Here is a 57,671-nt window from a genome sequence, read left to right as displayed (position 1 = left end):
ATCACTTGCAGGTTGCCCTTCCATCGGAGATTTCGGTCTTGAATTAGGCGTAACGATTTCCTCCACAAAGTCAGCTGGTGTTTGTAATTTGAAAATGTCTCTGGACAAGCCTTTATTAATTTCCAAATCTAAAATTTCAAAAGTTTGGATTATTGTTTCAGTATCTTTAGTTTGCGTTTTAACCTCTTTGACCGGCAGATTAGTTTCTCTGTCGAAATATGTCCTGATTTTGATTTTACCTCTTTCGGCAGAATTCGTAAGTGACTCAACGACATCTGTCTTATATTTACTAAACGTAGCGTCCGAAATGATAAATAACTCGTCGGTTCTTGCTTTGATTTGTTCAGTATAGTCCTCATTAAGCATAATCATAGTCATTGGATTTATCAACCAATTTTGTGTTATCATCTTATCAGGTTCAATCCCTTCGCCCGAAATATAAACAATTTTTTCACTGTCTGATTTGAAATAATACTTCTGACCGTCATATAAACCTGCGCCTTGTTCAGTCAAGAATTTGACTAAAAAGCCTGTTTTAACGGATGGATCTCTTAACATTTGAACTTTGACATCTGTTGTAAAGTTTTCTTTAGGAGACTGGAAAACAAACCTTGTTGTGAAAGAGGCATCTTCTACCTTCAGCGAACTTTGGTTTGCTTTAATAAAAAATTCTTTTGGATCAGCATCTAAAGGAGTCTGCTCATCAGAGCTACATGAAATTATAACATAGGATACTGCCAGAATCAGCAAAAATATTTTTTTCATAATTAATCTTTATTTATTCATTAAATTTGGAATTGCATTTTCATATAAATTTTTTATTTCATCAAGACTTAACTTTGTATAGCCTTCGATACTGACAAACTCGCCACCAACTTGTCCAATTATTTCTACAGGGACATTATTAGCTTCACAAATCTTGCTTAATTCAACTTGATTTGATTTGTCAAGTGTAACTACGACTCTACTCTGCGACTCGCCAAAAATTCGTCCGACCGTTAAATCACTAAGATTAACAGTGCAGCCAATATTTCCGGCAATGGCTTTTTCGGCGAGACAAATACCAAGACCACCTTCGCTTATATCATGAGCGGAATTAATAAGTTTTGATTTAATTGCTGCGAGTATAACTTTTTGAAGACTCAGCTCATTCTCAATATTGAGTTGTGGAGCATTACCTGTTACTTCACCGGCGTATAATTTCAAATATTCAGAGCCACCAACTTCACAATTTTCAAAGCCAACGAGTGCTATTATATCACCTTCTTTCTTAAATTCATAAGTCATTATGTCATCTAAAGATTCAATTATTCCAAGCATTCCGATTGTAGGAGTCGGATATACTGCAAAATTTTTAGATTCATTATGGAAACTTACATTGCCTCCGGTAACGGGTGTATTCAGTCTGCGACAAGCGTCACCCATACCACGGACTGCCTCACGAAATTGCCAGAATACTTCAGGGTCGTAAGGATTTCCGAAATTCAGGCAATTAGTAATTGCAACGGGCTCGGCACCAACGCAAACGACATTTCTTGCCGCTTCAGCCACTGCAGCCATACCACCTGTATAAGGGTCTAAATACGTAAATCTGCTGTTACAATCAGTTTTGACTGCAATAGCTTTACCTGGAATTTCTTTGATTCTAATAACTGCAGCATCGCCTTTGATATTTACTGTATTAGTACGAACCTGTGAATCATACTGTTCGAAAATCCATTTTTTTGAAGCAATTGTCGGGGATTTTATAATTTCTTTAAAATCGCATACATCAGGTTTCATTTCTGAAACTGATTTAGTATCATAGCTTCGTGTTATCTTCAAATATTCGGGTTCTTTGAATTCGCGGTCATATTGCGGAGCGCCTCCACCGAGAACAAGGTAATCAGCTTCGAGCTCAACAACTTTTTTACCGTTTCTGGTAATATGTAGAATTCCGTCATCGGTAACATTACCAATTTGAGTAATAGGTACGTCCCATTTATTGCAAATTTCTATTGCTTTTTCAACTTTGTTATGATGAATTACAGCCAGCATTCGTTCCTGAGATTCGGAAAGCATAATTTCATAAGCGCTCATATCAGATTCTCTCAGTGGGACTTTGTCAAGGTCAACAATCATACCCAATCCGTTCTTTGCGCTCATTTCAGATGTAGAGCAAGATATTCCGGCTGCACCCATATCCTGTATGCCTGCGATAGTTCCTGCATCAATCAGCTCTAAAGTGGCTTCGAGAAGTAGTTTTTCGGCAAATGGGTCGCCGACTTGCACAGTTGGACGCATATCTTCTGTTTTTTCATCAAATTCTCTTGATGCAAGCAGTGATGCACCGTGTATTCCATCTCTCCCGGTCGAACTGCCGAGAATCATAACAGGATTACCAACTCCTGCCGATGCCGCTGATGCAGTTTTATCAACCTTTACAATTCCGACTGCCATTGCATTTACAAGTGGGTTGTCGTGATAACATGAATCGAAATAAATCTCTCCGCCAACGGTTGGAACGCCGAAGCAGTTACCATAATGGCTGATTCCATGAACTACACCCGAAAGCAAAAATTGAGTACGGGGACTACTTAGTTCTCCAAATCTCAGAGAATTTAACGCCGCTATTGGTCTTGCACCCATTGTAAAAATATCCCTAAGGATACCGCCAACACCTGTAGCAGCACCCTGAAACGGTTCAATAGCTGATGGATGATTATGGCTTTCAATCTTGAAGGCAATTGCATAACCATCACCAATATCAACAAGTCCTGCATTTTCTTCGCCTGCTTCAACAAGCAGTCTGTTGCCGGAGCGTGGGAGTGTTTTCAGTTGCTTAATTGAGTTTTTGTAAGAGCAATGCTCGCTCCACATGACGCTGTAAACACCTAATTCGGTATATGTTGGGGTTCGACCTAAAATTTCAAGTATGCGTTGATATTCTGCTTCAGTAAGTCCGAGCTCTCTTGCTGTTTCGACTGTTACTTCAATCTCGCTATAGAGTTGATTTTCGTTGCTCATAGTTTAAAGATAGATTACTAAATAATTAGTTTATAATATTTAAAAAACGTTTTTATGTACTTTTAATTTGAATTATCGCATAATAATTCTATTTATCAATTAATTCAAAAAATTAACCTTCCGAAGTCATAAAAACTTCGGAAGGTTTTAGCTTATTTAGAAATATTATATATTACAGCAAAATATATAAATTGATTAATACCAATCAATTCTTGTATTTGGCAATTTAGCAATAATATTTTGTTTAGATTCTTCAGAAAATTCATTACTTGTCAAACTTATATATTTCAACTTTTCAAGTCCTGCAATGCTTTCCGGAAGTTCAGTCAGATAATTAAAACCAAGTTCCAGTTCTTCAAGATTTGATAATGCACCAATTCTATCCGGCAGAGATTTTAATTCGTTTTCATATAAGAGCAGCTTTTGTAATTTGTTGAGATTACAGAAACTTTCAGGTAGAGCAACTAAAAGATTTTTGAACAATCTTGCTTTTTCCAGACTAACCAGATTACCAATATTTTCAGGAAGTTCAGTAATATTATTTTCGTGAACTTCCAATTTAGTTAATTTTGTTAGTTTTCCTAGCGATTCAGGAAGTTTTGTCAAATGATTGCCCGGTGCTCTTAGCTTTTCTAAGTTACTTAAATCACCGATTGTATCAGGTAAATTTCTCAAATCATTTTCACTAACAACCAATTCAACAAGACTGATAATGTTGCCTATTGAATCGGGAAGTTCCTTGATTTTATTATTATTTAAACCAAGTCTGTTTAATTTTGTTAGTCTTCCGATTGATTCCGGCAGCTCCGTTAGCCTGTTCCAGCTGACAACCAATATTTCTAAATCCTGAAGTTCAGAAATGCTTGCAGGCAATGTAATAATTCTATTACCGCTTAGGTCAAGTTTTTTTAATTTTTTGAGTTTTGAAATCTTTTCGGGAACATATTCTAACTGGTTATTCCATATAATAAGTTCTTCAAGATTGGTTAGTCGGAAAATTTCTTCAGGGAAAGTATCAAGATCTTTATAATGCAGATCTAATATTTTTACATTTTCCGGCTCGAGAAGTGCTTTCTCGAGCGAGTAGTAGATTTTGATATCAGTTTCACCAACATCCGTATTCATTTTAACCTCCGAGATAAATGACTATAAATTACAATATAAAACTATTTTCAAAGATACATATTTTCTAAATTCAATATAATTAAAAACTATTTGAATAAAAAGTAAAATTTATTTTTCTTGTTATTTTTTATCAAATTATTGTGAATTTTCTTTACAAAAAAGAGCTAAACCTGAACGGTATAGCTCTTCATAAAAATTTTTCAATCAAATTTACTTGATTACCGACTTTTTTCAGCCTGAGACTGCTTTGAGGGATTGTCTGTTGCGTTAAGCTGAGTGCTGTTTTTGTTGATACTGTAGTTGGCAACATCGCGGGCATTAATTCTTCTTCCACCGATAAAATTCTTTTTATAATATGAACTTTCAAGCGATGAAACTGTAACGCCGTGCCTGGAACTTGCGTGTGCAAATAAATTATCGCCTAAATAAATTCCAACATGTGAGGCAAAGCGACGGGAGTAAGTATGGAAGAAAACCATATCACCGAATTCAAGGTTTTTACGATTAATTTTGTCGCCTATATTAACCTGCTCACGAGCCACACGTGGTATCATAATATCAGCTGCAGCTAAAAAGATTTTCTGAGTAAACCCGGAGCAATCCACATTTCTGCGGGTAGTACCTCCAAATCTGTACGGAGTTCCGAGCCAATCCATAATAATGTACATCAGGTCTGACTTTGAAATTCCGGCAGCGGTCACATCAGAGCCTTCATTGCTATCAATAAAAGAAAGCCACATCATCTTGAAGTCATCTAAATCAACGGTAACGTCGTCTTCTGTTTCGAGCTCTTCAAGGTCTTCACCTATATCGCCGTCAACTGTTAAAATTTCGCCGTCGTCGTTGATTAATTCATTGATTTCTGAATTTTCTTCATCAGATATTTTGGGCTCCAAACCGGCTAATTCACTAACTTGTTCTGAAGTTGAGCGAATTATTTCAATCGCCTGTTGTCTAGTTTTGTTGGGGTTATAGCTACGCTTTTTCCTGCGTGCAGCTTCCATATCGCTAATATTTGCAAATATAAAAGCGAAAGCTAAGAAAAAAGTCAGTATTACTCGTGGGGAAATAGTTTTTTTTGTACTCATGCGTTCTCCACATTATTTAAAATTTTACAAAATTCAATTTTTGAAATATATTCACATAATTCTGCCAATTCTATTTCTCTTTTCAATATCAACTTTAATTCACAGTATGTCATAATTTCTGCTAATTACTGAACAATTCAACAAACTGTGTAAAAAATTGCACATTTTGCGTTTACAAATAAACGGATTTTTTTTCAAACAAAAAATTTTTTTTTTGATTTTTTTAATTTTAAGCAATTTAATTTATTTAAAATTGACGATTTAATGTCATAATGTTTTTTCTCAACATTGCTTGACGGCAATATAAAATTTATAGTTTTAGTTTTCGTCAATAAATATATTTTGAAACAAATTTATGGTTTATTATTATGCCGGTTTATGATTATAAATGTAATACCTGCGGTCAGGTTTTTGAATATAAACAGAGTATGTCAGATAATGCTCTTACAAATTGCCCTGAAGATATCTGCAAGTCAGAAGTTAAAGGTCAAGGCAGTGTTCAAAGAATTTTGAGCAAAAATGTCGGACTTGTTTTTAAGGGAACCGGGTTTTATCAGACAGACTATACCTCAAAAGGTAAAGACAGTTCAGACCCGGGTAGTACTCATGGTTGTGCCTCAGGTGCTTGCGGCTGCGGACCATCCAAAACAAATGTAGCTTAATTTAAAGAGGGGCTGAGTATAATATCAGCCCCAAATTCTTACCCTTTACATCCGAACAATTTTTAAATCTTTTTGATATTACTATACTCATCAAAAAATATTGCAGATGCTCTTATTCCACCGTAAAAATTCTCTACAGCGAAACTTTCATTCGGAGAGTGTATATTATCACCCGGGAGCCCAAGCCCCATCAATACTGTAGGCGAATTAAGCTCAAGAGTGAACACATTTACAATTGGAATAGAGCCACCTTCTCTCATAAATACCGGGTCAATTCCAAAAGCTGTTTTGAGTGCAGTCATAGCAGCCTTAACACCAATACTGTCTCTCGGAACCAGAACAGGATTGCCTCCATGCAATTGACTAACTTCAACTCTTACGGTTGGTGGAGCTATTTTCAACAAATGTTCAGTTATTTTATTTGATATATCCTGATAATTCTGGTGTGGTACTAACCTCATAGATATTTTGGCAGATGCTTTTGACGGAAGAACAGTTTTTGCACCTTCACCAGTATATCCGCCGACAATTCCATTAACATCCAATGACGGGCGTGCCCATGTTCTTTCAAGGGTAGAGTAACCGTATTCTCCATTACCACCACCAACCTCAAGGTCATCGCAATATTCTTTATAATCAAAAGGAAGAAGCTTGAATCCATTACGTTCGTCATCTGAAAGTTCGAGTACATCATCATAAAATCCGGGAATCGTAATTCTTCCGTAGCTGTCTTTAAGGCTTGCAATCATTTCAGCGAGAACCTGAATAGGATTATCAACCGCACCGCCGTAAGTACCTGAATGCAAGTCACGATTTGGACCTGTTACAAAAACCTCAATGTATGATATTCCTCTTAGACTGTAGCAAATAGAGGGCAATCCGTCGCTGAACCATTCTGTATCGGAAATAAGTACAGTATCGCAATTGAGCAAATCTTTATTTTCTTTTATAAAATCTTCAAGGTGGCTACTGCCGCACTCTTCTTCACCTTCAATCAAAAGTTTGATATTTACAGGAAGCTTACCATGAATAGCTAAATGTGTTTCTATTGCTTTCAAGTGAGTGAATACCTGACCTTTATCGTCAGATGTACCTCTGCCAAAAATTTTGCCATCTTTGATTGTCGGGTCGAATGGCTTAGATTTCCATAATTCCAACGGGTCAACGGGCTGTACGTCGTAATGACCGTAAACAAGTACTGTAGGAGCATCGTTTCCGGCACTGAGCCACTCACCGTAAACAATAGGATGACCGGGAGTTTCCATTAGCCTGCAATTTTCAATACCAATATTTTTTATATGGTCAACAAGCCAAAGCGCACACTCTCTTACATGGAGTGCATTATCAGGGACGCTGCTGACACTCGGAATTTTTAAAAAATCAAAAAGCTCTGCTAAATGCCTTTCTTTATTTGCCTCAATGTAAGATAATACCCTATCCATAGAAGTTTTCCTAAAATTATTTATAAATAAAAACCTTTGAAGTTCCTGATTTAGAACTCCAAAGGTAATAACAACTATTTACAATTTTTATTTTATTATTCGACTGAACCATTTTGTTGATATGGTGCGTCAGGTCGTACTATGCCTACAATACCGCTTACAATTAGCCACTTGTTATTCTTTTTCTTTAAAATACGTGCTATGCGGAGGTAATAATTATATGTTTCTTCACCACGTATAAAATCAGAATTGACACCATAAATTATTGTAGCTAAAGTTGCACCCTCATCCATTTGGATAGAAACATCACGAAGTTCACCATAATCAATTTTGTCGTAATCCTGCCATTGTTTTTCAATAGCTTTTTTGAAATCAGCAAATGTTTTAATAACTTCAGATGAATCGGTACCAAAAAATATTACTTCGTCAGCAAGTGTTTCTACAACTTTGCCAAAATTTTTATCTTCAGAAGCTCTGTGATAGTCTTCTATAACTTTTTTTACTTGTTCTTTTTCCTCCTCTAATTCAAGTGGTGAAAGATAAGTTTTTTTAGGACTGCATGCACTCAAAACTATAAGTGATGCCAAAATGAGTAACAATAATCTCTTCATTTTTCTACTCCTTTTTAGTAAATTTTTATTTAAAAGAACTTTGGTACAAGATTTGTCAAAAAACATTATATTATAATTGTCAATTTTCAATATGTTAAAATAATAAAATAAAAAGGAATAACCAAATGAATATTGCAAAAATATCTACAAATGTTGTAGAAACTTATATTCCTAAGGAAATTAAGTTCGACCCTGCTAAGCAAAAAAATGATGTTTCTTACGGAAATAACAGCAAGAAACTGAACAATTGGCAAGAGGAAATCCTTATTGGCGCCATTGACAAGCTGGTTAATAATATTCAAGTGGACAATAGTCACCCCCTCGGAATGTCTAAAAATGCTCCAATTGAATCTTATGCAGAAGCTGTAAAAGTATTATCAGAAATTAATTCTGATAATTATTCTGATAATTTGAAAAATTTCGGTTCACAAGCTCAGGCAAATGTATCGGCTGAAACTTTTCTTCAGTTGATACTGGAAAATTAATTTTATATTTGAAAATATTTGAACTAGTTATTTAAATTTGCCAATCCGGTAATTAATTTCCGGATTTATGGCGTTGAATAAAATATATCATCAAGGCAATAAAATGCTGTCTTACAAATATGCTTCTGAGACAGCCATGTTTTTATTTGCCTTGTTTTTGGATTTTATTTTGAATCTGATTTACGCTTTTTCCTCTGGTAATTCTTCGATAATTTTAACTCCGGAGCTGGTACCAATTCTTGAAGCACCGGCTTCGACAAATGTCAATGCCTGCTCAAGATTTCTAATGCCTCCTGATGCTTTTATTCTGACATTTTCTCCGATAAACTCCCTGAAAAGATAAATGTCTTTCAAATCTGCACCCGCTAAAGAAAATCCTGTAGATGTTTTTATATAGTCAGCACCGGCTTCGGTGATAATTTTGCACATTTCAATCTTTTGATAATCACTTAGAAGACAGGTTTCGATGATAACTTTTAATATTGCATCATTCGAATGGCAAAGTTCGGCAAGAGCTTCTATTTCCTCTTTGACATAAGCAAATTCCTTATTCATAAGGGCAGGGAGGTTGATAACCATATCCAGTTCGGTACATCTGTTTTCAATTAGCGATTCTGCTTCCTCAATCTTAGTACTTATATAATTTGCACCGAGAGGAAATCCTACTACAGAGCATACTGCTACACCCGAGCCGTCAAGAAGATTCGCAGCATAGCCGACATAGCGGGGTAGTACACATACAGATGCAAAGTGATATTTAGCTGCATCACGGCAAAGATTTTCGATATCTGAATACTTTGAATCCGGTTTTAATATGGTACTGTCTATAGTTTTTGCTAATTCAATCCTACTAATATTCATTTTTATTACTTTTTTGAAATTTGATACATATTAGAATACATAAATACAAAATATTTAGTAAAAAATTGAAAATTATTTTGCTATGTTAATAAATATACATATATTTGTAGTTCTAAAATTTGTAAGTTGAAATAAAGTATTTTTAAACTTTATACAGCAGGATCTAATGAATTATACTGGACCTAAAGTAAAAATATCGAGGAAACTCGGAATAAACCTGACCCCGAAAGCCGGAAAAGTGTCAACGCGCAAGCCATATCCTCCGGGAGCACATGGTGGCAATAAAAGACGTGCCAAGCAATCTGACTATGGTCGCCAATTGTTAGAAAAACAGAGATTGCGTTTGCAGTACAACTTGTCTGAAAAACAGATGGCTAATTTCTATAAAAAAGCCGCTTCGCAGACAGGTAACACAGCTGACCTGCTGGTACAGTTGATTGAAACAAGACTTGACGCACTTGTATATCGAGCAGGTCTTGCACCGACAATTTATGCTTCAAGACAGTTTATCGGTCATGGACACATTTTTGTAAATGGTAGGAGAGTAACTATTCCTTCTTATCACGTACGTGTTAACGATTTGATTTCTGTTAAAGAAAAAAGCAGAAAAATTGATTCTATTCAGGAAACTATACGATTAGTCAATGCTCCGCCATATCTTGAAGTATCTAAAGCAGATTTCTCAGCAAAATTATCTTACATACCTCATAAAGAAGAAGTTCCAATTCAATGTGAACTTCCCCTTGTAGTAGAGTATTACTCAAGATAATATTCTGAAATGTTATTTTTTCAAGCCTTCTCCCTTATACGGCGAAGGCTTTCTTTATTTTTATATCGCTATTTTGAAATAATTATAATCAATTATACGTAATTTAAAAAAATAATCGTATTTTTGGTTTTTTTGAAATAATATAATTCAATTTAAGATTAATATGTCAAAATCAGCTATTTATGCCGGAACATTCGATCCGATTACAAACGGACACGTTGATGTAATAGAAAGGGCATGTGAAATGTTCGATAAAGTTTATGTGGTAATTGCCGTAAATTCCAAAAAAGTTACTCTTTTTTCTGAAGAGGAGCGACTCGAAATGATTAAATCTGCTCTTGAGCATCTACCAAATGCGGATGTAATTATCAATCATAAGCTTACTGTCGAAGTTGCAGAGGAAAAAAATGCAATCGCTATGGTTAGAGGTATAAGAGCGGTCTCTGATTTTGAGTATGAATTTCAGATTGCACTTATGAACAGAAAATTATCACCAAATATTTATACAGTATTTTTGACACCTCATGAAAAATATACATATCTGAATTCAAGTATTATTCGTGAAATGGCTAAATATGGAAAAGATACAAGTGAATTTGTTCCGCATTTGGTAGCTGCAAAATTGAAAGAAAAATTTAATTTTTAAAATATTTTCAAAAAAAAGTGAAAAAAACAATTTTTTTTGAGACATTTTTCAAGTTAATGTGTTACTCTTATTGTATGAAGTTGCAAAAACTATTTTAGTTTTTTGAAAATTGCTCTTTTGCTAAAAAGGAGTAGCAAATTATGAAGACAAAATTACAGTATTTAATCTGGTTGATTATCCTTTCACTGCTGAATTTCACAGAAGTTTCAGCGGAGTACAACCGTTTTGTTAATTCCAATATCGGAACAGAATTTTGGCTGACTGTACCGCCTGCATTAATTGAATCAGGCAATACTGAAGGCAATTTCGTCAAGATATTTGTAAATTCAGATGCAGAAACTAATGTTCGTGTCGAAGTGCCCGGAAAGAATTATGCCCGAACAGCTAAAGTACTTCCAGGCATAAGCTATGAATTTAATATCGAACCAAAAACAGCTCAGCCATATATAAAGACAGGACTTGATCCTGTATTCCCAAGCGAAATTTACAAGGGGGCGGGCATTTACATAAAATCTGAATATCCGGTGTCTGTAAATGTGGTTGTAAGATATAATTCGACCGGCGAAGGATTTCTTGCACTACCTGTGAATGTATTAGGAAATGATTATATCGTATCTTCTTATGGCGATGCTTCAGTATATTATCCTGTTTATAACAGCTTCCCGTCACTTTCAGGCATAGTTGCCGCTTATGACGGTACTGAAGTGAATTTCACACTTGGTGGCAATTCTTCAACCGAGACTTCTTCAGGGCAGAAACCCGGCGAAACAATCAAGAAAATTTTGAACAAAGGCGATGTCTGGATGATTTCCTCAAAGGGTCGTGATGCTGACCTAAGCGGTAGCAAGGTTTCTTCAAGTAAGCCGGTAGCAGTAATTTCAGGTAGCTATTCAGCAAATATTCCTTTAATAAATAAATATTCGGGTTACCTTGCAGAAGCAGAAATACCAACATATACTTGGGGAAAAACCTACTACATACCAAATGTTTACGGCAGGAAGTATAGTCCTGTTGTAAGAATTTATGCTAAGGAGCCAATGACTGATGTTATGATTGACGGCATTTTTTATGGCACAATTTCAAAGTCCGGTGGAATTATTGGAGAAGGTTACTTTGAAGTTAGGATGAATGAAATCACGGGCAATAATTTCGGTAGAATCAGTAGCGATAAACCTATTAATGTTGTTCTGTATAATTCAGGTGTTGAAGAAGACGGACTTCCCGAACCTCCGGGAGCACCATTCCAGATGAATATCACTCCCGTTGAACATTTTCAAAAGGAGATGCACTTTTCTATTCCTGCACAGTTACCTTCACCTACATTTGCTAATAATTATTTGAATATTATTTACAAAACAGATTCTGATGGCAGTATTCCGGAAGATTTTTTAATTGGAAAATACTCACTTGGAAAATTGAATTATAAAACTTTACGCTCTGAGGCAAGGCTCGAATCTTTCCGATTTACTGGGACTGAATACGCATTGCTTGTAATCAAACCCGAAGCAACAGGAAGCTATGTACTAAAAAGCTCAAGCAGTTTTACAGCATATTTTTACGGTTATAATTCAAGCTCGGCTTATGGTTCTACCGCAGGATTAAAATTGGATTTGCTGAACTCTGAGGACAAAGACCCTCCACACATCTCATGGGATATAAATTGCGATGGTATTATTAATGGCATAACCGAAGATATGCCGGAAGATGCCGAGATTCGGAGTAATCTTGCAGGCTCGGTTTTCCTTAGCGACGAATCAATGAACGTAGTAAGAGGTAATTTTGAGCAGATATTGCCGGGAATTACTGGCAAAGCCGAGTGGTCTATTCGTATAGTTGATCTAAATAAAGACGCAAAAGCATCTGTACTTTTTTGGGATTTTGCAGGTAATTTCAGCAAAGCCGATATTTTCTACAAAGCACAAAATACCGAATTACGGAAGAAGTATGAAAATTATGGCTCATTCAAAATCGGCGATGATAAACTGTCAAGAGAGTTTAGAATTATAAATAATTCTGATTCTATTTTTACATTAAGCAAATTAGAACTTCAATCAGGAAGCAATGGTTTCAGAATTTCTGATAATTCGGATTTGCCTCTAAAAATTCAGAAAGATGAATCATATACTTTTCATGTTGAATTTTCTCCTTCTGAAATTGGAACATTTATTGATTCCATCGGATTTGGTGATAATTGCAGGTTCTTTTTTGCAGGGATGGTTGAAGCGACTGTCGGCAGCCCTGTAATTGAAGTAACTGACGTTTATTTTGGTGACTTAACAATTGGCGGAATTGATACAGCTTATTCAATAATTTCAAATACCGGTGTAACGGAGCTTATCCTGAAAGATTATCTTCCTCCAACAAACAGTGATTTTTCAATTGTATTCGAGAGGGAATTTTCAACTGATTCACCTGTTACACTTCAGCCAGGCGAGAATTTCACAATGGCTGTAATTTTTGAGCCGTCAAGACTTGGGGATTATGCCGATTCAGTTGTAATACTCAGCGATGCAATTTCACGTGATAATATTTGCCTCATTAAAGCACGAAGCATAGAACCCGGACTTGTTGCAGGCTCTTATGACTGGGGACGTAAGCGGATTTTCAGAAATGAGTTCCCATCAGGTCCGTATCAAATTGAAAATCAAACAAGCAGTATCACACTTCAAAACACAGGTAATGCAGAAATATTAATTTCCGGTATTGAAATTTCTGATGCAGTAAGTCCTGAAGCATTTGAGTTTAATCGTCAGGTATTCACTAACCTCAGAATTCCGGCTGGTGAAAAATTCGATTTCAAAGTAAATTTCAGACCTGTTAAAATAGGTCAACATTATCTAAAAATTAGATATATCAATAATTTCGGAAGTATTACAATATCGGAGCTATCCGGATTTGGTACTGTGCCGAGAATAAATTCTCAAATTATAACGTTTGATACAACAATTGTTGACAATTATGATGCTCCATCAATCCGCAGAATTGAAATAAAAAATCTCTCACAGGAAGAATGGCAGTATGCTGATACTGCTAATATTTACGACTTTTTTACGAACAATGAAGAGCAAATTTCAGAAAAATGGGCGTATTTCGGAAATAGTGGTTTCAAGATAGACAAACAAGTTGCAAACTTTCCAATACAACTTCTGCCTGGCAGGTCTTATATATTGGTTGCCGGATTTGTGCCAGGAATTGAAGGTGAACACAAAGCAACAATGCAAATCATCAGCGATGGCATTGACACTGCAAATATTCAATTAATTGGCAATGGTATGTTACAGGCTCTCACTTTCAGTGGAGGAATCGGTGAAGCTTGTGTTGGGTTTGAGACTATAATCTCTGGCGAAGTTAAGAATAATAGTAAACGCGATATTGAAATTGCAGAAGTGCTTATTGATGAGTATTCTGCTGAATTTACTCTTTCCGACAAATCACTCAAAAATGGTTTTTTCCTGAAAGCAGGTGAATCAAAAAATATTGAACTAAATTATAAACCAATATCTATCGCAAATGATGAAATTGAAGTTATTGTGGTAGAATCACGAAGCCCAACCTTGAGAAAATCAGCAAAATACTATGGCAATCCTGTCAGATACACGACTGATTTGATTTCAAGCCCTGCAATGCAATCAGCAAGCATAGGCGAAACTATCAGTAATGAAGTAAGGTTTACTACGAATCAAAATCTTGAAGGATTGAAATTGAACGAACTCAGTGTATCAGTATTATTCGATGAGCATATTCTGAAACCTGATTTGGCTTCACTTACTCTAAGCCCTGAAATAGCAGGTTCTTTCAGCATTCATAAAATAGACCTTACTGAAATTGGCAAGTTGAATTTTAGAATCAAGTCGATATCGAATGATGAAATTACTCTAGATAGTGACCTGTTCAGGCTTGATTTCTTACTATACTATCCGAATGATTATTCCGAACTTACTGATATTCAATATATTATTGAGCCGATTGATAATGAATGTGTAGTAGTCAATAATACAATTTCAAGAGTTATTATCAATCCTGTTTGTGGAAATGATTTGAGGGTAATTAATCTCGGCTCTGATAAATATTTTCTTGGTAATGTAAGCCCAAATCCGGTTTACGGGAATGTTGCCGAGATTAATTTCGGAATTGGAATTTCAGCTCATACCGAGCTAATAATATACAACAGTATCGGGATCATAGTAACTGAAGCGATTAATCATTTTCTTGAAAAAGGTGAGTACTCCGCAATGATTGACACAAGAATTTTGAATTCCGGAGCTTATTATTATATAATTAAGTCGGGACCATTCGTTGATAAAGGCAAATTACTTATCAGTAAGTAAAATTTTGTCAATATTTTTCATACTGTTATGATTTATTTTTGGTATTTATAGATAATTTAACTTATTTTTGAAATTGATTATTTCTTTAATAAATATATTAATTCAAAAATATGCACTTTTTGTTTGGAGCAGGCGGAACAGGCGGACATCTTTATCCGGCACTCGCTGTAGCAGGCGAGCTTATGAAAATCGTACCTGAATGTAAAATTACGTTTGCAGGCAGAGTTGATAAAATTGAAGGTACAAAAGTTCCTGCATTTGGCTATGAATTTCTTCCTGTTGATATTGAAGGACTCAGCTTCAAGCCTAACCCCGCAACACTACAGAATTTTGTAAAACTTTTTAAAGCTAGAAACAAAGTCTATAATTTTATAAAGCAAAATAAGTGCTCTGCAGTTATTGTTGCAGGTGCTTATATAAGCATACCCCCCGGATTTGCCGCAGCAAAATCTAAAACGCCGCTTTTTCTGATGGAGTCTAATGTCAATCCCGGAAAAGCAATTTCGCTTCTTACAGCCCGCTCCAAAGCCGTATTTACTTCATTTGAAGATAGTGCAAAATATTTTCCTCAAAAATGGAGAAAGAAAATATTTTTTACAGGAAATCCAGTAAGACAGGACTTTTTGTTACCGATAAATAAAAAAGATGCGAAAAATAAAATCGGAATAAATCCTGACAAAAAGACGATTTTGATTTTTGGAGGAAGTCTTGGTGCTAAATCCATAAATGAATTTGTAGCTGCAAATCTTGATAATTTAAGCAGAATAAATGCTGATATTATTTGGCAAACAGGTGGAAATTTTGAATTTTCAGATAATATTCCTGATAATATCCATCAGCATAATTATATTGACGATATGTCCCTTTATTACTCTGCGGCTGATTTGATTGTCTGCCGTTCGGGTGCTTCGACAGTATCAGAGCTTACGCTTACCGGCAAGCCTTCAGTACTTGTACCTTTGCCTTCTGCATCAAATAATGAACAGCTTCGAAATGCCGAGATTATGGCTCGAATTGGTGCATCGGAATTAGTTTTAAATAATGAATTAAATTCTAAATTGCTTAGTATCGTCAATGAATTAGTTGCAGATGAAAATAAGCTTTTAAGAATGTCTGAGAGTGCAGGAGAACTCGCTAAACCGGATGCCGCAAAAGATGTTGCAAATAAAATACTGGAAATGATTGGCTGATTATGAATCAAGAAAATAAAAAAAGTGAAATTGAGTTTACACAGACGATTGATTTCTACTGGAGAGCAATTGCTGTCTATGGTGTGATTTTGATTGTTTATAGTTTGGCATTTGGCACTATCGAAGAGGGCAGATTTGAAATCAATGCTACAAATCCAATCGTTTTGCTACTTATTATTATAATAATTGGTACTACAATTTCCCTTCTTTACCGTCTTTCAAGAAAGCGGGCAATAGTAATTGGTGAAGATTTCATCATTTTCAAAAGCCGTTTCAGAGAGAAAATTTATAAATTAAACGATATTAAACAAATTATTTTTGCAAAGGAACGAATTTTCAGGACACGGCGAAAATATAGTGTCATAAAATTAAAAGTCAACCAGAGAAAGCTTATGCTCAGAATTCGCCCGTCTGCATTTGATAATGAAATTCTGATGGTCAAGATGTTACAGTCACTGGCAAAAAAAATAAACTGATATATGAGCAAAACTTTAATTATAATTTCAACAATATTACTTATTTCAACGATGCATTTGGCTGGTGCTGCCGAGAAATATTCAATCCAATTTACAAAAACAAATTACGAAATTTATGACTCTATGGCAGTTGATTTTGCAGAAAAAATATTTGAAAACTATATCAAACAAAATTACAAAGAAATCAATTATGAGATAAATAATATTGAGGCATCGGGACTAATCGAAAAGGCTTTGGTTGATATTTGTTTGAATAACAATATTGAAATTATTAGTGATACATTGCAACATCTGTCTCATATAATAAAAATTAATCGGTTCGAGACCAAATATTATGAAATACAATCAAGCAAAGATTCTCTTCACCGGAAGATTGAGTTTGACGCAATTTTATATGGTGATTTTAAAGGAGTCAGAACATTTCATCTTGAAAATTCAGACATTGTAAGCAGAGAAGACGTTCCTTTACTCGAAAGCCGCTCTGCCACTTATGTCAATTCGGCAGTACCTCCCCGAAAAAAAACATTCTACGAGAAGGCACTTGAACCTGCAATTTTAGTCTCTGCAGCAATTTTAAGCGTTATAATTTTATTTACAGTCAGGTCGAATTAGTTGAGCAAATCAAGTAAATCCATACCTAAGTCATGATAATTTATATAGAAATTATAGTCTGTGACATGGTCAATTGATAAAACGCACGGGCTTTCACTTCCGGGAGTATTACATCCGCACATAGTTCCTTCTTCCGTAGTCTGAAATCCGCAGTTTTTGCAATCATCATCGCTTTCGCAAATGACTATAAACGGATGCAGGGCTGTTAGTTCGCTTTGATTGTACTCGCCTTCGTAGTGAACATTTGCCTGAAAAATTTCGCCTTTGGTTGTTTCCATAACAAATGATACATATTTAGATTTGCTATCGCTTTTTTCTTCAAAGCTTATAACACGGCTGAGTCCACCCTTGACTTCATTGAAATAAGCAATTGTTGAAGGTATAATGCTTTTTGTAAAATCTCCGTCAAATTTTGATACTTCGGCATTGGAATTGTCGGTTTCGTCTTCAATGACTTTTTCAGTTTCGCTGCAAGAAATAATCATCGAAACAGAAAGTAAAACTAATATTATAAATTTAAAATCTGCAAAGAATTTCATTAAAATCTCCCAAAATTAACAATTATTTCAAAAGCGAATAAACAAAATAGTCAAAAAAATAGTGTAATTAAGTTTCGTTTTATCTATTTCATTTAAATTTCGCTCATTTTGTTACAGTTTTTGTAATTATCTATTTCAAAATCTGCAAAAAAAGAATTTTCATTTTTTTTTTAAATTTTAAAGCATTAGATTTGCTTTTTTTGAGAAGCAAAAATATAAAATAATATGTATTTGAAGATAACTTTAGTGTTTATTTTGATATTCTTTATTGTTGATAGCAAAGTATCAAACGGCGGGATTGATTCTGCTATCGTTCATAATGAAACTTTCTATATCGGATTTACCCCACTTGATTCTTCATATTCTCTTACCAAACTCTCAAATTCTCTTAATGCTGTAATTGCAAACAACGGAAAGAATCTTGGCTCGACAAACTTCGGAATTGGTGTATATTCCTTAAATCAAAAAAAATGGTATTACAGCCGGAACGCTGACAAACTATTAACACCTGCATCCACAACAAAACTATTTACAACATATACTCTATTAAGACAAATTGGTTCGGAAGCCTATATTTCTACAGAAGTTTATCATGACGGAACAATACAGCCCGATGGTATCATAAAAGGCAATATTTACATATACGGTAAAGGTGATGCTCTGTTTTCAACTTCTGACCTTGAAGTATTAGCAGATAAAGTTCGAAAATCAGGTATTCGGAAAATTACAGGTAATGTGTATTCAGATGGTACATTCTATGATGATGAAACTGAAAGAATTGTTTACAGTCGCGATAAAGATGTTGTTCAGGCAACACCACCTATAGCTGCTCTCAATATTGACAGAAATGCTGCAACCATAATTGTCAAGGCAGGTCCCAGAGCAGGTGACCCTCCGAGTGTTCAGGTGATTCCATTTTCCGATTCGCATATAATTATTAATAATGCTAAAGTGGGCACAGTAAAATCTAAAAAAGCCGGAATCAGAGTAAACACAAAAATGCTGCCTGATGGTCGTCAGCAGTTCATTACTTCAGGTAATATTAAGCCAAATTCTACTTTTACATATCAGCATTTGATACATAATCCCCCATTAACAATTGCTGGTGCATTCAAAAACAGACTAAAAGCCGGCGGTATTGTAATTGATGGTGATTTCGGTGTAGTTTCCAGAGCTGAAAGTGATTCTATTAAATCAGATTACAAATATATAGCCGACTTTAAAAGACCCGTTTTTGACATAATCAACCCTGTAAATAAGGATAGTGATAATTATCTTGCTGAGATTTTATTCAAAATGATTGGTGCAAATTACGGTAATCGTCATGATAATGCACCGTCAACACGCAAATTTATGGATAGCTTATTTACCAAAGATAATATTGAATGTAATAAATGTAAACTCAATGACGGCTCAGGGCTTTCGAGGAGAAATGTTGTAACGACTGAGTCACTTATCGGCATTCTGAATAATGCAACATACTATGAATTTTATGATGATTTCAAAAATTCTCTTTCAATTGCAGGCGAAGACGGCACTTTACGAAAAAGGATGAAAGGTACAAATGCCGAAAAAAATCTTCTCGGGAAGACCGGAACTTTAAGAAATGTTAGTGCACTTGCAGGTTATGTCAGAACTCTTGACGGTGATAATTTGGTATTCGCATTTATTTTCAACGGTCCCAATGTAGGTGTTTATAAACTAATTGAGAATGAACTTAGTAAAATACTGTCAGATTTTTATTTTGAAACAGTACCACTTGATAATCCGGCAGGGAGATGAATAAGCAGTTTCGCACAATATTACTTCACACAGTCTTATTTATAGTTGCATTAGTGATGATATTTCCTCTCTTTTGGATGGTACTTCTTTCGTTGAAAGAGTTTCCGGAAAGATATTCTACATTTGTAGCGCTACTGACATCTGATTTTACTTTACAAAATTACATTGATACACTAAGCTCAGATATTTTCGGAGTATATTTTTTAAATTCATTCCTTGTGGCTTCAGTTGTGACGGCAGGAAATTTGATTTTATGCACCATGGTAGCCTATGCTTTTGCCCGTAGGAAGTTTTTTGCCAAGGAATTTTTATTTGTCTCTGTACTTGCTGTTCTGATAATCCCGCCCCATGTTGTAATGATACCACTTTACAGAATGATGGTAAATTTCGGATGGATTAATTCCTATTATTCTTTGATAGTTCCATGGCTTGTAATGCCATTCGGAATTTTTCTCATCAGGCAATATATATCTACAATTCCTACTGATATTGAAGATGCCGCAAGAATGGACGGAGCCGGTGAATGGTATATTTTATTCAGAATTGTAATGCCGCTTTGCAGACCGATACTTACAGTTCTTGCGATTTATATTTTTCTTGGTAACTGGAATTCATTCCTTTACCCTTATTTATTTACTACTGATGATGCTTTCCGAACATTGCCTGTTGGGCTTACATTTTATTTAGGAAAGCAGTCAATTGATTGGGGACATCTTATGGCTGGAGCAGGAATTTCAGCATTGCCTGTTTTGATAATTTTCTTGTTTTTCCAGAAGCAAATAATTAAAGGTTTGACCGCAGGAGCACTGAAAGAGTAAAATTTTACTTAAAAAGAGGTTAAAAAACATTAATTTGTTAAAAAAAATAACTTTTTGGGGTTATTTCGCTAATTATTAACAAAAACTAATAGTTAATTTGACTAAAATTTACTAAATTTATATTTGAAAATATTACAAGTTATAAAAAGATATTTTTTGATAATGAAAAAAGGGATATTTTACATATTATTGTTTTTGATTTCTGTCAACATCCTCAAATCTGAGGATACAGAGTCATATAAACTTTCCTCCTATGAAGGTCTGCACTTTATGGTTGGCTTCATGGAGAATGAGTCCAATATTGCTGCACCGGTAAAAAATCTTGAACAAAAAATATTTATTTCATCAAATTACGATGCCACACTTCAAGTTAAGTTCGGCACACTCAGCCCTGTTCAATATCTTGTTAAAAAGAACGATATTCTTTCTATAACAGTTCCAAATGGTTATGAAAACAGTCGCTCAGAAGAAAAATTACGCAATTTAGTTGAAATAACCAGTGATTATCCTATTGCTGTATATGCATATTCGAGCATACCGCTTTCGACAGACAGTTATTCAGTGATACCAATATCAAACTGGGGCAAAGAGTACATAGCTGTATCTCTTCCAAATGACCAGTATCACTCAGGAGCTATTACTTCTATACTTGATTCTATAAGAGATTACACTCCTCGTTCGAGCCAAATTATGATTATGGCTGCTTACGACGATACTAAGATAACCATTATTCCGAGCAGTCTTACACGCAAGGTCATGCAAGTTGGTCAAAGTTATGAAGTAACTCTCCAAAAAGGACAGAGCTACCTCGTTCAGTCATGGCAATACGGAAGGGGCTTTGGCGATATGACAGGCACTATTGTTCGCTCTGATAAGCCGGTCGGATTCTTAACCGGACATGTGAGATCTGCTCTGACTCAGGGATATTCCCAACAGCCGCCTGACTCCAAAGACCATTTAATTGAAATGTTGATGCCGACTTCTGCGTGGGGACAAACTTTTGTCTCTGTACCTTTTGGTACAAATCCTAAAAATGGCGACTATTTCAAGCTTGTGACTAAAGATAAAAATGTTGTTGTTGACATCCTTACCGGTGGCAACAACATTGAATACAGATTAAATAATAATACTTCTCAGGTGATTGCCGGTTTGAACCAGCCGGCGCTTTGGCGAGCATCAGCACCTGTACAGCTCGCTCAGTTTATGTACCGCACTGCAGATACAACTGAATCGTTTCTGTATGACCCTTCAATAGTAATTCTCCCGCCTGTAGAGCAATTTGTCAACAGGATTATGTTTAATACTCCCGACGAAAGCTTCGTCAATTCCGAAGGCGTAAAGTTCACAGACCATTATGTTACTGTTGTAGCAAGCAGAGAGGCACTTGGTTTTCTCAAACTTGATGGAGTACTTGTTAGTTCAATTTCTGAGATTGGACAACAACCCATTGAAGGCACAAATTTATTTTGGGCAAGACTTCCGCTATCTTCCGGAAAGCATGAGCTGATTTCCCTCGAAGGAAGATTTGCAGGAGTACTTTTCGGTGTAGGTAGATTCGATTCCTATGCTATGACTCTGGGTTGCTCACTTCAGAATCCTTTCTCTGATGACAATATTGACCCTACGATTACAGTACAGGAAGATTGCGGAAACCTTAAGGGCACTATTACTGATGTTATAAATTCCGAAAGTTATGGCATTTATTATGCGTGGGTTCAAACCGACTCAACATTTAATTATAAGTGGAAAATTGACCCTATAAGTTCCGATGCTGAAGTTATTACATTTACTGCCGAACCAATTGATAAATTTAAGGATGGGAAATTTATTATTGATTATCTCGATAAAGGTGGAAATAAGGGAAGATATGTATTTTTCTATGATGCTATAAATATTGAATATCCTAAAGAAATTTTACTTCCGAATATTGATTATAATGATAGCTTATGTATTGAATTTAAAGTCAAAAACAATGGCAAACGGGCAATTGAATTGCTTCGTTCACAAATTACTAATGATTCCCGAATTTCACTATATTCAAATCCTGAAATACCTGAAGTATTGTCACCTGATGAAGAAGTCATATTTAAAATTTGCTTAGACCCAAAAGGCAATTCCAGCTCATTTTATGGTAAAGTCAATTTGTTTTTTGGATGTGATGTTGAATTTGAAATTCCTTACAGAGGCGATTTGATTGCTCTCGAGCTTGAGACGCGTGGACTTGATTTCGGTGAAGTTCAAGTAGGTAAGACAAATTGCTCATCAATTTCGATTACTAATAACGGAAATTCTGAAGTACTGATTACCGAACTCAAGTTTGAAGAAGTATTTGAAATTGACACTACAGGAATATTCCCATACATTCTTGCACCGGGTGAAACGTTATACATTCCGGTCTGCTTTTCTCCTGAAGAGAGGATGGATTATTCTGTAAACGTTATATTTATAAATGAATTCGGCATAAATACCAATGCTGATATAAGAGGTACCGGAGTAGCCCCTCTCGTTGAAAGTCTTGTTTACGATTTTGGTGCATTCAGGCTCGGAAGCAGTAAATCCATTACTCAGGAATTGGTTAACAGTGGTAATCAGAATGTACAAGTGATTTTTAGCGAGTTTTTAACTCCAATAAATATTGATGATAATATTTCAGAAATTCTTCAGTTCAAAAACGGGATGTCTGTAGCTAAAAATTCGTCAACGGAGCTTGCTCTTGAGCTAACTATGAGCAATATGAACGACTACGAGGTTACGGCATCATATAATACAAATTGGGAACTTCACCCCGAACTGACGATAACTGCTCTCGGTAAAGCCACACTACCTCAAATTCGTACAGCTAATGTTAATTTTGGAAATATCAATGTGTTTTCCGAAAAAGAGTTAACAGAAGATATCATATTTTCCGAGGGTAATGAAATATTGACTATTGATGAGGTTTTCATAGTTGGTGGTGATACTGAATCCTTTGAATTCAATTTAGAAAATTTGAAGAATTTTACAATTCAGGAAAATAATTCCTATTCTGCTACAATTTTATTTAAACCAAACCGTATTGGATTTCACGAATTGACATTGGGTGTAATTCATGATGCGAAAGTCAACTTTCTCCGAGATACTGCCTATGTTATTCTAAGCGGCACTGCCGGTGGACCTGATGATTATGATGTTGAAATAAGTTTAGAAAGCGGCTCGGTTTTTGCGTGTGTATATACCGATGCAAAGGTAAAAATTCATAATAAAGGAATTAAATCCTTGCTCACAGGACTTGCTCTTGAAAAGTCGAATGAAGATTTCGTTGCTGAGATATTAGGATTTGAAGAAAGATTTATCGAAACAGGTGAAACTGCCGAATATGATATAAGAATTTTTGCCCAAAATGGTAAAGGCGGTATTGTAAAAGTTATCGCTACGTTCTTTGATACGGATACCTTGACTGAAGAATTTGAAGTTAATCCGATTTCGGATATAATTGATATTGATGATTTAAACAAAATTTCTTATGCAGCAGGTGAAATTATTGAGCTAACAATTAGCGGAAAATTTCCTTATGCAATTGACACACTAACTTCATTTAATCTTACTTTAGATGTCAATTCTTCATATTTATTCCTCAGAAACGAAAATATTTCATTAAATTTGAACAAAAATGGTGAAATTTTAAAATATAATTTGAATATTTCAAAAACAAAGAATAAATTAGTGTTCTTTACAAATGAAAATTTGATAAATATTTTTCAAAATTTGGAATGGAGTGTTGATTTACAGTTTTTAGGACTACTTTCGGATAAATTGGAAGGCAGTTGGAATGTTTCAGTGAGTGACGGAAAATGCTTCATTGATGGCAGTTCAACTTTAAATACCCTTCTTGACAGTGTGTGTGTATTTGAGGCAAGACATGTTACAATTGACAAAAATAAGCCACATGCAAATATTTATCCAAATCCTGCGGGAGATATACTAAGAATAAAAACTATGTTTCCTGAGGCAGTTGAGAATGCCAAAGTAAGCATAACAAACAGTTTAGGAATAAATTTTACTTTGAAAGAAAATGTTTTTATAAATAAAGGTACCGGCTTTTTGGAATTCGATGTCAGCAATTTTGCAAACGGCACTTATTTCCTGAAGTTTGAAACTGAAATTTTGCAAAAAAATATATTATTTGTTATTATCAGATAAAAGAGGTGTTGTATGAAGCTTCGTTTTTTACTGGCTTTTTTAATTTTAATTATGGTGATACCGGGTTCCAACCTGCTTTCGCAAGGTTCCAACCCGCTCGTACCCGATTACAAAAGACCGCCGGTCTATATTGGTCCTGTTCTCGGCTATAATCGCTCGATGCATACTGTTGATTTAGCATCATTTGATGATGCCATTTGTCCGAGATTTGAAGATGGACAATCAAACGGCTTTTTCGTTGGTCTTTCATTCGAACAACATTTAGGTAAAGATGCATTATCTTCAACTTCTTCATTTATTTTCAGAGTATTATATAATACTATGCCTGCAAGTCTTGAAGTGTCAGAAAACCCTATTCCGTCATTGATCACTATAGTTGATGGTGCAGGAAATCCTCAGGGAGAAGATGTGATAAATTCTTCAACACTTCACACACAGGATATTACATACTCGCTTGTAACTGCTGAAGTAATGTATAAAATCAATCCTATACCTGGCATTCCACTTGGGTTTGTTGTGGGTCCTACTTTTGACTTTGCTATGGCTCGTAATCAGGACCAAAGATACAAACTTGTTCAGCCGCTTGAAGCTCAGTTCAGACGCAATCAAGGAGCTATTGACCAGTTTGGCTATCAATATGTTGATAACGACCGCACAATCATTGTAAAAGAAGGTGAAATACCGGAATCAAGTGGTTTTAGATTCGGTATCAAAGCAGGTATGCAGTTTGAATTAACCGCTCCGGGTTTTGTTGTTGTACCGGGGATTGCATATAATTTTGGCATTACAAACCTTAGTACTGCTGAAAACTGGCGTGTAAATGCTCTGCAAGTTGGTGTTGATGTGAGATTCGCTCTCTAACACAGTCAATTAAATAAAGTTTTATTGAAAGCACATCTTATACAAAGGATGTGCTTTTTTTTAGTATGAATGTTATAAATAATGATGTCTCATTGTATTGATAAGGCAATATACCGAAATGTAGCAGTAGTTATAATATAACGGTTTTTTCTTTAGCAGGGGTTTGCCTTAAATGGATTATTGTAATTTATAGAAGGCTGTTTTTATACAAAGGGATTTCCATCCGTATAAACATATTAGATGTATGATTTGAAAGGTGTTACTAAGTTTGAGGACATGAATATTTCTGTCCCGTCATAATAATTTCTGACGGGACAGAAATGCAATTTAAAACTATAAATTTTCTTTAAAATCGTGAGGCAGACCACATTCCATCTTCAGACGTTCCATCATTTGATATTCTTTGAAACCATTTGATTGCCAGAAATGGACTTTATTTGTAACAAGTCGCTCTTTGCCGCTTATTTCGCCTGTAATTCTTACATAGCAACCGCCTTCCTCAAGCTCACGAATAATAAATTTATACTGAAATCTTGCATTTTCCCATATCCCTCCTCTTATGAATGGAAGTTCCACACTATAATACTTAAGATTCCTCAATACTGTATCACCCAGAGCAAATACACAGTAGTCAGATTGAAGTGTACCTCTGTAAAGACCATCATCTCCAGCACGCGGATTCTTTGTTATAATCATACAGTTGATATCCTCAATACACTTGATTGCTGATTCCCATACTTTCTCGAAATCTAAATTCAAGGTATCTTCATACTTTTCCTTTAGGTACGGGAATCTGGTATCAACCTGCTCCTTGCTCCGCCAGTCATCGTCCTGAGCAAAAAGTGGCAATGTTAACATTAGCAGCAATATAGATACTAATGAAATTCTAATTGTCGTAGTAAATATTTTCACCTTTTTCAAACTCCTTATAACATTTTTTAAATATTTCAAAAATAAGTTTTCAATTTAACAAAAAAACATCAGAAAATCAAATATATTCTATATAAACCGGCGAGCCGCCTTCTGATAGAGAACGATTTGCCGCCTCAAGAAGTTGAACTACATATAATCCCGACTCTCCGTCTGTATCAGTTTCTCTATTGTTGACGATACAATCATGGAAATGTGTACATTCAAAAGCAAGAGCTTCGAAATTTTTTATCGCAGGAGAATGCATATCTCCTGTACGATATTGAATCAGAGCATTATAAATATCTTCTCTCGAGCTGATATCAACACCACTGTCAAAAATCTTGATTTTTGAAACAGTTTCCATATCATCAAAAACCAGCATTTTCTTAGAGCCGCCGAAAATAATCTGTCGTATTTTAACCGGGGACATCCAATTAACATTGATGTGGGCAATACTGCCATCTTCGAAATTTATAGTCAGAAATGCAAGTGAAGCAATATCTTTTTCATTATATTTTAGCAACGGTTTACCTGTTGCAGATACACTCACAGGCTTCTTGCCGATTGTATAGGCTAAAATTGATAAATCATGCGGAGCCAAGTCCCAAATTACATTGACATCGTGTTGGAACAATCCAAGATTAATCCTGACTGAATCAAAGTAAAGAATGTCACCGAGCTGACCTGATGATATTAATTCTTTGATTTTGCGAACAGCAGGAGTATAAATAAATGTATGATCAACGTGAAGAAGCTTACCATTTTCTCTTGCAAGTTTCAATAATTCCTGCGCCTCTTCAGATGAAGAAGTTAGCGGCTTTTCAACCCATGTATGCTTTCCGCTTATAAGCGATGACTTAGCAAGTTCGAAGTGCGTACTCACAGGAGTTGCAATCACTACAGCATCTACGTTTTTATCATCAAAAATAACTTCCGGAGAGCCTACTGCTTCAGCATCTTGATAAGATGAAGATAATTTTGCAAGTTGTTTAGAATCTGTATCACAAATATATTTTAAATTCCAGTCTGAGGAATTATTGAAGTTCCTTATTATATGATTACCCCAGTAACCACAACCAATTACAGCAACATTTAACATTTTAGTTTCAATTTTGTTATAAATTATAATTACAAATAAAATCATAATTTTAGAAATAAACTAATATTTATTGAAAATAATTCATATAATCAATATTTTGCATCATGTTTAGATAATATATACAATGAAATTACGTTTTTAAAATATTATAATTAGTTAAGAGTAAAATAATGAAAACATCCATAATCATTCTTTCGATAATTTTGCTTAATATGGCATCAATATTTTCACAAACCGAACTTCAAACCCGCGAAGTTGCCGGAAATTTTCGTACAGTATGGGAAGTTCTATGGGGTTCTGACAATCACTTATGGATTACAGAGAGATTCGGCAGGATAAGCAGATTAAATCCTCAAACAGGCGAAACATATCCACTGATAACTATAGCAGATGTTTTTGAAAATGGCGAAAGAGGATTGCTTGGAATGGACTTACATCCGGATTTCGAGAATAATCCTTATGTATATGTCGCTTATAACTATGGCTCAACGAATCAAAATACCAGAGTCAGAATCGTAAGATATACATACAATGGTTCGTCACTTTCAGAGCCATTGATACTTCTTGATGATATTAAAGGATGGTGGAATCACAATGGAGCCAGAATCAGAATTGACAATGAATTGAAATTATGGTTTACAATGGGCGATGCCGCTGACATTTCATTACCACAAAAAACAGATAATGTCAATGGTAAACTTTGCCGAATGAATCTGGACGGATCAGTTCCTGACGATAATCCTTTTCCGGGAAGCTACGTCTGGAGCTATGGGCACAGAAATCAGCAGGGACTTGTACTTGTTGGAGATAATATTTATACTTCTGAGCACGGAGCATCAGTTCATGACGAAATTAATCTCATTCATAAAGGAAGAAATTATGGCTGGCCTAATGTCGAGGGATTTTGTGAAACTGCATCCGAAAAAATATTCTGTGAACAAAATAATGTTGTTGAACCTATTCTTTCACTTTATCCAAATTATACATTAGCTATAGCAGGAATGGATTATTACAATCATGATTTAATACCTGAATGGAAAAATTCTCTGCTAATTACAGCATTAAAAACCGAACTTGTAGTCATTGCCAAGCTAAATGAAGCAGGTGATAAAGTAATCGAAAGCTTTGAAATGTTCAAAAATCAGTTTGGACGTTTGCGTGATATATGCGTCTCACCCGATGGCAGAGTTTATATTGCTACAAGCAATCAGGACGGACGTGGCTCAAATACTTTTAGAAATACTATGGATAAAATCATAGAAATCTCCCCAAAGGGTAGTAGTTCCATTTTTGATGATACTGAGAATTTCATTATATCACCTAACCCGACGAGCGATTATATAACAATATCATTCAGCAACAAAGGGCTTCAGCCCTTTGTTGCAGATAAAGTGCAAATATTTGATATGCTTGGAATGGAAGTCATATCCACCCCGTCTGCTTCGCAGCCACCCACGGGTGAGGGGAATTTAAGAATTGATGTTTCGCATTTGCCCGCAGGAGTGTATTTTATAAAAATAAATTGTAGCAATGGAGCTTGCTCAACGATAGAGAAATTTGTGAAACAATTGTAGCAGTGTAGCATGCTCCATTGTTGAAAAGATATTGAGTTGAAAGTTAAATCACAATCAAGCAACAAAGGGCTTCACCCTTTGCGTTCAGAAGAAAAAGTGCAGATATTTGATATGCTTGGGATAGATGTGATAACCGTAGGGACAGGGCTTGACCTGTCCTTACAGCTTGTTAAAAAGGAAAAGTAAGCGGAGCGAACCGGGGATCGGTATTTGAACAAGACGGTTAAAGTCATATTTTGTCTATCCGAAAAGAATTGATAGTGCCTGCGACATTCGCTCTGGTGCAATTATTTCTATTTTAAACTTTTTACTTAGTTTGCTCACACTTGGTTTTGGTAAAATAACCCTTTCAAATCCTAATTTCTCAGCTTCGGAAACTCTTTGTTCGACATTGCTGACTGAGCGTATCTCGCCCGTCAAGCCAACTTCACCGATTAATACGGTTTTTTTATCTATCGGAATCTCTCTAAATGAGCTGCAAATTGCTGCAGCAATTCCTAAATCAACCGAGATATCATTAATAGACAATCCGCCTGCAATGTTGACAAATACATCATTTTGCCTGAATACAATCCCAAGTTTTTTTTCAAGCACAGCCAGTATCATTTGTAATCGCTTGTAATCAAATCCGTTGGAGTTTCTCTGGGGGACATTATAACCTGTTGGAGTCACAAGACTCTGCACTTCGAGCAGAATTGGTCTGGTGCCTTCAATTGCTGAGACAACTGCAACTCCTGATTCGCTTTCTGTTCGACTTGCAAGGAATATTTCGGATGGATTCTTCACTTCAACGAGCCCACTTTCACCCATCTCAAAAATTCCTATTTCATTAGTCGAGCCGAAACGATTTTTAAGCGATCGAAGTATCCTGTATGAATAATTTTTTTCACCCTCGAACTGCAATACAGTATCAACCGTGTGCTCTAATATTTTTGGTCCTGCAATCATACCATCTTTAGTAACATGACCAACAACAAAAATTGCCTTACCGGTTTGTTTGGAAATATTCATCAGCACATTTGCACATTCTCGCACTTGAGAAATACTCCCCGGGGAGGACTCTACATCCGGAATATACATGGATTGAATCGAATCAATTATGATAACTATGGAATCGCTGTCAAGTATTGCCGATGAAATATTATCCATATTAACTTCACTCATCAGCAAAAGTTCTTCAGGTATATTGCTGAGTCTTCCTGAGCGGTATTTGATTTGTTTAAGCGATTCTTCTCCGGTTATATATAGTGGTTTATAAGCCGTTAGCCCGCTACACATCTGGAGCATCAGTGTTGATTTGCCGATTCCGGGGTCACCTCCGATTAAAATAAGTGCACCCGGAATAATTCCTCCACCCAAAACACGATCAAATTCATTTATACCGGTTTTTATCCTGAAATCAGGCTCTGTTGATATTTCAGATAAAGAAATAATTTCAGTTTTTGTTGTTTTCTGTGGAATTTTTACTCTTCCCTGAAATTCCTGTGATTCCACTATTGAATTCCAGGCTCCGCAGGTATTGCACTTGCCTGCCCACTTGGGAGATTTTGCACCGCATTGGGTACATTCATATACGCTTTTATTTTTCAATTTAACTTTTTTTAAAAAAAATATGACAATTTTGATTCGGCAAATTTACAACTAATTATCAGTAAGCTCACAATAGGAATAATATTTTAATTTTTGACAAATCTTAGTATAAATTCCTTTCCTTCACTATCCAAAAAATTAATATAAAATACTCCGCTTGGGAAATCAGAAACAGAAATGGAAATATCTTCTAAATAATTTTGCAAAGCGTATTCTTTATGAAAATATACCTTGCCGTTTATATCAGATATTCTTACATAATTGATTATTCTTCCCTGATCTTCAGATTGAAAATTCAAATAGTCTTTTGCAGGATTTGGAAAAATTCTAATATTTCCGGAATTGAATACATTAGAATTAACACTTGACGGATCAACTTTTTTGATTGTCATTTCGACCTTTTGAATAGGATTATCTCTTGCATCACGCGGTACATTTACTATCAAATCGGCAATGTCCATTCCTCTTAAAACCTGACCATAAATTGAATACTGACCATCGAGCCATGGAGTTGAAACTACACATATAAAAAATTGGGAAGTAGCACTATTAGGGTCATTTGTTCTAGCTGCAGAAATTGTACCACGAATGTGATTTAGATTACTGAATTCTGCCGGCACTTTGGTTTGAGAAGGGTCGCCAAATCCCCATGTACTGCGATCTTTATCGCGGGAATTAGGGTCACCGCCCTGAATCATGAAATTCGGAATAACCCTGTGGAATGCAGTTCTGTCATAAAAATTTATTGAAACAAGACTGTCGAGATTTGCGCTATGCTTTGGAGCAACCTCGGGAAATGACTCAAATTCAATCTCGCCCAAATAATTATCACCATGGCTTACTGATATAACATATCTTGGGTTTTCATCACTACAGACTTGCAAAATTTCGCTTGCAAAGCTAAACTCAATTGAATAAAATACAATCAATAATGAAGTAAACAAAAGTTTCATAACACACTCCACAAATTAATATTATAAAAATGATTTGATACAATTGTAAATATAAGAATTTATTATGAATATTTTATACAAAATAAATTATTTGGTTAAATAAATTTTGTTTCTAAGTTGAAAAATGTAATTTAATTAAAATAATATTTGATTTTTTTAGTTTCTTTATATCTATATAACAAATATTTTTCAATATTGCAAAGATTTGAATGAAAAGAGTTACAGTTATTGGTTCGGGATTTGGCGGTTTGGCAATAGCGATAAGGTTACAGGCGAGAGGTTATGAAGTAACAATTATTGAAAAAAATGAGATGGTTGGCGGTCATGCATATCAGTTTAGCGAAAGTGGTTATACTTTTGATATGGGACCATCTCTTGTCACAGCTCCCGAAATTATCGAGCGTATTTTTAATGTTGCCGGTGAAAAGTCAGGTGACTATCTTGATTTTCAGGCATTAGACCCATTTTACAGGATTTATTTTCATGACAAAACCTATATAGATTACAATGGTGATGCCGTAAAAATGAAAGAACAAATGGCAAAATTCAATAGGAAAGATGCCGAAAAGTATGATGAGTTTATCGAAAATTCCAGAAAAATTTATGAGGAAGTAATTGTCAAAGGACTTGGAGCTGTTCCGTTTACAAACCTTTCTACAATGGCAAAATTTGTACCTAAAGCACTGAAAATCAAGGCATTTCATACAGCATTTGGGCTTGCTTCCAAGTATTTTGAGGATTTCCGGCATAAATTTATGTTTTCATTCCACCCACTGTTTATCGGAGGAAATCCATTTAGAGTTCCTGCTATATATCTGATGATTTCATACCTTGAAAAAAGCGGTGGTGTTTGGTTTACAAAAGGCGGAATGTATAGTCTCGTAACTGCCTTAAAAAATGTATTCGAGAAAATCGGTGGAAAGATAATTACTGGAACACCCGTAGAACAAATACTTACAGATGGCAATAAAGCAATTGGTGTAAAAGCAGGCGGGATGGATTATTTGTCTGATATAGTAGTTTCAAATGCCGACGTAACTCATACTTACGGAGCATTAATAAAATCTGATAAAAATAAAAAGTGGACTGCTCCAAAATTTGACAGTATAAAATATTCAATGGGTACCGTTGTAATTTATCTCGGAGTTAAAAAGAAATATCCCCAGCTTCTGCATCATACTCTGATACTATCACCAAGATATAAAGAACTGATTGACGATATATTTGATAATAATGTACTGCCTGATGATTTTTCAATGTACCTTCATGTTCCGACTCGTACCGACCCTGATATGGCTCCCGAAGGATGCGAAAGCATATATGTACTGATACCTGTTACGAATATGAAAGCCAATATTGATTGGAAGCAAATGTCAAGACCATTTACAAACAAAGTAATCAATTTTCTTGAAGCAGAGTTTGATTTAGTTGATTTAAGAAAAAATATTGAAGTCGAAAGAACATATACGCCGCTTGACTTTTCACTTGAAAGAAATTCATACTTAGGCACACCTTGGGGAATGGAACCTGTTCTATTACAAACAGCCTACTTCAGACCGCACAACAAAAGTGAAGATTTTGAGAATTTATATCTTGTTGGCGCCGGCACACATCCCGGAGGTGGCATTCCGGGTGTAATGCTATCAGCTGAAGCCACAGAAAATTGCATTATCGAAGACAATAAATGAATATAGAAAGCAACTTTTGGGAAAGCGGTGACCTGTTACCTGCTTTCCGATATTCGCAATCAATAATTGAACATCATGCCAAGAGCTTCTCTTTTGCTTCGAAATTTCTTCCTGAGCCAAAGAGATGGGGTACTTATGCCGTTTATAACTTTTGCCGATATGCAGACAATATAATTGATAATCCGCGTAAGCGCTCAAATGATGAACTGATCACCGAGCTAAACGAGCTTCGCCGCGAACTTGATACTGCTTATAAATACCGGGAATCTGAGCATCCTGCTCTGAAAGCATTTATAGCAACTGCAAAAGTTTTCGGAATACCCAAGTCCTATGCAGACGACCTGCTTAACGGTGTAGAAATGGACCTTACAATTTCAGAATATCAGACATTTGATGAACTGTATGTATTTTGTTATCGAGTTGCATCAACTGTAGGATTAATGATGACTTACGTGCTTGGTTTCGAAGGTGGTCAAACTACACTCAACTATGCCGAAAAACTTGGAATTGCAATGCAACTCACAAATATTCTCCGCGATGTTGCAGACGATACAAAGCTCGGAAGACTATATCTACCAAAAGCTGACTTAATTAAATTCGGAGTTGATACACAGTCTATTATCAATGAAGATTTTACACCTGAATTAAAAATAATGATGAAATTTCAGGTTGACAGGGCTCTAAAATACTATAATGAGTCTCAAATCGGAATAAGTATGCTCGATAAAGAATCGCGATTTGCAATTCAATCAGCAAGTAAAATTTATGGAGAAATTCTGAATAAGATTATCCAGAATGACTACAACCCTTTCTTAGGGCGGGTTTATGTCACTCATAACAGAAAAATTCAAATACTATTTTCCGAACTTATTGGAAGATTTGTAAAGAAATGATTTACGCCGACCATAAGAAATGGGCTGATTTAGTATTTAAGCAATATATTTATAAGCTGCTTAAAAAGAGCTTTTATTCAATCAGCGTCATTGGTGAAGTGCCTGAAGTGCCTCTGGATGCACCTTTAATTCTGGCACCAAACCATTCAACATGGTGGGACGGATTCTTTGTTTATCTGATTAACAGAAAATATTTTGATAGAAAATTTTTCATTATGATACTCGAAGAACAACTTGAAAAATATAAATTCTTCACTAAATTAGGTGGCTTTTCGATAAATAAAAGTTCGCCTAAATCAATAGTGAAAAGCTTGAAATATTCAGCTGAAATTTTGGAGAATTACCCACATTCAGTTACAACTATTTTTCCGCAAGGCGAACTTTTACCCAATTTCATCAAACCTCTTAATTTCAATCGCGGAATCGAGAAAATAGTTCAGTATTATGGTAAAAAAACATATATCCTGCCGCTTTCGATGAGAATTGAATATCTGAAAGAAGAAAAACCGTCCGTATTTTTTAAATTCGGGAAATTAGTCGAAGTTATTCAGAATGATGATGGACTTACAAATAAATTAAAACACGAAGTTGAATCAGGACTTGAAACTATAGGCAAGAAAATTATAGCCGGAGAATTTGGAAATATTATAATGCATGGTAAAATATCCGTTAGCGACAAATCAAAAAAGGCGTTCAACATAATCAAAAAAAGCTAGAGCTATATCTTTGGTGGAGAAAATTTTAGAATGAATTTGCAGGTCGCAACTACGTAGTGGCTGACAATAAAAAAATGTTATTAAGGACAGGACACATTGTCAATTCTCAATTTGAAAAGTACATTCGGAAGACGAGCATATCTTAAGCTAATTGATAATGAGCTGGTCTGTACCTTGGTTTGGGTATTTTTGTTTCGTTGATTTTTGATGATTCAAGCCATAGTTTCTTTGCTATCATTACTTCCTGCAATGCCTCTTCGGGTGTATTGCCAAATGCCGAACAATATTTTAAATCGGGTATATCAGCAATATAACCACCATCTTCATCACTAAAAAAAATGTTTATGTGGTAATCCTTCATTTCGTCTCCTCCATTTTTAGACCGTAATTTTCAATAATTGTCAAAAATTGTTTAACTTGATATGGTTTTACTTGACCATTTACATTTTGAATGTTAAGCATCTCTATAATTCCTTTTCTCTTAAAAATATGATGACTTCCATTTTCTCTATCAAGAAAAAAGCCAAAAGAAAATATCAGCTTGACAAAATCATCAAACGCAATATTTTTTGAACCGGAAAGAATTTTTTTTAGTATCTTTTTTTCATTCAAAATGCACCTCAATCATTTCATAATACAAGATAACGTAAATTGAAAATATTTCTTGCATCTATATTTAAAATAGTAGTCATTAAAGACACATTAAACAACGTCCAACATCTGCAGACGTCTGAAAGCCCTTATACTGCACAATTTCCTCTCCAAAAGCACCGGTCATATAATACTCCCAAAGATGAGCAAAAACTTTAATTCCTTCATCATCAATATCACCATCCCCATGCGGACTTGTAAGTATACGCTTCTGCTCACGCACTCCGGCATGATTATTTTTATAGCCATAAGTCCATTTATTTGCATTGAGTGATTTATTTGATATTTACAGTTAGCTGAAGAATAACAGTTACCAATCAGTTTTAGGAATACTTATATTAATTCCCATCTCTCTTAATTTTTTTAGTTCATCTATGGAAAAAATATCATGACCGGAAATATACTTTACTTTTTTTAAAATTTCAATATTTTTTGGAATTCCTTTGGGAGGTTTACAACCATTTATGAACAACATTTCTAATTCAACAAAATCATCAATAAAATCAATTATATCTTCAAGCTCAAGTTCAGGATTATCTGATAAATTTAATCGTTTTAAATTCTTTAGATTTTCTATTCCTTGCGGCAAAGTTTTTAAATTGTTTTGTGCTAAAGACAAATGTTCAATCGAATAACTTCTGTTTGGAAAAGTTTCAAATCGTAGAATATTATTAGATATCAAATGGAGAATTCGCAAATCATTTAATTCCAACAACTCTTTTGGTACATCTTCAATAAAATTATTACAAAAAGATACATATTCTATTGTTTTTAATTCTGAAATATTTTTTGGTATTGTTGTAAGATTATTTAATTCAAGGGAAAGTTTGATTAAATTATTTTTTTTCAAATTATCAAAAAGATTATTATAATTAAGTTCAAGACATCCTACAATTCTCAATTCTTTAAGATCACTCATTAAAGATATTTCAGGAGGAACTTCTTCGTAGAAGCTGTCCTTTATAAGCAATCTCTTTACTTCAGGAAAATTGAATACATATTTTGGAAAACATTTTTCATAATCTTCAAGAATTATTGAATATATTGTATCTTCTACAATATTTAGTTTTATTAAGCCAAATTTACAATCATTTGCTTTAATTGGTAAATTAAATAAAAATACACAAAAAATGCAAGAAATGGAAAACTTAATCATAACTTCACCCTATAATTATCTAATCCAAACTGTTGGACAAAAAATGAAACCACGTCCACTATGGTTATCCCACACGAATACCCTTTGTGGATTTATTGTAATATATGTAATATGATATCTTATATTCGTATAACGTCTACCACTCATAAAAGTACCCAAATCGTTAAAATTTGGGAACTGACCTGATGCAATGATTCCATGACCATGATAAGTTGCTAAAACGTTGTAACTTTCAAAATCAATCGGTTGGACAAAATCTCCACTAATATAAAAAGGATCAATTTCTGATGCCCCTATTTGCTGGGCTGGTACTACTACTTGTTTTTCCTCTTGACTCTTACGTATTGTACCACCTGCTTCTTGTTTATTAGTTTTTTGATCTCTTACAGTTTGATTCCATGATTTTTCTCTTGATTCTTTAGAAATATCCTGAAGCACAGTAGATTTGCTTGGGTCATCTTTATACATATCAGTAGCATCCTTCTCGGATTTACCATCATTTTGAAGCTGGTTATTTCCTTGTTCATTATCATCCGTTGTATTCCCTCCTTGTCCATTCTCAGCACCTTTACCTTCGGCAGTCCTTCCACCGCTACCACCACCATAAGACAAATTAAAATCATTCAATTTCATTACATTTCCAAATGTTGCATCAAGTTCGGCAAAAATGCTATTCCAATAATCTATCATCCCGTTGTATCTGATAGCTTCTTGTTCTTGCCAAATACTAAAATAATAGCCACCGCTAACATCTTCCGGATTTAAATCAAGCAACTCTTCCCCTTCCTTCTCCTTCTCAGGCGCCAGCCCGCTCGGGTCTCGATAAGTCAGCGGTGAGTTGTACGCATAATGGTATGGCGTTTGAGCAGGGAAGGCACTCCACAGCAGGTCTGGCGTGGTGAAGCGTCCCGTTTCATTATCGTACATACGGAAGCCAAGCATTTGCAAATCGGATTCAGAATCATAAATACTACCGTCGAAGTTATCTCGGCTCATATTTCCACCGGAAGTCCACAAAGTATCACCAAATGGTTTATAATCAAAGTGTAAAGTATCAAAAGCCGTGCCATTCTGACGTACAACAAGACGAACAGAGCCGTTATTATCTGTGAAGTTCACCTCTTTAGTCCCGTCGTGATGGTACAGCAGTTCACCACCTGCCCGGTAGCGATAAGCCCCAAGATATACTTTTCTCTCCGGTCCCATTCCTACATCCGCAGACGTCTGAAAGCCCTTATACTGCACTATTTCCTCACCAAAAGCTCCTGTCATATAGTATTCCCATTGGTGTGCAAAAACTTTAATTCCTTCATCATCATACTCACCATCCCCATGCGGACTGGTAAGCATTCGCTTCTGCTCATGCACTCCCGCATGATTATATTTGTAGCCATAAGTCCATTTGTCAGGAGTGAATGATTCATGTGGTAATAAACCTTGATTAAAAGTTGAACAAAGATGAAAGGATTAGTTTTCATATGACTTATTTACTTCATCATTAATCATAATATAAACTATCAATTCTATCTTTATTAGTTTCAATTAATGATGAAAGTATCCACTTACCATCTATAAAAATGAAGTAGGCAATAATACCCTTATCAGAACCTTCGAATAAAAAACTGATTTCATGTGTTAAAACATCATAATATGTTTCGTTTTTATGCTTAAAATGCCTACTATAAAAAGTTAATTTTTTATTCTTATAAAGAATCAGCTTTCTTTCACTAAATTCAAGACGAAAAGAATATCCAAGCCGTATATTTTTTGATATATTAGGGTCATAAAATTCGCTATTAGTCAGAATGCTATCCACACTTTCATAATTTGCTACAACTTCATTAACAAATCTAATTTTCTTACTTTTTCCATCGGCAATATTCACATAGTAATAAGAACAACTACTGAATGAAACGAGTATAACAATAATATTAAATAATTTCATCTATCTGAGCCATTTTTTCCTGAATTAATCAAATTACGGTTTAAATTTCCATAATCATCAAAAGTCATTCTTTTGATTAGATGTATTGCTACTAAGAGGGTTATTACGCTTCCTACAAAAATTGTAGTTATAATAACAATTTGATATTTAATAGCTGTCAAAGGGTCGCTGCCTCCGAGAATTTGTCCTGTCATCATTCCGGGTAGCCAAATCAATCCTATTACAGCAGTTGAGGCTATTCCGGGATTAAGAGCATCACGTAAAGCAAAAGCTATAAAATCCTGCTGAGCTTCTTTGAAATCAGCCCCGCTCATCAGATTGAATTTATATTCGTCCTCATTTTTTGTCACAACATTTATATATGACCTTATTCCCACAATAGAAGAAGTCAGTGTATTACCAATTACCATTCCCATAATTGGAATGAGGTATCTTGCAGATGAGGTTTTTTCGGGACCGAGAATTAATATTGCAAAGAACGTAGCATTGATTAGAACATTAGTCAGAACTGCTCCAGTTACGGGCAGAAGGAATGACCTGAGCGGTAACTCACTTCTGTTTGTTACTGAAAAACCTGCAGCTATCATCATAATAATTATCCAAAGAATATTCAAATAAATTGAATCAAGTTCAAAAATATATTTTAAATATAACCCCAGAAATGCAAGCTGAACTAACATTCTTGAAAAGGCTATTATAGTAGGCTTTGCAAGGTTGGTTTTATACTTAATAAGTATGGCAATTGGCAATAACAGCGACAATATTCCAAAACCTAAACCGAGCCATGTAATATCATTTCCGTTCATTACAACCTTATGACAATATTGCACTTATCATATATTGATTTATCGTGGGTAGAGATAATAATTGTTTTTCCCGAACCAAAAAACATATCAATAATTCCGTCGCTTATCTCCATATCCAAATTAGATGTTGGCTCATCAAGAATTATAATATCCCTGTCAAGTAGCATAGCTATCACGGTACATATTCTTTGTCTTTCACCTCCTGATAACTCGTTAATATCACTTTCGAGCAGTTTGCTGTTGAGCTTAACCTTCTCCATAAATTCAAGAATTTTATTTTGATCGGGCTTGATACTTTTATTTATTTCAAAATTAAATGGCTTTTCAATTGCTTCAATTACTTTTATGCCTTTTAGAAAATTAAAACTTTGAGGAATCCAAAAGCATTTTTTTCGGAAATTATTTATAATAGCCGGATTATTCGGGTTATTATCAATATATATTTCTCCTTCATCAGGCTCAACAAAACCCATAATTAAATTTAAAGCAGTTGATTTTCCTGCCCCTGAATTCCCTGAAATTCCAAATTTATCACCTGAATTAATTGCAAAATTCAAAGGAGGATTATATATCGTCCTGTCGCCAAATTTTTTATTAATATTTACAAATTCAATCAATGGTTTCATTTTACAAATGTAATTATAATTTAGCATTTTAGAAATTAAAAATCGAAAATTGAAAAAATATCAACAAAATAATTGCAAAATTTAAATTTTTACAAGAAAATAATTCATTAATAATTATAAAAATATTATATTGAATAACAATTGACTGTAAATTTTTTACTACTTTTGCATTTTCATATGAATTTAATAAGAAGAATTCTTGGAATGATAGATTTTAAAAGACCTGCTGAGGTCGAATTAATCAGACAGTCAGCACAAATTGTATCCCGTACTCTTGGAGTGATAGCCGAAGCGATTCGTCCGGGAGTAACGACCTTGTATTTAGACAAATTAGCTGAGACTTTCATTCGGGACAATGGCGCCAAACCCGGATTTCTCGGGCTTTATAAATACCCGAATACTCTTTGCACATCAGTTAATGAGCAGGTGGTTCATGGAATACCAAACGACCATGAGCTTCAGGAAGGTGACATTGTATCAGTTGATTGTGGTGCTTTTATGAATGGTTTCTACGGTGATCACGCTTATACTTTTGCAATTGGTGAGGTAAGTGAAGAGAAAAAAAGACTTATGAAAGTTACTTATGAGTCTCTTTTGATTGGCATTGAGCAAGTTAAGCAGTTCAATAAAATTGGTGATATCAGTTATGCAATTCAGAAGCATTGCGAGCAAAACGGCTATGGTGTCGTAAGGGAACTTGTCGGACACGGGCTGGGAAGAAAAATGCACGAGCCGCCACAAGTACCTAATTTTGGTCATGCTCGAAGAGGACCGGTAATGAAAAATGGCATCGTACTTGCAATTGAACCTATGATTAATCTTGGCAAACCTGATGTTTACACACTAAATGACAAATGGACTGTTGTAACAAAAGATAAAATGCCTTCAGCTCATTTTGAACATGATGTCGCAGTTGTCGGTGGTAAAGCAGTAGTACTTTCTACATTCGAATATGTAGAAGAAGCACTCCGTAAAAAAGGCGATTTCATTCCCACTGATGACAGCTATATTCCTGAAATTCCAATTAAATATTCATAAATTATGTATTCATTTACCAAAATATTTGCTTTAATATTTGTAATCCTTAGTTCATTTTTATCGGTTAATTTGCAGTCTCAGGTAAAAAACGGAATAGATGTCCTTGAATCAAATAATTTTGCTGAATTAAGTGGAATGAAGGTCTTTTTGTTCACAAATTCGACCGGTAGAGCTTCAGATGGCAGACTCACCGCCGAAATACTTGCTACCTCCGATGATGTGGATTTAATCGGAATTTTAACACCTGAGCACGGCTTTTTCACTTCAGTTCCGGCAGGTGTTAAGGTAGATAATGACAATCTTTTTGGCGTTCCGGTTTACTCACTTTATAGTGACATCAAAAAGCCCGGCAATTCGCTACTTGCAAAATGCGATGCAATTGTAGCCGATATTCAGGATATTGGGGTGAGGTCATATACATATATCAGCTCGCTTTTCAGGGTTCTGCAGGCTGCTGCCGAGAACGGAAAACCTGTCTATGTTCTCGACAGACCAAACCCTCTTGGCGGCAATAATATTGATGGCAATGTCCTCGAAGCAGGAATGGAGTCATTTGTTGGTATAGCCAGGATTCCATACATTCACGGCTTGACAATTGGAGAACTTGCAACAATGTTCAATGGTGAGGGCTGGCTTTCGGATAATTCTGAAATACCATTGAAATGTGAACTGAATATTATTAAAATGTCCGGCTACAAAAGGAGTATGGTTTGGGAGGATACAGGGCTTATGTGGTATCCTACTTCGCCTAATGTACCTACTGTCAATACTGCCCGCGGGCTTGCGATGCTTGGAATATTCGGAGAGCTTGGAATAATTAGCATTGGCATTGGTACGACTACACCATTTCAATTAATCGGCTCGCTTGATTTTGATTGGTCTGAAGTAAAAAGTAATATTGATTTTTCCGATTTCTACGGAATACATATCACTGAAACCAGATATAATCCTCAATTTGCAATGCATAACGGGAAAACAGTGAAAGGCGTATTTTTTAATTTTTATAAGAATAAAGATTTTAAGCCATATTCAGCTGGTTTCAGATTGATGCTTGGCATTAGAAGTGTTTATCCTGACTTATTCAATCCTGCTAATGTTAAATCAAACTCAAAAAGTATGTTCTGCAAAGTAACCGGAACAAATGATATTTATAATGCATTATTTAATAATGTACCGGATGATAATATTGTTCAAATAATCTCTCGAGGACTTGATGATTTCAAAATTTTGAGAGCAAAATACCTTTTGTATGAATAAAATTTACTTTTTTCGGTGATTTTTCTCAAAAAAGTTGCAAATTTGTAACATCATTAATTGCAAAGTACAAATTTTTATGTATTCAAAGATAAATTCTGCATCAATAATCGGAATCAATGCATTTACCATTGAAATCGAAACACATCTTGACAGTCAGCTGCCATCATTTATCGTAGTCGGTCTTCCTGATTCGGCAGTAAAAGAATCCCGCGAGCGGGTTACTGCTGCTATCAAAAATTCAAATTTCATATTCCCGAATAAAAAAATCACTGTAAATCTTGCTCCTGCTGACATTCGCAAAGAAGGCAGCGGATTTGACCTTCCGATTGCCCTTGGAATTCTATCCGCTACAGGTAATTTCGACTTTGCAATGGCAGGCGATATGATGGCTCTCGGCGAACTTTCTTTAGAAGGCATGCTAAGACCTGTTCACGGAGCACTTTCAATAGCTATGGAAGCAAGAGATCGGGGGTTTACAAGACTTTTACTGCCGGAAGAGAATTCTGATGAAGCCGCTATGGTTAATGGCATCAAAGTCATACCGATTAAAAGCCTTAGAGATGCAATTGACTATTTGAATGGTGAGCTTGAAATCGAACCGAGAGTAACCGATGTACATAAATATTTTGAAACTAATGATATTGATTCCCTGATTGATATGCGGGATGTAAAAGGTCAGGAAATTGTCAAGCGTGCTATGGAAGTCGCAGCTGCTGGTGGTCACAATATGCTGATGATTGGTCCTCCCGGTTCAGGCAAAACAATGCTTGCCAAACGTATTACGACAATTTTGCCGCCACTCACACTCGGGGAATCTCTTGAGACAACGAAAATTCATTCCGTGTCGGGGTTTCTGCCCGGAGATGTGCCGTTAATTAAGATACGACCTTTTCGCTCACCGCATCATACTATTTCAGATGCAGCTCTTGTTGGCGGTGGTATGAGCAGAATCAAACCCGGTGAAATTTCGCTTGCTCATCACGGAGTGTTGTTCCTTGACGAACTGCCAGAGTTCGCCCGCAATGTTCTGGAAGTACTGCGTCAACCTCTTGAAGATAAGAGGATTATAATTTCAAGGACGAAAACTACAGTCGAATATCCCGCAAATTTTATGATGCTTTGCTCTATGAACCCCTGCCCTTGTGGTAATTTTGGTGACCCAACCAAAGAGTGCAGCTGCTCTGCTCAAAAAATTCAGAATTATTTAGGCAAAATATCCGGTCCATTGCTCGATAGAATTGACCTGCATGTTGAAGTTCCGGCAGTGAAATATCAGGAATTATCATCAAAGAGAGAAGGAGAATCTTCAAAATCAATCCGTGACAGAGTCATCAAAGCCAGAGAAATTCAACAGAACAGATTTAAAGACTCACAATCATTCAAAAACGCAGATATGTCTTCGCAAGAAATCAAAATTTATTGCGAACTTGACAACGCATCTCAGGAGCTTCTGAAGCTTGCTATGAGTCGGCTTGGACTATCGGCAAGAGCTTATGACAGAATTCTGAAAGTTTCACGTACAATTGCAGACCTTTCTGATAGTCAGAATATTACTACACAGCATATTAGTGAAGCTATTCAATACCGAAGTCTTGACCGCGAGTACTGGAAATAGCTTGTCATGATTCTTTTATAGAAAGTAAATTATGCTTTTTTGGGAGCATTATTAATATTTATCTTGCCTAAAGTATCTTTTTAAACTAACAGAGTAAAAAATTGTAATTTCATGCAATATAATTGTATTCTTACTTAATTTATTTTATTATAAATTTATATATTCGTATGTTTGTATCGTTTGTAGATGCATTTTAAAAAAACATTGCAAAAGAAAATTGAGAATAGTTAAATGAAAATTAACGCTAAACATTTGAAAATAATTTTATTACTTACTTCATTGCATACTTTATGTATAGGTATTGCATTGATTGTACTGCCTGATAATTTAATGAGTTTATTTGGATTTACAGAATTGGGTGGAAGATTTTTTCGCACACAGGGAGGCGTTTTTCACCTTGTGATGGCATTAGGATATTATTTCGCTGCTATTGATATTCCTAATTGCAGAAATTTTATCAAGTTCATTATAATAGTAAAATTTACAGCAACCGTTTTTCTTGTAATTTACTATTTATTTATTGACCCTACTATAGTTATCTTACTTTCAGGAGTTATTGATTTTTTAATTGGACTAACAATATTTTACCTTAATTATCAACTAATTAGTAATGAAATTGAGTCGTCGAGCTTGTAGTTATGGAAAAACCTTCAATCATTATAACCGGTGCATCCGGATTTATAGGTCGTTATCTTCTTGACAGCTTCAAAGAAGACTATATTATTTATGCTATAGCCAGACGCTCAAGAACAGAATCCAACATACCTTATCATCATAATATCAAATGGATTCAATGTGATATAGCAAATGAAGAAATTATGCAGGAGGTTGGAGATTATATTAATGAGCAGGGTGGAATTGATTATCTAATTCATCTTGCTGCATTTTATGATTTTTCTTACAATGACAATCCTGAATATCAACGCAGTAATGTTACCGGAACAAGAAATGTACTCGAACTTGGAAAAAAGATTGGGATAAAATTATTAATATTTTCCAGTTCACTTGCTGCCTGCGAGTTTTCAAATGAGGACGTTGCTGTAACCGAGAATTCCCCATTGGTTGCGCAATATGCTTATGCACAAAGCAAGCTAAAGGGCGAGAATTTATGCAAAGAATATTCAGAATATTTTTCATGCTATCCTGTAAGATTTGCTGCAATTTTTAGCGATTGGTGTGAATATGCACCTTTATATAAATTTTTAGATACCTGGCTTTCAACAAAAATGGAATCAAGAATTTTGGCTGGTCGTGGCAGGTCTGCAATTCCATATCTTCATGTTAATGATTTGATAAGCCTATTCTCTAAAATTATTGTTAAATATAAAGAATTGCCTAAATATCAGGTGTTTTTAGCAAGTCCTTCAGGTTCAAGTTCACATTCGAAACTCTTTGAAATTGCAACAGGATACTTTTACGGAAAGACAATCAAACCAATTTTTATATCCAAGCTTCTTGCTTATCCGGGTATTGCTGCTAAGCATCTTTTAAAATATCTGAAGCTAAGATGCGATGAACCATTTGAGAAAATCTGGATGGTTAAGTTTATTGATTTAAAACTCAATATTGACCCTTCATATACATCAAATGTTTTAAATTGGGAGCCTAAACAGAGATATCATATTGAAAGGCGTTTGTTATTTCTGATTGAAAAGATGAAAAATCATAAAGACGAATGGGCTGTTAAAAATGAAGCAGCCTTGCATAAAGTTGCCCGGAGAACAAATATGCAGATTTATGAAGCTTTAGCCCAAAATAAGGAAGCATTACTTGATATGATTATCAAAAAAATTAAAGGTCCTTATAAAGAAGGCTTATTTACGAAATACTGGGATATGGATGAAAATGATTTTCTGTGTTATATGAGTACTTTGTATCACCTTATTATGGCTACTATTCGAAGCAATGACAGGAATTTAATGCTTAAATATATTGATGATATTGCAATCAGAAGGTTTGCTCAGGGATTTATTCCTAAAGAATTATGTGCTACTTTAGAGATTTATAAAGATATATTGATTGATAATCTTAGCTATCAAAAAGAGTTTAAGAATCTTAAGCAGGAATTATATGACAATATAGGTCTGACATTACAACTTGCGCAGGATGAGGTTGAAGATTTGTATGACAATCTACTAAAAAAGATGTCAGTTGATAATATTGCAAATTCTTCACTTTTGGAAGACTGCGTTGATTTACAAAAAATGGTAAGACAATTGAGCGCCTTCTATCAAATTGCACCTGAATCATATATTAGAAAGAACTTCAAATAGTTGTAATAACTTTCCGGTCATCAGAAAAGGATTTATCAGTCCAAAATGATACAACAATAAAGCAAGCTCCACTACTATTTGATATTGCTAATATCATATTTGAAACTTGAACAAATTATATTTATAAATTATTCGTTTATAAATAATTATTCAAAATCAAATCGAAATAACTAATGATGCAGATAGATATACCCATATTAAGCAAACGTACAAACGGTGATTTGGAAGTTATCACTAAAGAACTAAGAAATTCTAAAAACGGCAAAAAAGTTTATATCGAAACTTATGGCTGCCAAATGAATGTCAATGATTCCGAAATTGTAGCAGGAATCTTGCAGAGCAGCGGCTATGGAATCACCGATATGATAGAGAAATCCGATGTTATACTTCTCAATACTTGCTCTGTTCGTGACAATGCTGAAGCTAAAATAGAAAAACGTCTTCAGCATCTCAGACATTACCGAAAGAAAAATTCTAAACTTGTGGTCGGAATATTGGGCTGTATGGCTGAGAGACTTCGCGGAAAACTAATCGGTAAGCAGGATTTGGTCAGTATCGTTGTTGGTCCTGACGAATACAGAAGAGTACCCGAAATGATTGATTCGGCTTTGGGTGGTGAGCAGGGGATAGCAGTCAAACTCAGTCGAGTCGAAACTTATGATGATATAATTCCACTTCGTACAGAAGGAATTTCTGCATGGCTTTCTATTATGCGCGGTTGCGATAAATTCTGCACATATTGTGTTGTTCCCTATACCCGTGGAAGAGAGCGTTCAAAACCATTCAGTGCTGTAATTAATGAAATTACAGAATTGTATGAGCAGGGATTTAAAGAAGTTACTCTTTTAGGACAGAATGTAAATAGCTATATTGATATGGACAGCAAGGTAGATTTTGCCCGCCTTCTCGAAGAATGCGCTAAAGCCGTACCCGAAATGAGAATAAGATATACAACTTCACACCCTTACGATATGACTGATGACTTGATTGAGACAATGGCTAAGTACAAAAATATCTGCAATTATATTCATCTGCCCGTGCAGTCCGGCTCTGACAAAATTCTCCAACTAATGAATCGGCATTATTCAATCGAGCATTATATCGATAGAATGAATAAAATTAAAGAATTAATTCCAAATGTCGCACTTTCGACTGATATTATTTCAGGATTTCCGACCGAAACCGAAGATGACCATAAGAAAACTCTCGAGCTGATGGAAATTGTAAGATACGATGGTGCTTATATGTTCAATTATTCCCCGCGTCCAAAAACTAAATCCTATATGATGGATGATGATGTACCGGAAGATGTAAAAAAACGCCGCTTGAGTGAAATTATAGAGCTTCAGAATAATATCGCAAGAGATATTAATTTGAATGAACATGGAAAAATTCACGAAGTACTTGTTGAAGGTCCAAGTAAGAAGAATCCAAAAGAATGGCAGGGAAGAAGCGATACGAATAAAGTCGTGATATTTGATAATTCAGCAGGTGAAATCAAGACGGCAGATTTAGTTAATTGCAAAATTTACAAATCCTCTTCAGCAACATTATTCGGTGAATTAGTTTGAAATCAATTAAATTATGAATAAATCTGCAGTTATTTGCGAATTTGGCAATTCTCATGATGAATTGCTTTACAGTCAATTTGAATTTCTGAAAATGTCCGGTTATACAACTCATTTCATAGGAAATGAATCTTTAAAGTCAAGATTTGATTTTTATGATAATATTGATAATTACTATTTCCTTAATTTTAGTGGAAATCAGTTATCAAAATTTTACCAAATAGTAAAAACCTGGCAATATATTCGCAAATTTGATATTCAAAATATTATACTAAATACTATCGAAGGGACTCCTGTAAGAAATTTTTGCCTGTTTCCATTTGGGAAGAGAAAAGTATCCGGCATAATTCATAATGCAGGAAATCTAAAAAGCAGCAGTAAAACATTTCAAAAGATAATTATTCCTAAGATTAAGAAAATGTTTACTCTTAATCCATATATTTGGAAGAACAGCGGAAGTGAACTTGACATAAAAAACGAATATATCTACCCAATTGCTCGCCCAAAATTTTTGGCGGAGAGAATTAAACCCGATAATGAGTTTTGGATAATTATTCCGGGACTGGTTGAAGCTGAAAGGAGGGACTATTTTTTATTACTTGAAACATTAAAAAATAAATCAGTTCCCAAAGAAATCAAATTTATACTTCTTGGCAAATCAATGCACAACAAAGGAATCGGATCTGAGTTAAAAATCAAAATTGCAGAATACAATCTTGAAAATAATTTTATTCTGTTTGATGACTATGTTGATAATTCTACTTTCAGAAACTATATGTCCAACGGAGATATTCTTGCTACTTTGATCCATCCCGGAGCCGGAAATTTCAGAAGTTACAGTTCAACCAAAACAAGCGGAACATTCTTAATGTCATTTTCATATATGATTCCAATGCTTAATCATGAATATTTTGAAAATTTTGAGGATATAAATATTTCTTCAATTTTCTACAATTCGGACAATTTTTATGAAAAGATTATTTCACTAAAAGAAAATCCTCAAATTCTAAAATTAATAAAATCCCAAATGGTAAATCATAATAAATTTGATTTTGAAGTAAACAGACAAAAGTATATTAAATTAGTCGAATATTAACTTGGGGCTGCCTCATAAGCAAAATAATCAGAAATCGAGACAGCCCAATGTTAATATTAATTATAGTATTATTATTCAAGAATTAATTTTCCCGTGTGTGTGTAATCCTTAAGAATTACATTGTAGAATAATACTCCTGCTGCAATATTATCAAATTGAATTTCGAAAAAATTAGTTCCTGCAATTGTCTGCATGCTGTTTTCCTTAACAAGTTGCCCATTCAGGTCGTATATTTTCAGATATGCAGTTTCGCTTCCGGCAGCTTCAAAAACAATTTTTGTTTGATTATTCTTAACAGGATTGGGCTGAGAATAGCTTGAAAGCTCAATTTTCTCATCAAAATTTATACTCGACGGATTGTCAAATTCAATTACAAAATATAGTTGGTTTGTAGTTGAAATATCGTTCCATTCGCCTGCTTTGCCAAGTATTCCCATATTTTTGGGCCAAGGCTCCAGAGCTATTGCTGCAGCATCCTGCATATTGTTGAAGTTATCGGGCTCTCTTGGAGAGCCGTACTGCTCGATTCCACCCCAGTTTATAAAGCTGTCATCAACAGTTGCTCCATTGCCTGAGCCTGCAGTACCTTGACCGGTCCAGAATACTTTGCCTGCTCCGCTGTTTGTACCATCCCAAACCCATACGCCTTCCTCTTCAATATCGGTTGCACCTATCCATACATAAGCTACGCCACCGCCATCCATAACGACAGTATATGTAGTTTCAATATTTTGGACTATGGCATTGTAAACAGCGTCCTGCTCTTCACGACTTTCGATATGCACAAGATGCCCGCCCTGCGAAATAGCGTAAGCTGCTGCTTCAGTCCAGCTTTGTTTGGTTTTGACGATTTTGTAGGATTTGCCGTCAAATTCAAATGGAATTTCATCAGCGGATAATTTACCTGCTATAGAAATTGAAAATACAAGAAATATATACATTATTTTTTTCAACATAATAAATCCAATTATAGTTATTAATGAATTAAATAACAAAAACACTTAATTTAACAAAATGTTACAAATCTAATGAATTTATATTGAATGAGCATATTTTTTTTGAAAAATTGTAGAAAATCAACATATATTTTCAAAAGAATTTCTTCAGAATTAAAAAAAATGTTATCTTTGTAGTTCTGAAATTATGCAAATTAAAATTTATTAGATATTTAATTAGGTGCAAAAATGAAAAGAACGTATCAGCCAAGCAGACGTAAGCGTGCCAATAAGCATGGTTTTCGCTCTCGTATGGCAACCAAAAACGGCAGAAAAGTATTAGCCCGTCGTCGTGCTAAAGGCAGACACAGACTAACTGTAAGCGACCAGTAGGCTACTGATATTTTGTGGGGCGGCGTAATATTCTTAAGTACGAGAATAATATTGTTGCCCTTTTTTTTTACAAATATTTTTAGGTAATTACCGGTCAAACTGTGCTTCAAGTTAAGCCAATAAAAGGATTTAATTCATTTTCTCTGATATTCAATGCGGGGAAAAAGTTTTATGATAAAGATTTAACGGCTGTATTTGTTCATAGCGATGCCGAAGAAAACAATGCACTCATCAAGAATTGTAACGACGACAAAACGCTTTACTATGGCGTTACGGCAGGAAAGAAGTTTATCCGTAAAGCTGTAGTAAGAAACAGAGTTAAAAGATTATTAAGAGAAAGTATTAAAAAGATATTCGCGGAGCGCTACATAATGTTGGACAAACCTCCCTTCAAATATGCTGTATTTTCCTGGAGAAAAGCACCGGTGCATCCTGCATTAATAAATTTAGCTGATGTGCTTCCGTCTTTAGAACGTGTCACAAAATCCGCTGAACTGTATTTCAGCTCAGAGGCGGAGTCTGAAAAATGAAATTAATATTAACATATATTATAAAATTTTACAGATTATTTATTTCGCCTGTTTTGCCGCCTTCCTGCAGATTTTATCCTACTTGTTCAGAATATGCTTTGACATCAATTGAGCGGTTTGGTGCGGGCAAAGGTAGTTGGCTTGCAGTAAAAAGAATTTCCAAGTGTCATCCGTTCCATCCGGGAGGTATAGACCATGTCCCGGAATGTAAACATTGTTCAAATTAAGGTATGAAAATTTAAAATGGATAAAAGAACTCTTATTGGTTATGCATTGATTTTTGTAGTTGTCGTAGGCTGGATGCTTTGGCAACAATCTGAATCACAAGAAGAAGCTAAAAAAGCGCAAGAGCGTAAGTCTCTGTCAGACACTACTGCAGTAACAAATGACAGAATTCCGGGTACCGATTCTGTAGATGGCGAAATTAAACTTGAACCATTGAAACCTGCAGATGTTATTGCAGCCGAAGATACGAATAAATATGTAAATCTATACGGCAACAAGTTTGCACCCTTTGCAGAAGGCGAAGAAAATATTATCACGATTGAAAATGATGTCATGAGAGCCCGGATTTCTTCTAAAGGCGGTGCTGTTAAAACATGGACACTTAAAAAGTTTAAAAAATGGGACGGAGATCCTTCACAACTTATTTGGAATGATGCCGGTGAAGTCTATCTTACGTTTACTACATTTGAAGGACATAGAATAGACAGTCGTGAGCTGTATTTTGATTTTAAGTCAGATTTTGGCAATAAAATTGAAATAAGTGGAAGTGATACTGCTGTCTTTGAGATGCGTCTCGATGTTGCTCCGGGTAAATCAATTATCAGAACTTATAAGTTTTACGGTGATAAATACGCTTTTGATACAGACGTTATAATGGAGAAAATGGATGATATTATCCCGCCTAATCGCGGATATAATATTGTTTGGAGTGATGGCGTAAAGTATCAGGAGGGAAGCAGTGTTGATGAATCAACCGAAGGCTATGCAGTTGCTCAGCTTAATGGTTCTGTAGCTGAATTGAACGCTGATCAAGATGAGCCTGTTGAAAGTAAAGAAACAGGGATTATTGATTATATCGGTATAAAAACTAAGTACTTCGGTGCAGCAATAATTCCTCAGCCATGGCAAAATTTCGATGGTACAGCAGACCTATACGGTTGGAAAAAGGCAGTAAGAGATAACGGCGTTGTTGAGCGTTACAGCATTTCGCTTAGAGTGCCATTTAATCAGTCAACAGATAAAAAATCTTTTTCAATTTATATTGGACCGCTTGATTATGACATTGTAAAGCCTTATGGCATACAAGCAATGGTTAATCTTGGATGGAAATACGGTATCCGCCAGATATCAGAATATTTCATGCTCCCGATTTTAACATTTATTCATAAGTTTGTACCAAATTATGGTATTTCAATAATTATCTTTTCGATAATAATGAAATTCCTGCTTTATCCTTTGACAATTCAGCAGATGAAATCTGCTCAGAAAATGCAGCTTCTTGCTCCTGAAATGACTAAATTGCGTGAAAAATACAAAGATGATAATGCCAAGCAACAACAGGCAATTATGGGATTATATTCCGAATACGGAATAAATCCTGTTGGCGGTTGCCTTCCGATGCTGCTTCAAATGCCAATTCTTATTGCCTTATGGCAACTTCTCCGAGCATCAATTGACCTAAGACAAGCACCATTTATATGGTGGATTCAGGACTTGTCGGTTCCTGACAAATTGATTGATTTTGGGTTCCCGATTCTTGGCTTAACACATATTTCAGGTCTTGCACTTGCGATGGGTATTACGATGTTCTTCCAGCAAAAGCTTACAATTACTGACCCACGTCAGAAGACTCTGATTTATATGATGCCTGTTATGTTTACATTGATGTTTTCATATTTCCCTTCGGGCTTAAATCTGTACTATTTCATGTTCAATCTTTTGAGCATCGGACAGCAGCTTTATATAAATAAATACTCTTCAAACCGTCCGACTTTGGAAACTTTGAAGCAATCACCGAAGAAGGAAGGCTGGCTGCAAAAGAAAATGAGGGAAGCACAACAAATGGCTGAATCTCAGGGTAAAAGCATTCCGGGTAAATATAATACAGGTGGAAATTACGATAATAATATTAAAAAGAATAAGCCGCAAAATAAAAAAGGCGGCAAAAGGTAATCTTAAAATTAATTTGCATCGCTCAATTCGGATAATCTGAATAATAAATCTTTCAGCAGGTTCGAGGCAATTTCATCATTCTGAATAATATTATTGAAATAAAATGGCGGCACCGAATTTACTTTCGGTGCTGTTGTGTTTTCAAAGTAATCTTTCAGTTTAATAAGCTCGGGGAGATTTTTGCATATTGACTGCGAAAGTTTGTTTAGTTCATCAATTGTTGAATTGTCGCTTGTGAGTGTATCAGATAGCAATTGATGATACTTTTTCAGCATTTTTCCGATCTGTATTTCAAATTTACCTACAAGAGGATTGATATTTTTTGACATATATATTTTCTCATTGATACAAAAATATACATCAAAAATATGGATTACTATATTCAATCCCAAATCAATAAATTTAATACAATATCATAATAAATTTAAACGTTATGTATAACATGCTTTACGACACCCTGAATATCAAACTGCCAAAAGGGCAAAATTTCAATTGGCAGAAATTTCTCATTTGCTGAGAATAAATATGTTTTGCCTTCAATTTGCCTGTAAGTCTTTACAGCCATTTCACCATTCAGGCTCGCAATTACAACTTTTCCGTCTTTGGGCTGCTCACTTTTATTTACAACAAGAATATCACCATCAAAGATTCCTTCGTTTATCATACTTTCTCCGGTAACTCTTACAAGATATATGCTGTCTGGATTCGGTGCGAGAACAGAATTCAGGTCAAACATCTGAGCAATATTCATAGACGAGCTATTCAACCCTTCTGCTTTGAGAATAGGGGCTTCGAAACTAAATGTGGATTTTAGCTCTACAATCTTCTTAACTTTCATTATTTTCCTCTTTTATGCTGTTTTTGAATTTATCTTATAATTGGAATATAATTTTTGACATATCTAAAGTAAATTACAGCGGTTGTGATACCTTTGTTCGTTCAGAATGACAAAATCATATAATAGCAATAATAAGAAAACTCTGTTTCTTACAAAGAATGAATTATCTTTGTAACTGTACCAATAATATTGAATTGTATTTCACCGATTGATAGTGGCAAGAATTGGCTTTTTCCGGATTCAAGGAAATATTCACCATCATGCTCACGATAAATTTTCACAGTCAAGCCATTATTCATTTCTGCAAGCACTATTTTACCGTCGCTTGGTTCGACTGCAGAGTCAACAACCAATATATCGCCGTCACGAATTCCTGCATTCAGCATATCAAGCCCGTTAACTTTTGCAAAAAAAGTAGCTGCCGGATGCTCGACTAAAAACTCGTTCAGGTCCACTTCTTTCTCAATACCGGAATCAACAGGAATCGGATAGCCCGCAGAAACTGACATTTCATATAGTGTCATCTTCAGGTTTAAGTCACTATTAGGCTTAAAGCCAATTATTTCAATACTTTCCATCTTTATGTTCCTAAAATAAATATAAACAGAATTTCCCCCAAAACAATTTGCAATATAACTATTTGAAGAATAATAAAAAAATTATATTTGAAATTTACTTGCCATATTATTAAAAGATATTACTTTCATAATTTGTTTTCTGAAATTACACATTTTTTATTGACATATTGCTTGCATATTATCAAATTTCAAATAAATAAACAAATCAATTGTCATTAGAATATTAATTCTGACATAAATATAATTTTGGATTAACTATAAGGATTTTTTTATGAATAAAGTTTTTTTAATACTTTTATCAACTTTGGTTTTAATGTTGGCATCATGTCAAAAGAGCAATGATAATCCGTTTGATATTGGTGATGGAGCAGGCACAGGCGAAGTTGTTACCAATAAGGGTACTTACTCATTTGGCTTTGGAGTAGGTTATCATATTATTGATGAGAACAAAACGATTATTTCAATCGCCCCGACAGCAACTTCAGGAGCTACTCAGTATATCCTGATGACTGTACCCGGAAAAGCAGCAACACAGTACCAATTAAGCTCCACTGCTTATATGTCATTGCTGATTGAAGGAAAACTGTATTATTCAGTTGATGGTAGTGGCTCGATTAGAATAACTGCGTACGGACCTGTTGGCGGAAGAATTACCGGTTCATTTACAGGCACATTCGTAAATGGAGCCAATAATGACGACAAATTAACAGTAACATCAGCAAGTTTCTCTGTAATCCGCCTCGAAGACGAGCTTTACGATGATGATGATGATGACGATGACGATAATATCTTTGGCTTCAACTACGCAGCAGCTGATATTGACCTTTACGCCGGCGAAAGCTATTCTTATAGTTTAGAAAAAATTGATGGTCAAGCAACGTATACACTTAATTCAGGCATGCACAGGATTGACTTTGCAACAGCATTATATGATGATGATTATGATGGAATAATTTTCGGATTTGCAGGTGGACTTGAAGTTGTAAACTCTACATCAGGGCAAGTTGTTAATTTTAATATTAATCCTGAAACACCTACCGATAATGTAATGATGGTATATGTAGAAAATAAAGTATATTTTATGTCCGGAAGTTTCAAAATTGATAAATTCGCCGGAACAAAAGACCAATTATTTGAATTTTCAGGTCAAGGCATACTTCACGAGCCGGTTTACAAGGAAGCTGTAGGTGATATTACGAATATAAGAATTAAGGTTGTAAGAACAATCTGATAGTCATTTACTTTTAGTCAATGATTTGTCATAGATAAATTTACTTATTTCGGCTGAGAGTAAGATAATTAATGCTGAATAGTAAATCCAGATTGACATTGAAATTATTACAGCATAAGTGCCGTAAAATTTGCCGTAATTACTGAATGAACCCAAGTACCAGGCAAAAATGTAACGAGCAAGTTCGATTGCTACCACACTAATAGTGGTGGCAATCAGAACTACCTTTCTGGGAAGTTTTGTATTGGGTACGACTTTATATATAAATATAAACAGAATAAATGATGTCAATATTGAAGCACTTGTCAATATCACATGAGACAGTACACCATCCAATATCGGAAGTGACATACTGTCAACAAAATCAATCAGGAAATTGACAAGTGGTATTGCATAAGAATAAAGAAGTATCAGAATTGATATAGCAATTGTCAGGAATATATCCTTCAGAAAGTATATCAAAAAAAAACGATTTGTTTCTGCATGAAATATTGTATTTAAACTTATTCTTATAGAGCTTATTAAAAAAGATGAAATCCATAGTAAACCGATAACACCAATCCAACCAAATAATGCAGCATGCTCGGTAATTAATCCAACCTCTTCAATAATTGTATGAACAAAATCCGCATTATTTACTGTAGGAGGAAGATAGTCTATCAGAAGTTTTTCTATCGTATCTATAAATACATCAAGGTCAAATACAACTTTAATAATATAAATCACAAGCAAAAAAAGCGGAATCATATATATAATCAGATTAAAAGCTATTCCGGACGCTAACATAAAGGTATGGTGAGCGTCTAATCTGTCATTGAGTTCGAGCAAATTTTTATAAGTATTATATAATTTGCCTTCTTTAGCCTTGAAGTTTTTTAATAATTTCATTATTCTTATGAATAAATTTGTTATTTTAGTTTTTCTAAAATTTTAATTTGAAAAATATTTATAATGCGAAGTTCAAATATATCACTTTTTCGACACATAATCTACATATTAGTAATATTTATTGTTATTAGTTGCGCGAATGTTCAGCCGCCAAGTGGCGGACCACCTGATACTACACCACCGGAGATAGTGGAGATTTTTCCTGAAAATCAAACAATTAATTTTAATAAGAGAACTATACTGCTGAAATTTTCAAAATATATGGAAAGAGGTGGAGTGCTTCAGAATATTTCAGTTTCACCGAATGTACCGGTTAAGTACAGCTGGAGTGGTAAAACTCTTAAAATTGAACTTCCTGAAGATTTGGATTCAACTGTGACTTATTCCGTAACTCTTGGTACAGAATACAAAGACTTGTATAATAATATGCCCGAAAAGTCTTTTTCGCTGATATTTTCAGCGGGTTCGAAGATAGACTCAGGTTTTATAGCAGGAAAAGTATATGATAATAAGCCTGCCGGTGCTTACATTTTCGCATATAATATTGACAATATTAATCCCGATACTTTAAACCCTGCAATTACTAAACCGGATTATAAATTGCAGCTTGGTACAAGCGGTGAGTTCAGAATTCCTGCACTTAAAGATGCGACTTACAGATTCTTTGCTATTCGGGATCAATTCAAAAATGATTTATTCGATTCAGGTGATGACTTCGCTACAGGAATTCACGACTTGAAAGTCGTAAATTCCAAATCCGAGCCCACAATTCTAAAAATTGGACTGCCGAAAGATGACATTGGTCCAACAATTAATCAGACAGAAGCTGTTTTTGGCAATTATATACGCATCACCTTCTCAGAGCCGGTTAATCCGGAGTTTATTTCAAAAGAATCATTCAAAATTATCAGTGAAAATAAGCAAGAAGAAGTAGAAATTATATCCGCAGCACTTCATTTTGAGAATAAATCGCGTGTTGAAATTATAACAAAACAGAACCTTGACACCGGGCTTGTTTGGAATGTCATTTGTAGACCGGATGCTGAATTTGCTGTAAGAGATACTGTCGGAAATATGATTACAGATTCGACTAATGCAGCTAAGTTCAGAGCGACAATAGACATTGATACAAGTTCAGTGAAATTCCTTTATACATCAATAAAA

The 57,671-nt window shown here is 35.0% G+C and carries 55 protein-coding genes (2 of these 55 running past the window's edge); 30 read left to right on the top strand and 25 right to left on the bottom strand.

The window, feature by feature from the left end:
- The 4 genes from KF896_09725 to KF896_09710 form a co-directional block, all read right to left on the bottom strand.
- On the bottom strand, window positions 1–765 hold the 5' portion of the coding sequence (locus KF896_09725; GenBank protein ID MBX3043985.1) for a TlpA family protein disulfide reductase. Its footprint begins 396 nt before the window's first position; only the first 765 of its 1,161 coding nucleotides appear in the window; the start codon lies at window positions 763–765; its stop codon lies off the left edge, out of view.
- A gap of 9 nt (window positions 766–774) precedes the next feature.
- Window positions 775–3,006 (bottom strand): phosphoribosylformylglycinamidine synthase subunit PurL, encoded by a 2,232-nt coding sequence (gene purL, locus KF896_09720; protein ID MBX3043984.1) that lies wholly within the window; start codon window positions 3,004–3,006, stop codon window positions 775–777.
- A 195-nt stretch (window positions 3,007–3,201) separates the two neighbouring features.
- Window positions 3,202–4,131: a leucine-rich repeat domain-containing protein gene (locus KF896_09715; protein MBX3043983.1), complete on the bottom strand. Its 930-nt coding sequence runs from the start codon at window positions 4,129–4,131 to the stop codon at window positions 3,202–3,204.
- Between the two features lie 218 nt (window positions 4,132–4,349).
- Window positions 4,350–5,219, bottom strand: coding sequence for a C40 family peptidase (locus KF896_09710; GenBank protein ID MBX3043982.1), 870 nt, complete (start codon window positions 5,217–5,219; stop codon window positions 4,350–4,352).
- 368 nt (window positions 5,220–5,587) lie between these two features.
- On the opposite strand from KF896_09710, the gene KF896_09705 reads away from it, so the two are divergent.
- Window positions 5,588–5,881 (top strand): zinc ribbon domain-containing protein, encoded by a 294-nt coding sequence (locus KF896_09705; protein ID MBX3043981.1) that lies wholly within the window; start codon window positions 5,588–5,590, stop codon window positions 5,879–5,881.
- A gap of 62 nt (window positions 5,882–5,943) precedes the next feature.
- Here KF896_09705 and KF896_09700 read toward each other — a convergent pair whose 3' ends face one another.
- A complete protein-coding gene (locus KF896_09700; protein MBX3043980.1) occupies window positions 5,944–7,323 on the bottom strand; it encodes a dipeptidase in 1,380 nt (459 codons plus the stop codon).
- A gap of 95 nt (window positions 7,324–7,418) precedes the next feature.
- Window positions 7,419–7,934, bottom strand: a complete 516-nt coding sequence (locus tag KF896_09695) for a nuclear transport factor 2 family protein (protein ID MBX3043979.1) — start codon at window positions 7,932–7,934, stop codon at window positions 7,419–7,421.
- Window positions 7,935–8,059: 125 nt separating this feature from the next.
- Here KF896_09695 and KF896_09690 point away from each other — a divergent pair, with 125 nt between their 5' ends.
- The gene (locus KF896_09690; GenBank protein ID MBX3043978.1) at window positions 8,060–8,419 is read left to right on the top strand and encodes a hypothetical protein; all 360 of its coding nucleotides are present in this window, start codon (window positions 8,060–8,062) and stop codon (window positions 8,417–8,419) included.
- Between the two features lie 180 nt (window positions 8,420–8,599).
- On the opposite strand, the gene deoC is transcribed toward KF896_09690, so the two are convergent.
- Entirely contained in the window at window positions 8,600–9,274 is a 675-nt protein-coding gene (gene deoC / locus KF896_09685; GenBank protein ID MBX3043977.1) for a deoxyribose-phosphate aldolase, read from the bottom strand.
- A 172-nt stretch (window positions 9,275–9,446) separates the two neighbouring features.
- Here deoC and rpsD point away from each other — a divergent pair, with 172 nt between their 5' ends.
- From rpsD to KF896_09655, 6 genes are all read left to right on the top strand, one after another.
- Window positions 9,447–10,049 (top strand): 30S ribosomal protein S4, encoded by a 603-nt coding sequence (rpsD, locus tag KF896_09680; GenBank protein ID MBX3043976.1) that lies wholly within the window; start codon window positions 9,447–9,449, stop codon window positions 10,047–10,049.
- A 163-nt stretch (window positions 10,050–10,212) separates the two neighbouring features.
- Window positions 10,213–10,695, top strand: coding sequence for a pantetheine-phosphate adenylyltransferase (coaD, locus tag KF896_09675; protein ID MBX3043975.1), 483 nt, complete (start codon window positions 10,213–10,215; stop codon window positions 10,693–10,695).
- Between the two features lie 140 nt (window positions 10,696–10,835).
- Complete coding sequence (locus KF896_09670; GenBank protein ID MBX3043974.1) at window positions 10,836–15,023, top strand: hypothetical protein; 4,188 nt, start codon at window positions 10,836–10,838, stop codon at window positions 15,021–15,023.
- Window positions 15,024–15,133: 110 nt separating this feature from the next.
- A complete protein-coding gene (murG, locus tag KF896_09665; protein ID MBX3043973.1) occupies window positions 15,134–16,213 on the top strand; it encodes an undecaprenyldiphospho-muramoylpentapeptide beta-N-acetylglucosaminyltransferase in 1,080 nt (359 codons plus the stop codon).
- Window positions 16,214–16,215: 2 nt separating this feature from the next.
- Complete coding sequence (locus KF896_09660; protein ID MBX3043972.1) at window positions 16,216–16,689, top strand: hypothetical protein; 474 nt, start codon at window positions 16,216–16,218, stop codon at window positions 16,687–16,689.
- Window positions 16,690–16,692: 3 nt separating this feature from the next.
- Window positions 16,693–17,301, top strand: a complete 609-nt coding sequence (locus tag KF896_09655) for a hypothetical protein (GenBank protein MBX3043971.1) — start codon at window positions 16,693–16,695, stop codon at window positions 17,299–17,301.
- Here the strand turns inward: KF896_09655 and KF896_09650 are convergent.
- A complete protein-coding gene (locus tag KF896_09650; GenBank protein MBX3043970.1) occupies window positions 17,298–17,840 on the bottom strand; it encodes a hypothetical protein in 543 nt (180 codons plus the stop codon). The two genes, KF896_09655 and KF896_09650, sit on opposite strands and share 4 nt — an antisense overlap.
- 225 nt (window positions 17,841–18,065) lie before the next feature.
- On the opposite strand from KF896_09650, the gene dacB reads away from it, so the two are divergent.
- The 4 genes from dacB (at window position 18,066) to KF896_09630 (ending at window position 25,480) form a co-directional block, all read left to right on the top strand.
- On the top strand, window positions 18,066–19,622 hold the full coding sequence (gene dacB / locus KF896_09645) for a D-alanyl-D-alanine carboxypeptidase/D-alanyl-D-alanine-endopeptidase (protein MBX3043969.1): 1,557 nt from the start codon (window positions 18,066–18,068) through the stop codon (window positions 19,620–19,622).
- On the top strand, window positions 19,619–20,440 hold the full coding sequence (locus KF896_09640; GenBank protein ID MBX3043968.1) for a carbohydrate ABC transporter permease: 822 nt from the start codon (window positions 19,619–19,621) through the stop codon (window positions 20,438–20,440). Before dacB ends, KF896_09640 begins: the two co-directional genes overlap by 4 nt.
- Before the next feature lie 162 nt (window positions 20,441–20,602).
- A complete protein-coding gene (locus KF896_09635; GenBank protein MBX3043967.1) occupies window positions 20,603–24,619 on the top strand; it encodes a choice-of-anchor D domain-containing protein in 4,017 nt (1,338 codons plus the stop codon).
- A gap of 12 nt (window positions 24,620–24,631) precedes the next feature.
- Entirely contained in the window at window positions 24,632–25,480 is an 849-nt protein-coding gene (locus tag KF896_09630) for a hypothetical protein (GenBank protein MBX3043966.1), read from the top strand.
- Window positions 25,481–25,813: 333 nt separating this feature from the next.
- Here the strand turns inward: KF896_09630 and KF896_09625 are convergent, their stop codons facing one another.
- Entirely contained in the window at window positions 25,814–26,392 is a 579-nt protein-coding gene (locus KF896_09625; GenBank protein ID MBX3043965.1) for a hypothetical protein, read from the bottom strand.
- Window positions 26,393–26,468: 76 nt separating this feature from the next.
- Window positions 26,469–27,491 (bottom strand): Gfo/Idh/MocA family oxidoreductase, encoded by a 1,023-nt coding sequence (locus KF896_09620; protein MBX3043964.1) that lies wholly within the window; start codon window positions 27,489–27,491, stop codon window positions 26,469–26,471.
- Between the two features lie 170 nt (window positions 27,492–27,661).
- Here KF896_09620 and KF896_09615 point away from each other — a divergent pair, with 170 nt between their 5' ends.
- Both KF896_09615 and KF896_09610 read left to right on the top strand, forming a co-directional pair.
- Window positions 27,662–29,065, top strand: coding sequence for a PQQ-dependent sugar dehydrogenase (locus KF896_09615; protein ID MBX3043963.1), 1,404 nt, complete (start codon window positions 27,662–27,664; stop codon window positions 29,063–29,065).
- A gap of 36 nt (window positions 29,066–29,101) precedes the next feature.
- Window positions 29,102–29,251 carry a hypothetical protein gene (locus KF896_09610; protein MBX3043962.1) on the top strand — a complete coding sequence of 50 codons (150 nt, stop codon included), beginning with the start codon at window positions 29,102–29,104 and terminating at the stop codon, window positions 29,249–29,251.
- Window positions 29,252–29,305: 54 nt separating this feature from the next.
- Here KF896_09610 and radA read toward each other — a convergent pair whose 3' ends face one another.
- On the bottom strand, window positions 29,306–30,655 hold the full coding sequence (gene radA, locus KF896_09605; GenBank protein ID MBX3043961.1) for a DNA repair protein RadA: 1,350 nt from the start codon (window positions 30,653–30,655) through the stop codon (window positions 29,306–29,308).
- A gap of 86 nt (window positions 30,656–30,741) precedes the next feature.
- Window positions 30,742–31,608: a peptidylprolyl isomerase gene (locus KF896_09600; GenBank protein MBX3043960.1), complete on the bottom strand. Its 867-nt coding sequence runs from the start codon at window positions 31,606–31,608 to the stop codon at window positions 30,742–30,744.
- Window positions 31,609–31,817: 209 nt separating this feature from the next.
- Between KF896_09600 and crtI the strand changes: the two genes are divergently transcribed.
- Genes crtI through KF896_09585 form a run of 3 tightly spaced genes read left to right on the top strand, consistent with a single transcriptional unit; the run spans window position 31,818 to window position 34,905 of the window.
- Complete coding sequence (gene crtI, locus KF896_09595; GenBank protein MBX3043959.1) at window positions 31,818–33,296, top strand: phytoene desaturase; 1,479 nt, start codon at window positions 31,818–31,820, stop codon at window positions 33,294–33,296.
- The gene (locus KF896_09590) at window positions 33,293–34,189 is read left to right on the top strand and encodes a phytoene/squalene synthase family protein (GenBank protein ID MBX3043958.1); all 897 of its coding nucleotides are present in this window, start codon (window positions 33,293–33,295) and stop codon (window positions 34,187–34,189) included. Before crtI ends, KF896_09590 begins: the two co-directional genes overlap by 4 nt.
- Window positions 34,186–34,905, top strand: a complete 720-nt coding sequence (locus KF896_09585) for a lysophospholipid acyltransferase family protein (protein ID MBX3043957.1) — start codon at window positions 34,186–34,188, stop codon at window positions 34,903–34,905. Before KF896_09590 ends, KF896_09585 begins: the two co-directional genes overlap by 4 nt.
- Window positions 34,906–35,047: 142 nt before the next feature.
- Here the strand turns inward: KF896_09585 and KF896_09580 are convergent, their stop codons facing one another.
- The 8 genes from KF896_09580 to KF896_09545 form a co-directional block, all read right to left on the bottom strand.
- Window positions 35,048–35,266 carry a type II toxin-antitoxin system HicB family antitoxin gene (locus KF896_09580; protein ID MBX3043956.1) on the bottom strand — a complete coding sequence of 73 codons (219 nt, stop codon included), beginning with the start codon at window positions 35,264–35,266 and terminating at the stop codon, window positions 35,048–35,050.
- Entirely contained in the window at window positions 35,263–35,517 is a 255-nt protein-coding gene (locus KF896_09575; GenBank protein ID MBX3043955.1) for a type II toxin-antitoxin system HicA family toxin, read from the bottom strand. Before KF896_09575 ends, KF896_09580 begins: the two co-directional genes overlap by 4 nt.
- A 79-nt stretch (window positions 35,518–35,596) precedes the next feature.
- Complete coding sequence (locus KF896_09570) at window positions 35,597–35,779, bottom strand: hypothetical protein (GenBank protein MBX3043954.1); 183 nt, start codon at window positions 35,777–35,779, stop codon at window positions 35,597–35,599.
- A gap of 87 nt (window positions 35,780–35,866) precedes the next feature.
- Window positions 35,867–36,526: a leucine-rich repeat domain-containing protein gene (locus tag KF896_09565; GenBank protein MBX3043953.1), complete on the bottom strand. Its 660-nt coding sequence runs from the start codon at window positions 36,524–36,526 to the stop codon at window positions 35,867–35,869.
- Between the two features lie 201 nt (window positions 36,527–36,727).
- Complete coding sequence (locus KF896_09560) at window positions 36,728–38,062, bottom strand: hypothetical protein (GenBank protein MBX3043952.1); 1,335 nt, start codon at window positions 38,060–38,062, stop codon at window positions 36,728–36,730.
- A gap of 148 nt (window positions 38,063–38,210) precedes the next feature.
- Window positions 38,211–38,657, bottom strand: coding sequence for a hypothetical protein (locus tag KF896_09555; GenBank protein ID MBX3043951.1), 447 nt, complete (start codon window positions 38,655–38,657; stop codon window positions 38,211–38,213).
- Complete coding sequence (locus KF896_09550) at window positions 38,654–39,463, bottom strand: ABC transporter permease (protein MBX3043950.1); 810 nt, start codon at window positions 39,461–39,463, stop codon at window positions 38,654–38,656. The genes KF896_09555 and KF896_09550 overlap by 4 nt, the downstream gene beginning before the upstream one ends.
- A complete protein-coding gene (locus tag KF896_09545) occupies window positions 39,463–40,089 on the bottom strand; it encodes an ATP-binding cassette domain-containing protein (GenBank protein ID MBX3043949.1) in 627 nt (208 codons plus the stop codon). The genes KF896_09550 and KF896_09545 overlap by 1 nt, the downstream gene beginning before the upstream one ends.
- 204 nt (window positions 40,090–40,293) lie before the next feature.
- Between KF896_09545 and map the strand changes: the two genes are divergently transcribed.
- From map to KF896_09510, 7 genes are all read left to right on the top strand, one after another.
- Window positions 40,294–41,127: a type I methionyl aminopeptidase gene (gene map / locus KF896_09540; protein ID MBX3043948.1), complete on the top strand. Its 834-nt coding sequence runs from the start codon at window positions 40,294–40,296 to the stop codon at window positions 41,125–41,127.
- 3 nt (window positions 41,128–41,130) lie between these two features.
- Window positions 41,131–42,384 carry a DUF1343 domain-containing protein gene (locus tag KF896_09535; GenBank protein ID MBX3043947.1) on the top strand — a complete coding sequence of 418 codons (1,254 nt, stop codon included), beginning with the start codon at window positions 41,131–41,133 and terminating at the stop codon, window positions 42,382–42,384.
- 76 nt (window positions 42,385–42,460) lie between these two features.
- A complete protein-coding gene (locus KF896_09530) occupies window positions 42,461–43,999 on the top strand; it encodes a YifB family Mg chelatase-like AAA ATPase (protein ID MBX3043946.1) in 1,539 nt (512 codons plus the stop codon).
- A 231-nt stretch (window positions 44,000–44,230) separates the two neighbouring features.
- Entirely contained in the window at window positions 44,231–44,635 is a 405-nt protein-coding gene (locus tag KF896_09525; protein MBX3043945.1) for a hypothetical protein, read from the top strand.
- A gap of 2 nt (window positions 44,636–44,637) precedes the next feature.
- Complete coding sequence (locus KF896_09520; protein MBX3043944.1) at window positions 44,638–46,272, top strand: NAD(P)-dependent oxidoreductase; 1,635 nt, start codon at window positions 44,638–44,640, stop codon at window positions 46,270–46,272.
- A 173-nt stretch (window positions 46,273–46,445) separates the two neighbouring features.
- Window positions 46,446–47,843 (top strand): tRNA (N6-isopentenyl adenosine(37)-C2)-methylthiotransferase MiaB, encoded by a 1,398-nt coding sequence (gene miaB, locus KF896_09515; protein ID MBX3043943.1) that lies wholly within the window; start codon window positions 46,446–46,448, stop codon window positions 47,841–47,843.
- 13 nt (window positions 47,844–47,856) lie between these two features.
- Window positions 47,857–48,936 (top strand): hypothetical protein, encoded by a 1,080-nt coding sequence (locus tag KF896_09510; protein MBX3043942.1) that lies wholly within the window; start codon window positions 47,857–47,859, stop codon window positions 48,934–48,936.
- 71 nt (window positions 48,937–49,007) lie between these two features.
- Here the strand turns inward: KF896_09510 and KF896_09505 are convergent, their stop codons facing one another.
- A complete protein-coding gene (locus tag KF896_09505; GenBank protein MBX3043941.1) occupies window positions 49,008–49,892 on the bottom strand; it encodes a T9SS type A sorting domain-containing protein in 885 nt (294 codons plus the stop codon).
- Window positions 49,893–50,120: 228 nt separating this feature from the next.
- On the opposite strand from KF896_09505, the gene rpmH reads away from it, so the two are divergent.
- The 4 genes from rpmH (at window position 50,121) to yidC (ending at window position 52,972) form a co-directional block, all read left to right on the top strand.
- On the top strand, window positions 50,121–50,264 hold the full coding sequence (gene rpmH, locus KF896_09500; GenBank protein MBX3043940.1) for a 50S ribosomal protein L34: 144 nt from the start codon (window positions 50,121–50,123) through the stop codon (window positions 50,262–50,264).
- A gap of 101 nt (window positions 50,265–50,365) precedes the next feature.
- Complete coding sequence (rnpA, locus tag KF896_09495) at window positions 50,366–50,794, top strand: ribonuclease P protein component (protein ID MBX3043939.1); 429 nt, start codon at window positions 50,366–50,368, stop codon at window positions 50,792–50,794.
- Window positions 50,791–51,021 (top strand): membrane protein insertion efficiency factor YidD, encoded by a 231-nt coding sequence (gene yidD / locus KF896_09490; protein ID MBX3043938.1) that lies wholly within the window; start codon window positions 50,791–50,793, stop codon window positions 51,019–51,021. The genes rnpA and yidD overlap by 4 nt, the downstream gene beginning before the upstream one ends.
- Window positions 51,022–51,037: 16 nt before the next feature.
- A complete protein-coding gene (gene yidC, locus KF896_09485; GenBank protein MBX3043937.1) occupies window positions 51,038–52,972 on the top strand; it encodes a membrane protein insertase YidC in 1,935 nt (644 codons plus the stop codon).
- A gap of 8 nt (window positions 52,973–52,980) precedes the next feature.
- On the opposite strand, the gene KF896_09480 is transcribed toward yidC, so the two are convergent.
- The 3 genes from KF896_09480 to KF896_09470 form a co-directional block, all read right to left on the bottom strand.
- The gene (locus KF896_09480) at window positions 52,981–53,301 is read right to left on the bottom strand and encodes a hypothetical protein (protein ID MBX3043936.1); all 321 of its coding nucleotides are present in this window, start codon (window positions 53,299–53,301) and stop codon (window positions 52,981–52,983) included.
- 95 nt (window positions 53,302–53,396) lie between these two features.
- Window positions 53,397–53,810, bottom strand: a complete 414-nt coding sequence (locus tag KF896_09475; protein MBX3043935.1) for a hypothetical protein — start codon at window positions 53,808–53,810, stop codon at window positions 53,397–53,399.
- 149 nt (window positions 53,811–53,959) lie between these two features.
- Window positions 53,960–54,388 carry a LexA family transcriptional regulator gene (locus tag KF896_09470; protein ID MBX3043934.1) on the bottom strand — a complete coding sequence of 143 codons (429 nt, stop codon included), beginning with the start codon at window positions 54,386–54,388 and terminating at the stop codon, window positions 53,960–53,962.
- Between the two features lie 271 nt (window positions 54,389–54,659).
- Here KF896_09470 and KF896_09465 point away from each other — a divergent pair, with 271 nt between their 5' ends.
- Window positions 54,660–55,619, top strand: a complete 960-nt coding sequence (locus KF896_09465; protein MBX3043933.1) for a hypothetical protein — start codon at window positions 54,660–54,662, stop codon at window positions 55,617–55,619.
- A gap of 3 nt (window positions 55,620–55,622) precedes the next feature.
- Here KF896_09465 and KF896_09460 read toward each other — a convergent pair whose 3' ends face one another.
- Window positions 55,623–56,507: a YihY/virulence factor BrkB family protein gene (locus KF896_09460; protein ID MBX3043932.1), complete on the bottom strand. Its 885-nt coding sequence runs from the start codon at window positions 56,505–56,507 to the stop codon at window positions 55,623–55,625.
- A gap of 63 nt (window positions 56,508–56,570) precedes the next feature.
- Here KF896_09460 and KF896_09455 point away from each other — a divergent pair, with 63 nt between their 5' ends.
- Window positions 56,571–57,671 carry the 5' portion of an Ig-like domain-containing protein gene (locus tag KF896_09455; GenBank protein ID MBX3043931.1) on the top strand. Its footprint extends 621 nt past the window's final position, so the window shows 1,101 of its 1,722 coding nt (coding positions 1–1,101); its start codon is at window positions 56,571–56,573; its stop codon lies beyond the right edge, outside the window.

This window comes from Ignavibacteriota bacterium, from assembly GCA_019637995.1.
GTDB lineage: Bacteria > Bacteroidota > Ignavibacteria > Kapaibacteriales > UBA2268 > JANJTB01.
The sequence above is the reverse complement of the archived record's forward strand: the minus strand, read 5'-3'. Positions and strand labels throughout refer to the sequence as shown.

Bases quoted from the DNA above. Each gene is read 5' to 3' on its own strand.
- KF896_09555 (MBX3043951.1), bottom strand. From the start codon at position 38,657: ATGAAATTATTTAATATTATTGTTATACTCGTTTCATTCAGTAGTTGT.
- murG (MBX3043973.1), top strand. From the start codon at position 15,134: ATGCACTTTTTGTTTGGAGCAGGCGGAACAGGCGGACATCTTTATCCG.
- KF896_09695 (MBX3043979.1), bottom strand. From the start codon at position 7,934: ATGAAGAGATTATTGTTACTCATTTTGGCATCACTTATAGTTTTGAGT.
- KF896_09465 (MBX3043933.1), top strand. From the start codon at position 54,660: ATGAATAAAGTTTTTTTAATACTTTTATCAACTTTGGTTTTAATGTTG.
- KF896_09505 (MBX3043941.1), bottom strand. From the start codon at position 49,892: ATGTTGAAAAAAATAATGTATATATTTCTTGTATTTTCAATTTCTATA.
- purL (MBX3043984.1), bottom strand. From the start codon at position 3,006: ATGAGCAACGAAAATCAACTCTATAGCGAGATTGAAGTAACAGTCGAA.
- KF896_09480 (MBX3043936.1), bottom strand. From the start codon at position 53,301: ATGTCAAAAAATATCAATCCTCTTGTAGGTAAATTTGAAATACAGATC.
- KF896_09525 (MBX3043945.1), top strand. From the start codon at position 44,231: ATGAAAATTAACGCTAAACATTTGAAAATAATTTTATTACTTACTTCA.
- KF896_09550 (MBX3043950.1), bottom strand. From the start codon at position 39,463: ATGAACGGAAATGATATTACATGGCTCGGTTTAGGTTTTGGAATATTG.
- coaD (MBX3043975.1), top strand. From the start codon at position 10,213: ATGTCAAAATCAGCTATTTATGCCGGAACATTCGATCCGATTACAAAC.
- KF896_09650 (MBX3043970.1), bottom strand. From the start codon at position 17,840: ATGAAATTCTTTGCAGATTTTAAATTTATAATATTAGTTTTACTTTCT.
- KF896_09470 (MBX3043934.1), bottom strand. From the start codon at position 54,388: ATGGAAAGTATTGAAATAATTGGCTTTAAGCCTAATAGTGACTTAAAC.
- KF896_09705 (MBX3043981.1), top strand. From the start codon at position 5,588: ATGCCGGTTTATGATTATAAATGTAATACCTGCGGTCAGGTTTTTGAA.
- KF896_09460 (MBX3043932.1), bottom strand. From the start codon at position 56,507: ATGAAATTATTAAAAAACTTCAAGGCTAAAGAAGGCAAATTATATAAT.
- KF896_09630 (MBX3043966.1), top strand. From the start codon at position 24,632: ATGAAGCTTCGTTTTTTACTGGCTTTTTTAATTTTAATTATGGTGATA.
- KF896_09615 (MBX3043963.1), top strand. From the start codon at position 27,662: ATGAAAACATCCATAATCATTCTTTCGATAATTTTGCTTAATATGGCA.
- KF896_09710 (MBX3043982.1), bottom strand. From the start codon at position 5,219: ATGAGTACAAAAAAAACTATTTCCCCACGAGTAATACTGACTTTTTTC.
- KF896_09655 (MBX3043971.1), top strand. From the start codon at position 16,693: ATGAGCAAAACTTTAATTATAATTTCAACAATATTACTTATTTCAACG.
- KF896_09520 (MBX3043944.1), top strand. From the start codon at position 44,638: ATGGAAAAACCTTCAATCATTATAACCGGTGCATCCGGATTTATAGGT.
- KF896_09475 (MBX3043935.1), bottom strand. From the start codon at position 53,810: ATGAAAGTTAAGAAGATTGTAGAGCTAAAATCCACATTTAGTTTCGAA.
- KF896_09535 (MBX3043947.1), top strand. From the start codon at position 41,131: ATGTATTCATTTACCAAAATATTTGCTTTAATATTTGTAATCCTTAGT.
- KF896_09640 (MBX3043968.1), top strand. From the start codon at position 19,619: ATGAATAAGCAGTTTCGCACAATATTACTTCACACAGTCTTATTTATA.
- yidC (MBX3043937.1), top strand. From the start codon at position 51,038: ATGGATAAAAGAACTCTTATTGGTTATGCATTGATTTTTGTAGTTGTC.
- KF896_09715 (MBX3043983.1), bottom strand. From the start codon at position 4,131: ATGAATACGGATGTTGGTGAAACTGATATCAAAATCTACTACTCGCTC.
- KF896_09660 (MBX3043972.1), top strand. From the start codon at position 16,216: ATGAATCAAGAAAATAAAAAAAGTGAAATTGAGTTTACACAGACGATT.
- KF896_09510 (MBX3043942.1), top strand. From the start codon at position 47,857: ATGAATAAATCTGCAGTTATTTGCGAATTTGGCAATTCTCATGATGAA.
- KF896_09590 (MBX3043958.1), top strand. From the start codon at position 33,293: ATGAATATAGAAAGCAACTTTTGGGAAAGCGGTGACCTGTTACCTGCT.
- rpsD (MBX3043976.1), top strand. From the start codon at position 9,447: ATGAATTATACTGGACCTAAAGTAAAAATATCGAGGAAACTCGGAATA.
- KF896_09600 (MBX3043960.1), bottom strand. From the start codon at position 31,608: ATGAAACTTTTGTTTACTTCATTATTGATTGTATTTTATTCAATTGAG.
- KF896_09530 (MBX3043946.1), top strand. From the start codon at position 42,461: ATGTATTCAAAGATAAATTCTGCATCAATAATCGGAATCAATGCATTT.
- KF896_09670 (MBX3043974.1), top strand. From the start codon at position 10,836: ATGAAGACAAAATTACAGTATTTAATCTGGTTGATTATCCTTTCACTG.
- map (MBX3043948.1), top strand. From the start codon at position 40,294: ATGATAGATTTTAAAAGACCTGCTGAGGTCGAATTAATCAGACAGTCA.
- KF896_09690 (MBX3043978.1), top strand. From the start codon at position 8,060: ATGAATATTGCAAAAATATCTACAAATGTTGTAGAAACTTATATTCCT.
- KF896_09620 (MBX3043964.1), bottom strand. From the start codon at position 27,491: ATGTTAAATGTTGCTGTAATTGGTTGTGGTTACTGGGGTAATCATATA.
- KF896_09545 (MBX3043949.1), bottom strand. From the start codon at position 40,089: ATGAAACCATTGATTGAATTTGTAAATATTAATAAAAAATTTGGCGAC.
- KF896_09560 (MBX3043952.1), bottom strand. From the start codon at position 38,062: ATGCTTACCAGTCCGCATGGGGATGGTGAGTATGATGATGAAGGAATT.
- KF896_09635 (MBX3043967.1), top strand. From the start codon at position 20,603: ATGAAAAAAGGGATATTTTACATATTATTGTTTTTGATTTCTGTCAAC.
- KF896_09585 (MBX3043957.1), top strand. From the start codon at position 34,186: ATGATTTACGCCGACCATAAGAAATGGGCTGATTTAGTATTTAAGCAA.
- KF896_09580 (MBX3043956.1), bottom strand. From the start codon at position 35,266: ATGAAGGATTACCACATAAACATTTTTTTTAGTGATGAAGATGGTGGT.
- crtI (MBX3043959.1), top strand. From the start codon at position 31,818: ATGAAAAGAGTTACAGTTATTGGTTCGGGATTTGGCGGTTTGGCAATA.
- KF896_09700 (MBX3043980.1), bottom strand. From the start codon at position 7,323: ATGGATAGGGTATTATCTTACATTGAGGCAAATAAAGAAAGGCATTTA.
- dacB (MBX3043969.1), top strand. From the start codon at position 18,066: ATGTATTTGAAGATAACTTTAGTGTTTATTTTGATATTCTTTATTGTT.
- yidD (MBX3043938.1), top strand. From the start codon at position 50,791: ATGAAATTAATATTAACATATATTATAAAATTTTACAGATTATTTATT.
- rpmH (MBX3043940.1), top strand. From the start codon at position 50,121: ATGAAAAGAACGTATCAGCCAAGCAGACGTAAGCGTGCCAATAAGCAT.
- miaB (MBX3043943.1), top strand. From the start codon at position 46,446: ATGATGCAGATAGATATACCCATATTAAGCAAACGTACAAACGGTGAT.